Origin of the sequence: Ectobacillus sp. JY-23 (genome assembly GCF_023022965.1) — a bacterium.
Taxonomy (GTDB): domain Bacteria; phylum Bacillota; class Bacilli; order Bacillales; family Bacillaceae_G; genus Ectobacillus.
This window is the reverse complement of the sequence record NZ_CP095462.1, coordinates 1,437,064-1,492,284: the sequence shown is the minus strand read 5'-3', so window position 1 is coordinate 1,492,284 and position 55,221 is coordinate 1,437,064. Positions and strand designations below refer to the sequence as shown.

The window sequence follows — 55,221 nt, the reverse complement described above, 5'->3', positions numbered from 1 at the left end:
TTGGCGATATGTCTATTTTTGATTTAACAATGGAAGAAGTGGATGCTCATTTGTTACGAATAACAAATGGAAAGATTGGTTTATATTTATAAATAATACGGTTTATACAAAGGGAAAAGGCATATCCATACAATTTGAAAAACCAACGCTCTTTTAGACAGAAAAACTAACGTGGTAACAATAGTCTGCATACCATTCTTTGCCCTACCATAGCCATTTCAGCTATAGTAGGGTTTTTTAATTCTTATTCAGATTAAATTATGTCAATAAAATGTTATGATATAAAAAAAGATAGCTGATAAGGGACTATTTCTCCGTTTGTATCATATATATACAGAAATAACGAACGGATAAGAGGTGAGTCTAGTGGACTTTGATATTATAGGGCAAAAAGCATATATTAATCATGGGCCGTATCGCAATCAACTTGGGATTGTTGACAAAAAAAAGCCGTCAGGATACGTATTGAAAGTGGGTTATACGTATTTAGATGTTGAGTTAAAGGATTTGGTCTTAGTAGATGTGGATGTTGCACAATTTCATGATTGGTGTGAAAAAAATGGTATATAAAAGAGAAATCTCTTTTATATACTCCGTAATGTTGCCTTCAATCCATCTGTAACATGTGCTTCAAAAGTACTTCCTCCATTTTGCTGCAACAATGAAAGTGTTGTTTCTTTTACTCCCTCTTGTAACACGCCATATTCAATCTGTAAGGCTGCTAAAGGAATATACCATCGCGCTGTATTCTCCGGATTCTCCATCTTTTCATATTCTAGAAAGCAACGAGCCTCAAGCAAGGCAAAAGCTGCTTCCATACTGTAGCCTTGATTTAAATACTTTTCCAGTTCCTGTTTCATTTCTTTTGTTTCACTTTGCTGTGCAATAGAGCTATGCATACCTTCAATCCTCTCAGAATTATTTCAAGGGGACAATAGGCATAAGGTGATGTCAATTTGTCTCCTTGTAAAAGGGAACGAATATAGGTTCATACGGTTTTATCTTATGTAAACAGCAGGGAAGCAAACGCGTAAGGATAACGACCTAGATACTGTAGTCTTGTCCAGCTCGTGATCTTCGTGTACCTTAATCGTGGTTACACATTGCCTTCGCATTTCTCCTTTCTAAAAACAATGTTGGTTGTTTATATAGTTTGAACGGTTTTGTTATTTACATGCAAAAAACACCGCTAAAGCGGTGTTTATGCAATTGATTCTATTTTTGAAGCTTCTTCATTGTATACACTTGTATCTAATTCACCAAGCACCTTACCAGAAATAACACCGGCAGTCATTGAGCCACTGACGTTTAAGGCAGTACGTCCCATATCGATTAGAGGCTCTACAGAGATTAAAAGTGCAACGATACCAATCGGTAAGTTCATTGTAGAAAGTACGATTAATGCAGCGAATGTAGCACCGCCCCCTACACCGGCAACACCAAAGGAACTAATGGCAACCACTGCAATCAAAGTCAAGATAAATTGTGGATCTAATGGGTTAATACCTACGGTAGGCGCAATCATGACCGCAAGCATAGCTGGATAAATACCTGCACAACCGTTTTGCCCGATGGAAACGCCAAATGATGCGGCAAAGTTTGCGATTCCTTCAGAGACACCAAGTTTCTTTGTTTGCGTTTCAATATTCAATGGCATTGTACCTGCGCTTGTACGAGAAGTGAATGCAAATGCTAACACCGGGAATACTTTTTTTACATACTGAACCGGGTTTAGACCTGTTGCTGCAATTAATGCCAGGTGAATTACAAACATCACCAATAATGCTACGTAAGAAGCTAATACGAAATTGCCAAGCTTTAAAATAGCATCAATATTGCTGCTAGCTACCATTTTTGTCATGAGTGCTAAAACCCCGTATGGCGTAAGACGAAGGATCAATGTTACCATGCGCATTACCACGGTATATATAGCTTCTAACATATTGGCGAATAAAGCAGCTTGCTCCGGACGCTTCCGTTTTACACCTAAGTAGGCGATGCCAATAATGGCGGCAAAAATAACAACTGATATCGTTGAAGTCGGGCGAGCACCTGTTAAATCAAGGAATGGATTTGCAGGTAGAAGCTCTAATAATTTCTGGGGAATTGGCGTGCTTTCAATAGCTGTAAAGCGTTGCTCCACATCCTGTAGACGAGCTGTCTCTGCTTGTCCCTGCTCAAGGCCAGTGCCTTTTACGTCAAAGCCTATGGCAGATGCGATACCAACAGCAGCTGAAATAGCTGTTGTTAATAATAAAATACCAATAATAAAGCCGCTGATTTTCCCAATGTTGGTGGAAAGTTTAAGTTTCGTAAAAGCTGAAACGATAGATACAAGAATAAGTGGCATGACAATCATTTGCAGTAATTTAACATATCCGCTACCAACTAGGCCAAACCAAGCGTTTGATGCTGTAATAATTTCAGAAGTCGGATTGTATATCGACTGTAGAATGAAACCATATAAAATACCGACTCCAAGTGCTGTAAATACACGCTTATTAAAGGAAACGTGCTTCTTTTGCATATAGAATAAAAGTCCAAGTAATACCAATAACACAATAACATTTATTGCAATTAAAAAATTGTTCATCGTAATCCCCCGTTTCTATGAAATATATTTTCAAATATATTACCTAAAAACCTATAAGTCAACTAGGAAATGTCTTAATGCTATTATTTGTATGATACGAATTATTTTTTATTGTGAAAGTATTCTTGTAAATTTGATTGCTTTATTCTGATATTTCTTATGTGAGATACGGAGCTGTGAAGAATGATTAACAAAAATAAAGGTTGTGTTACAGCTTGACATTGGTAACAGGGTCTTGTTGAGTGTCTTCGAAAGCGACCTATGTAGCGGAAGTTAAAAGGGAACTTTAACAGAATGAAAAGAAAAAAGAAGCATGAAAGCATGCTTCTTTTTAGCGTTGTTCTTTTAATGCCCTACGCCAGGGGTGAACAGGAACGTTGTATAGTAGGTAAAGCCGATAAAGAATACAGTTAAGTATGCGCCAAACACATAAATATACATACGCTCTGTTAATTTTAAATAACCTAAAAGTACAAAAAAGCCAGTTTGTCCGAAAAATAAAAGGGCTGTTGCGTGCATATCTCCCAGATAAAACATTACTGCGAAGATTCCCGTCCAAAACCCTAAAACGCGAAACATGCGGTCCATCTTTTTCCCCCTCCCCTTTGAACGCATAATCATTTATTATTATAAGGTACTTTTCTTACTATTGTAAACATTTACAACAGTTTTTCTTATTGAGATAAAAGCTGATAATTACAGGATTTGCAGTTGTGTAATATACTATCAGTACGCTGTAAGTCGATATCTGTAAATAATGTTTGAAACACGCCCTTCATGAATGCACCATGCATATCGCAAATGGCATGCGTAGTGGTAGCTAGTTCTTTAAAAGGGCAATTATACACTTCATAAAACACTTGTTTTGTATCAGCGTTTACTTCAAATTCTGGGGATAGGCCAGCTGTACAAAAAATTTCTTTTGCAATGTTAATTTTATCCTCAAAAGATAGCTCAGTAGCATGTGTTTGTAATACGTACTGCTGTATAGCTACGTGTCCAAACTTTTGACCTACTTGAAACAATGCCTGTTTTCCAATATCCCCAAGACTGATTAATGCTTCAATGGCAATTTGTGATAGTGTTTGGTAATCACGAAACGGAAATTGTAGCTGTACAACTGTTTCAGATAAGCGATATATTCTGCTTGGACGTCCTCCTTTTCCTGTTTTTTGTGTATCAGAAACAAGCATGTGAACATCTTCAAGTTTTGTAAGATGCAAGCGTGCTACATTTGGGTGAACGGCAAACGCATCAGCAATTTCTTGTACAGTTACGTCTCCGTGTTTTTTAGAAACATATTGATAAATATAATAACGTGTTGGGTCCGCCAGCACGTTCGTAATTTTCAAAGCTTGATCCATTGCTACTACCTCCTTAAATAGGCATAATACTATTATAATATAGAGTACAAATACGATAGAAAAAATTTACAAACTTTCATCAATTGTTCAAAATTGTAGTTCCTTTTATTGTGAATATTTATGGATTTTGCTTGTAATGCCTATTGTAAAAGCTTGTTTTATACATTTTTCCCTCTACTTTATTTGTGATATATATAGAGAGAGGAGGCGATGCCATGAGTACAATTGAACAATTTGCTGATACAGTTATTAAGGAGGCGTTTGAGTTAAAAGCATCTGATATTCATGTGATACCGAGACAGCGTGATGCTGTGATTGAAATGAGGGTAGATAGAGATTTAATGCAAAAGCACGTGATTGCAAAAGCATTTGCAGAAAAACTCATTTCACATTTTAAATTTTTAGCTTCTATGGATATTGGCGAAAAACGAAAGCCGCAAAATGGCGCTCTGGAAGTCAATACTCACTATGCGAATCTTCATTTACGTTTGTCCACACTTCCCACACTCAATCAAGAAAGTTTGGTAATTCGGGTTCATCTGCAAACAGCCACTAAACCCCTATCCCACCTTTCGTTATTTCCAAACTCAGCTAAAAAACTTCTTTCACTTCTTCATTATTCACACGGATTAATTGTATTTACAGGTCCTACAGGATCTGGAAAAACGACAACCATGTATTCTCTCCTGCATACCGCACAACATACCTTAAACCGTAGAGTAGTAACACTTGAAGATCCTATTGAAAAACGTAAAGATGGAATGCTCCAGATTCAAATTAATGAGCGTGCTGGTATCACATATGCGAGTGGCTTAAAGGCCATTCTTCGTCACGATCCCGACATTATTTTGGTAGGGGAAATCAGGGATGAGGAAACAGCAAAGGTAGCAGTGCGTGCAAGTTTAACAGGTCATCTCGTTCTGACTACATTGCATACAAATGATGCGAAGGGAGCTGTTCTTCGATTATTAGACTTTCACATTACGCATGCTGAGGTAGAGCAAGCTCTTCTTGCTGTAGCTGCGCAGCGTCTTGTAGAAATACCGTGCCCGTTTTGTCGAGAAAAGTGTTCTCCCCTTTGTAAAAAGATGCGTAAAGTCCGTCGTTTAAGTGTATATGAGCTGCTCTACGGAAAAGACTTGGAGCAAGTTTTATTGGAAGCACGAGGAATAAAGGGAACGTATAGCTATCCAACACTACAAAAAATGATGCAAAAAGGCTATGCGCTTGGCTTTGTAGAAGCTGATGATCTTCAAAGAGAAAACTAAGTGGAGTTTACACGAACAGGCTGAGTTGCTTCGGCAACTTGGTGGATTGCTCGAGAAAGGCTATGCCCTTTTACATGCGCTGGAGTTTTTGCAGTTGTATATGCATGAGAAGCGGAAGCAACAACTAGAGCATGCAATCCAGGAATTGAAAACGGGCAGCAGTTTGTATGTTATATTTCGTAATTTGCAATTTCATTCTGATTTGCTAGGATATATGTTTTATGCTGAGCTACATGGTGACGTTGTCTTTGCCTTGCAACAAGGTGGAAAGATTTTGGAAAGAAAGCAACAGCATATCAAAAAAATAAAAAAATCTTTACAGTATCCACTTATGCTGCTGTTATTTTTGCTTGCTATGGTATGGGTATTTAACGGTGTGTTGGTTCCTCAGTTTTCCCTGCTTTATAGTTCTATGCAGTCTTCTTCCTCTTTATCAGATTATATTTTCAGAGTGTTGCATCTGTTACCTTATGTTTGTTTGGGATGTGTATGTTTAGGTGGGCTCGGTGTCGTTGGCTACTTTGCATTTATAAAAAAAGTGACCCCACGAAGGCGTATGGACATCTGGCTAACCATTCCTGGCATTAAAGATTTTGTTATGTCCTTTAATTCTTACTATTTTGCAGTACAAATCAGTAGCTTACTACAAGGCGGATTATCGGTACGTGAAGCATTCATATTAATGGAAAAACAGCCACATCACCTGTTTTTTCAATGTGAGGCGAAGGTGATGATAAAGATGTTAGCAGAAGGTGAAACACTTGAACGTATGTTAATGCAGCGCTCTTACTATGAACCAGAGCTAGCATATATTGTATCTCATGGTCAAGCCAACGCCAGTTTAGCAGAGGAATTGGGTGCATACAGCGAACTTGTCATAGAGAAGCTTGAGAACCGTTTACATCGTTTCATGATGATCATTCAGCCCATGTTGTTTTGCTGCATTGGTATTATTGTTGCTCTAATGTACTTGGCGATGATGCTACCTATGTTTCAAATGATGAATTCTTTATAGGGAGTGAAGTATATGAGTGAGAAAGGCTTTACCTTATTGGAGATGCTTTTAGTATTAGTTGTCATTTCTGTGCTATTGCTCTTAATTATTCCAGGCGTTGTCCAGCAACGAGAGGTTGTGAATAATAAGGGATGTGAAGCATTGGTAAAATCTACGGAAGCACAGGTGCAGGCGTATCAACTTGAAAAAAACACATGGCCAACAGTAGCACAATTGGTCGACGGGGATTATATCTCTACCAATAAATGTCCGAATGGTAAGGTTATTGTTGTAAGTGATACAGGGGCAGTTACTTTAAGTGATACGGAGTAAAATTAGTAAAATGCGGCAGGGCTTCACGTTTTTGGAGACCCTGCTGGTATTAAGTATAGTATCTATATTGCTCATAGTGTCATTCGGGTTATATCCCAAGTACGAAGCAAGAGTACTTGAGCATTTTTTGGAGCAATTGCAAAAGGATATTATGTTTATGCAACAGACGGCCATGAGCCATAATATACGGCATCGTCTGCACTGGTTTCCTTCTGACTCGCGTTATGTAATTACCGGTGAAGGAACGGTAGCCGTATTGGTGCGGAATTACGATACAGATATCCAAGTTCGCTTTGAGACGCTGTCACTTCCGCTTATTTATAGTGCGAACGGCAATATATCCAGAGGAGGTACCATGTATGTCTCCTACAAGAAAAGCATATATAAGGTTGTGTTTCAGCTCGGAAAAGGACGATTTTATTACAGTCCGATCTGACATGGGTACTACATTGCTTGAAATGCTCGCCGCGCTTAGTTTATTAATGGGGCTATGCATGATTGTATTTCCTCAACTTATACTGGTGCTGCGAGAGAGAGAGCAGGTGAAGCAACACTATTACGCCTATGCAGCGTTGCATAATGAAGTATTTGCGTATTATCAAAGTGTACCGATGATACAGGAAAAACAATATCGAATTTTTTGGGATAACAACCAAAAAGTGTGTGTAAAGTGGGGGGAGCGGCAAGTGCAAGAAAAGGAGATATGCACATATGTCAGTCAGGGGTGAACAAGGATTTACTTTGTTAGAAATGATAATGTGTCTTTCAATATTAAGTCTGTTTTTTGTCATTGCACCTCCGTTGTTTCATGTGCAATCCAAACAAACTGCTCCGTTTAATGAATTGGAATGGTTGTTGTATATAGAACAATTACAAATAGAATTTCGAGAAGCGCAAGGTGTACAAGCGTGTGATAGACGACTTGTACTTACAGATAAAACTGGCAACGTAGTTTCTCATACCATGCAAGGCATAAACGTAATTCGGAAAGTGGGAGACAAAGGGCACGAGGTGGCGCTACAGCGCATAAAACGTATCAGCTACATATGTTACCCTACATATTTAATTGTAACAGCCGAGGATCATGGAGGGCAGATACATACAGGTATGGTAACAACATTCCGAAAGGAGTGATGATGTGGAGGAACGCGGGTTTGTAATGCCAGCTACGATTGCTTTCTCTTTTATATTACTTGCCTTGCTTATTCATCAAGCTAATATTTTGCTAATGGAGAAGCGGTTTTATCAAGAGGGAGAGGCACTATTGACATTAGATATAATCATGTACCGAGCGCTTGCTGATTTACATACCGATATTGCTGATGGTCATGTAAAAGATATTTATGTATACGAAGAAGGTGAAGTAACCTTTGCAGCTATTGATTCTTCAAAATACAGAGTAGAGTGTCGGACCAAACAAAATCACGTATATAAAGCGGTTTTCAGCTATAATAAAGAAACAAAGCAGATTTTAAATTGGTCGGAGGAACGAATATGAGATTGTATTTGACAGGCTTTATGGGAGCTGGAAAAACCACAATTGGTAAGGCACTAAGTAAGGAATGGAATATGCCGGTTGTCGACACGGATGAATTGGTTGAGCTTTTGACCGGTAAAGCTATACGTGATATTTTCCATGAAGAAGGAGAAGAGAAATTTCGGCAATATGAAACTGCAGCACTGCAATCTATTAAAGAAGATCATGTGATTATCACGACTGGGGGAGGTGTGGTACAAAAACAAGAAAATCGTGAGTGGATGTTAACGCACGGAACAGTATTATATGTATACTGCGATGTTGAACACATCTTCAATCGGTTACATGGAGACACATCAAGACCATTATTAAAAGATCGTAGCGCATTTATTGAGCTTTTTCAAAGCAGGCAAGAGTACTATAAACAAGCGCACTACCACATTGATACGACTGGGAAACGTATTGAACACATTGTAGAGGAGCTTACATCCTTGATTAAAGAAAGGTGAAGCCGGACATACTGGGAATATCATTGTAAGTGGAGATGATAGTATGTCTATGAATGATTATATTAAGTTTATGACGCAACAGTTTGTATCTTATATGGATAGCCCTAAGGAAGAAAGAAAAGAAAAGCGGCAACAAAAGAAAACTCAAAAAGAGCCGTTTTTAAATCGTTGGTTCGGTGTTCTACCGTTAGGTGTAACTTTATTGTATCGCAAAGCATCTGATAAGCAGCCTAAAAAGCAAGCATAAAAAACACCGGATAACGGTGTTTTTTATATGAACTTTTACATATATTCATAACAAACAAGGAGGCCTTGATATGCAAAAGAAACCAAGTATTTGGTTATGGGCTTTTTTAAGCTTAAGTATTGGCATTGTAACGGGATGGATAACATTCATCATGATGATAGCACTACAAGCTATTCATAAATAAATGTATATTGGTATGGATTAACGAACTAATGGTAATGTAGGCTAAACGATGAATATTTTGAGGAGCATATAGTTGATAAGACCATAGACATTCAGTTAGAGGCTCTTAGGCGTTCACTCTTATGTCATAGAAATGCTAATTGTCCTTTCATGGTTTCATAGAAAAGGGAAATTCTGTGTAAAAATAAGTGAGAAACAGTAGTTTTTGTAGGGAAAGATAATAAAAGTCAGATAATTGTCACAAATTAACGAAAAAAACATATAAACATTATGTCAATATTGTTTTATAATATTACACATACACTAAATACAACATATAATATTGTGAAATTTATAACATGCATAAAAATGAAAACGTTATCAAAAAAGGAGGGAGATTATGAGTAAGTTCTTTTGTAATAACCATTCTTCCAATGTAGAGGATTCAAAGTTGATTGCGTATGCCGAAGCAATCTATGGAAAAAGTGGTCGTTCTGTACTTGAGAATTTATTGGCAAAAGCATCAATTCGCTTGCGTGATAAATATCCGCACGAATCTGATGAGCAAATTGCTGTAATGGCCAATCGAGGCTTGTATGATATGTTAAGTCGCTATGTAGAAGAGTAGTTAACAACTGACCTTCTCTTGTATAAAATGCCAACGATAGCATAAGCTACAAATAGTTTACATGAAGGAGGTGTCGCAATGAGCAACGGAGCAGGAGGTTCTAAAAAAAACGAAGAAAATGATGCGAACCACGTAAGTGCCAGAACAAAGGCGCAGCAAAAGCGCATGACTGAACATCAGCAAAAAGAACATAATAATGGTCGCAAATATAATGGTAAAATATGAGTCATTGACAAGTGTCAATGACTTTTTTCTTTTCTAGCTTCATAAAAGGTAGGCGATTTCTAAAGTGATTTAAAAAATATAGTGTTGACAGGTTGAAATTTAAGATGTATTATTCAGACTAATTGAAAAATAAATTACTTATCAAGAGAGACCGAGGGATCAGGCCCAATGACGTCCGGCAACCACCGTAACTGGAAAGGTGCCACTTCCTGCAGAATGTACTCATTCTGAAAGATAAGTCGCGACTATAGTTGACGATGTCTCTTTCGAATGAAAGAGACTTTTTTTATTGTGTTAAAGGGGGACAAGATGTGATTGAGATACGTAATCTTACAAAAGAGTATCAGACGAAAAAAGGAACTGTAATAGGAGTAGATCGTGTTTCTTTACAAATTCACAGCGGTGAAATTTTTGGCATTGTCGGTTATAGCGGCGCGGGAAAAAGCTCATTGCTGCGTTGTTTAAACCTGTTAGAACGCCCTAGTGCTGGACAGGTACTGATAGATGGAGTTGATTTAACAGCCCTACATAAAAACCAGTTGCGACAAGCACGGCTTAAAATAGGAATGATTTTTCAGCATTTTCATCTTATCAGCTCGAAAACGGTTTATGATAATATTTCGTTTTCTCTAAAGGCTGCAGGAAAAAGCAAACAAGAAATTGAGAAAAAAGTAACTGAATTGCTTCATTTGGTAGGCTTAGCAGATAAGAAGGACGTATATCCAGCACAGCTTAGCGGCGGTCAAAAGCAACGTGTGGGTATTGCAAGAGCGCTTGCTAATGATCCATCTGTTTTACTGTGTGATGAAGCTACATCAGCGCTTGATCCAAAAACAACCAAAAGTATTTTACGCCTACTAAAGGATATTAATCGTGAGTTAGGTATTACGATTGTTCTGATTACACATGAGATGGATGTTGTTAAAGAGATATGTGATCGAATGGCTGTGATGCAAGATGGAAAAATCATAGAAGAAGGGTCTGTATATGAATTATTTGCGAATCCGCGTGAAGAATTGACACAGCAATTCATTGACAGTGTATTACAGTTTGAGATACCAAAGCGAGTATTAGAACATTGCAAAGGCACCATCATTAAAATCCAATTTCAAGGCTCAATTGCAGAAGAATCGGTTGTATCAGATGTGTTTCAGAAGTTTCGTGTGCAAGGAAATATTTTGCACGGGAAAATTGAATATATACAAGAAACACCACTTGGTATTTTTGTGATGGAGTTAATTGGCGATGCTTCAGAAGTAAGGCAAGCAATTGCTTATATTACAGCTAAAACGAAGCGATTGGAGGTAATGTATGATGCCGCTTGATAGCTTAATAGAAATTTTACCAGATTTAAATAAAGCATTTTTCCAAACGTTGTATATGGTTAGCATTTCATTGGTTGTAGCCATCATTGTGGGATTGCCACTAGGCGTTTTGTTATTTGTGACAGATCGAGGCTTATTTTTAGAAAACATTCCTGTCAAAAATGTGGTAGGTTTTGTCGTTAATATGGTTCGATCAGTCCCCTTTATTATTTTGCTTGTAGCACTCTTGCCATTAACGAAGTTAATCACAGGAACGACAATTGGTCCGACAGCTGCTTCTGTTTCCTTGTCTGCTGCTGCCATTCCGTTTTTTGCTCGGATCGTAGAAACGGCATTGCGAGAGATTGATAAGGGTGTCATTGAGGCTGCTGTTGCTGCGGGGGCAACACCGTGGATGATTATTAAAGATGTGCTGCTACCGGAAGCGCGCCCTGGGATTTTACAGGGTGTGACACTAACAACTATCAGCTTGGTCGCATACTCCGCAATGGCAGGTATTGTTGGTGGTGGTGGTGTGGGTGATTTGGCTATTCGCTTTGGTTATTACCGCTATGATAATGCAATTATGATTACAACAATCATTATACTGATTTGCTTGGTACAAATTATTCAAATTGGTGGCGATCGTTTAGCGAAAATACTAGATAAGAGATAAAGGAGAGATACACAATGAAAAAATATATGATGATATTTTGGGTATTCCTAGTAGGGATTTTAGCTGCATGTGGAGGAGAAACAACAACGAAAGAAGCAGGAACATCCAAAACGATAAAAATTGGTGCAACAGCGGGACCGTATAGTGATATGGTAACAAAAGCAATTAAACCGCAGCTTGAGAAAAAGGGTTACAAAGTGGAGGTTGTGGAGTTTAGTGACTATATTCAACCCAATAAAGCGTTGGCAGAAGGTAGTATTGATGCAAACTTATTTCAACACAAAATATATATGGAAACATTTGCGAAACAAAATAATATGCAGTTATCAGAAGTAATTGTTGTACCGACTGCACCAATGGGCGTATACTCAAAAAAATTTAAGTCATGGAAAGAAGTAAAGGATGGCAGTACCATCGCCATTCCTAATGATCCTGTTAATGCAGCACGTACATTAACGATGCTACAGAGTGAGGGAATTATTAAACTGAATGCGTCTGTAGATCCGTTAAAGGCATCTGAAAAAGATGTAACAGAAAACAAAAAGAGCTTAAAATTCCAACCGATTGAAGCTGCACAATTGCCAAGAGCTGTAGAAAGTGTTGATTTAGCAGCTGTTCCAGGCAACTTTGCATTGGCAGCTAAAATGAATTTATTGGATGCTATTCAATTGGAAAAAATGCCTGATTTATATCGCAATCGAGTGGTGGTTAATACGAAAGATTTAGAAAAAGCAGTTGCTAAGGATTTAAAAGAGGCTGTTGAGTCTAAAGAATTTGACGCAATCATTGATAAAGAGTTCAAAGGCTTTGGGAAACCGGAGTGGATGGTAAATCGTAAGTAGTGGAGAGCAGCGCCTTTGAAGCGCTGCTTTTACTATAGATAGAGGTGATGAAGGTGGAATGGAAGTTACGGATGTACTAATCGTATGCCACAAAGGGGACTTGAAAGTTTGCAGCGACAATTTTTAGAGCACAATCCTCTGAAAACGTCTTTATCCCAATTGAGAAATTATATGATGCATCTGCCCTTCTAAATAAGTTCACCCATGTGATAGGGCTTATAAATGAAAAAGCAATGCCTGTGCTACAGGCATGCTAAGTAGCGCCATACTAAGACGCTACTGTATGTACCGAGGTGATAAATAAAATAACCCTGCATTAATCACTTGCATAACGATTTGCGGCTCGTACTGTTCTTTGAGCGCTTGTTTTTCTACTTCAAAGCTATCGGGTAGCTCTTCCTTATCCTCATAAAACTTGTGAAGTAGCTGTAAATCGTGGTTCCAACGCTTTCTAGCTTCAGTTGCCCACGTGTGATCTTCCTGGGAGATGATTGATTTTAAAGCCTCTTCCACCCGTTTTATGCCGCTTTGTGGCTTAATGATGGGACTGAGTGTAAAGCAAAAGTCAGGGATTTTCGGTGTAAGCGGAACCTGCTGCAATGTTTCATGAAAATTGTTCACCATCGTTCCTGTTAACAGATGAAGACCGAGTGAATACAGCGTATCTTTTTTTCTATCACATTGATACGAGACCTTTATATTTACACCAAGCCATGGATGTAGAGGCGTTTGTTGCCCTTGTGCGTGTACACGTTCATACATACGTATATAAGAGCCTAGATTTCGTGACACGCCAAAAATTTGATGTAAACGAGGCGAGCCATAGTGAATAGGTTCGCCCTTCAAATCTTCGGGAGCTTTATTTTGATCTGTGATAAATGTAAGGCGCATTGGATTTGGTACGCCTCCGGTTTTCTCTAAATAATGCCAATAAAACGGTCTGTTCATGAGCAGTTTGTCCATTTCAATTGTAAGCTGCACATCTAGATGATAATCTGTTTGCGCGAGAACTTCACAGTGGTTAGCAGTAAAAAAACGATGTAAGTAGTGATGAATTTCATGTTGCTGCATAGCGATCAACTCCTGTATCGTGACGTCGGGCAAAGTCAATAATAGATGTCAAATTATCCATTTTAATGCGAATTTCTCCATCGCTTTTGGCATGGGCAAAAATGTCTTGAATGTGATCTTCAATATTTTTCATATCAATACGTGTCAAGATTTCATCTAATTCACCAATCACACGCTCAAATAAATCAATTTTTTCATACAAAAGTTTTAAAATATGCTCTTCGACCGTATGCTTTGTCGCCATATTGTAAATATGAACATCATTTTGTTGACCAAGGCGATGAATACGGCCGATGCGCTGTTCAAGACGCATTGGGTTCCAGGGTAAATCATAATTAATCATATAGTTACAAAACTGGAGATTGATACCTTCTCCACCGGCTTCTGTAGCGATTAATACTTGTGCATGGTTTTGGAAGAGCTCTTTCATCCAATCTTTTTTTCCACGCTTAAATCCCCCGCGGAATGGGACGGAAGAAATGCCATTTTGCTTTAAGAACCATTGTAAGTACATTTGTGAAGCTCGGTATTCCGTAAAAATGACCACTTTATCGTCAATCTCTCTAATGATTTCTAAAATCCGCTTTGCTTTTGAATTAAAAGGAATGCTATTAACGTGGTTCATTAATAGGTGAATGTAAGGATCGACTTCATAAGCTGGGTCTTCTTTAGTACGTTTTTCTACTAGCTTTTGTAAGGAAAAATACACGGCTTCTCTGCTACTGCATGCTTCTCGCTTTAATGTTAACGCGGAAAAAGCTGAAGAATAGGCATTTCCTTTCCAATTTTCGATGGCTGTGTATAATGCGCGCTCTTCATTATTAAATTCCACAAATTCGGTGTATACATGGCGCTTTGGCCATTCAATGCCAGTGTCGTTGCGCCGATTGCGTACCATAACACCGTTTATTAGTTCTTTTAAATGCTGATCGGTTTCGAGTGTCCTATTTTTAGAAGCATAATATTCGTCAAAGTTCGACTGATTACCTAAATGACCGGGCTTTAGTAATGAAACAAGATTAAAAATTTCTTCGATTTTGTTTTGTACAGGTGTTGCGGTTAACAATAAGCAAAATCGTTTCTTTAAAAGCTGTGCAAATTCATAGTTTTTTGTTTTATTGTTTTTTAACTTATGCGCTTCATCAATAATGATTAAATCGTATTCCTGGCCCAGTACGATATCTCGGTGCGGCGCTCGTTTGGCGGTATCAATAGAGGACACAATAACATCTACTTGCTCCCACGAATAGCTTTTTTTCTGAGCTACCGCCGGGATGTGAAACTTTGTATTCAATTCATAAGCCCATTGAGATACTAAAGAAGCGGGTACAAGTATCAATACTTTTTTTACAAGGCCACGAATCATATATTCTTTTAAAATAAGTCCGGCTTCAATGGTTTTGCCAAGACCCACCTCATCAGCCAAGATTGCTTTTCCGTTCATTTCTTCAAGTACAGTACGTGCAACTTCAAATTGATGCGGTAAAATGGTGAGCTCAGGTAAAAAAGACGGAGCCTGTAAGCCTTCGAAAGAAGGAATAAGAAGTTGCTTTTCCGTTTCATAAGCCAAATTATATAACTCCCAATTTGTCCAAGGACCATCTTCCATTACGCGCTGCAGAAATTCGTCGTACCAAGATGAATCCGTTGTGATTGTCACGTTCATATATTCACGCCCTCTACCAATTCGAAATTATTTTTTTTGCTAGAATATTGATGAAATAGAAAGAAAAATGTTAGGATAATGATGAGTCATATATGGAATCTTTCGTATTTTATCCGTAAATAACAACTTTTATTTACGTTTTCATGAAAAAACTTAGGAAGATTCCGTATATCCAATAGGTTTTGTGCAAAAATGTTTAGTTGTTTGCCAGTTTGCGATAAGGGGGAACAAAGGATGACTTTACAACGTACACCGCTGTTTGACGTGTATGCTAAGTACGGCGCAAAAACAATCGACTTTGGCGGTTGGGATTTGCCCGTTCAATTTTCAAGCATTAAAGAGGAGCATGAAGCCGTTCGAACGGCCGCAGGACTTTTTGACGTATCTCACATGGGAGAAATTGAAGTAAAAGGAACTGACAGCTTGGTCTATTTACAACGTATGCTGACAAATGATATCGCACTCTTAAAAGATGGTGGTGCGCAATATACAGCAATGTGTTATGAAGACGGCGGTACAGTAGATGATCTATTGGTTTACAAAAAAGCAGATCATGATTACTTGTTGGTTGTGAATGCTGCGAATCTTGTAAAAGATTATGATTGGCTTGTTTCACATGTACAGGGAGATGTAACAGTAACAAATGTTTCCGAAGAAATTGCGCAATTGGCTCTGCAAGGACCAAAAGCAGAATCTATTTTACAAAAGCTTACAGAACAAGATTTGACAGAAATTAAATTTTTTAAATTTAAAGATAATGTGGAGATCAAAGGTATTCCTGCTCTTGTATCTCGTACGGGCTATACAGGAGAAGATGGCTTTGAAATCTATTGCAAAAGCGAAGATGCAGCTCAGCTATGGGATAGTATACTAGAAGTTGGACGAGAAGAAGGCTTACAGCCCTGCGGATTGGGTGCGCGTGATACACTGCGATTTGAAGCAACGCTACCTTTATATGGTCAAGAGTTGACAAAAGATATTACGCCAATTGAAGCGGGAATTGGCTTTGCAGTAAAGCCAAATAAAGAAGCTGATTTCATCGGCAAAGCTGTGTTAAAGGCCCAAAAAGAAAATGGTACGAAACGCAAGTTAGTAGGTATTGAGATGCTTGACCGCGGTATTCCGCGCAGTCACTATGAAGTGTTCAAAAGCGGCGTTAAAATCGGGGAAGTAACGAGCGGTACGCAATCACCAGGCAGCAAAAGAAATATTGGTCTTGCATTGCTTGAGCTAGAATATACAGAGTTAGGTACAGAAGTAGAGGTACAAATCCGCGGAAAGCTTGCTAAGGCAGTTGTTGTACCAACACCATTCTATAAGCGTTCTAAGTAACAGAGAGGGGAATTTTGATGTTGCATCGCTATCTTCCAATGACAGAAGAAAATAAACAGGAGATGTTACGCACGATTGGTGTTGAAACAGTCGAGGAATTGTTTGCAGACATTCCTGAGCGCGTAAGGTTTCAAGGAGAGCTTAATATCAAGGCTGCTAAATCTGAGCCGCAGTTAATGAAGGAACTCTCTAAAATGGCAGCTAAAAACGCCAATTTAAAGGAGTATGCATCCTTTTTAGGAGCAGGTGTATATGATCACTATGTTCCGGTTATTGTAGATCATGTTATTTCACGTTCAGAATTTTATACAGCATATACGCCATATCAGCCGGAAATTTCACAGGGCGAGCTACAAGCCATTTTTGAATTTCAAACTATGATTTGTGAATTAACGGGAATGGACGTAGCAAACTCATCCATGTACGATGGTGGAACGGCTTTAGCAGAAGCAGCGATGTTGGCTGCCGGACATACAAAGCAAAAGAAAATTCTTGTTTCTCAAGCAGTTCATCCGGAAACAAGAGATGTGTTACAAACTTATGCAATGGGCCAAAATCTACAAGTGGTTGAAATTCCATATAAAGATGGTGTAACGAATATTGATGCGCTGAAGCAGGAAATGGATGAGCAAGTGGCTTGTGTTGTTGTACAGTATCCAAACTTCTTTGGCCAAGTCGAAAAGTTACAAGAGATTGAGACGATTGCACATCAATATAAAGGCTTGTTTGTTGTATCTGCCAATCCGTTGGCACTTGGGGCATTAACACCGCCAGGAAAATTTGGTGCAGACATCGTGGCTGGAGATGCACAGCCATTTGGTATTCCTTCTCAGTTTGGCGGACCGCATTGCGGCTATTTTGCTACAACAAAAGCACTTATGCGTAAAATCCCAGGACGCTTGGTAGGGCAAACAAAGGATTCGGAAGGGCGCCGTGGCTTTGTACTTACGTTGCAAGCACGTGAACAGCATATTCGTCGTGATAAAGCAACATCCAATATCTGTTCCAATCAGGCATTAAATGCATTGGCTGCCTCTGTAGCAATGACTGCACTTGGCAAAAAAGGTATAAAAGACATTGCCATCCAGAATATTGCAAAAGCGCAGTATGCCAAAAAGAAATTTGAGGAAAATGGCTTTACAGTGACATTTACAGGACCGTTCTTTAATGAGTTTGTAGTAGATTGCAAGCGTCCGGTAGTCGATGTGAATAAAGCTCTTCTTCAAAAAGAAATCATTGGCGGTTATGACCTGGGTACATACTACCCTGAACTGCGTAATCATATGCTTCTTGCAGTAACAGAACTTCGTACAAAAGAAGAGATCGATGCACTTGTGAAGGAAATGGGGGATCAGCAATGACAAATCAAGACCAACCGCTCATTTTTGAAATCAGCCAACCGGGACGCATTGGCTATAGCTTGCCTGAACTTGATGTAGAAATGGTGGACCTTAGCGAGATTTTTGACAGCGCCTATATTCGCCAGGAGGAGCCAGAGCTTCCGGAAGTATCAGAATTAGATATTATGCGTCACTATACAGCATTATCGCGCCGTAATCACGGTGTTGATTCCGGTTTTTATCCGTTGGGTTCTTGTACCATGAAATACAACCCGAAAATTAATGAGAATGTAGCTCGCTTTCCTGGGTTTTCCTATATTCATCCGCTGCAAGATGAAAGTACCGTGCAAGGCGCACTAGAATTAATGTACGATTTACAAGAACATTTAAAAGAAATCACAGGCATGGATGAAGTGACACTTCAGCCTGCTGCCGGCGCGCATGGTGAATGGACAGGCTTAATGCTCATTCGAGCTTATCATGAGGCACGTCAAGATTTTAAACGTACAAAGGTTATTGTACCAGATTCTGCGCATGGTACGAATCCAGCCTCTGCAACGGTAGCTGGATTTGAAACAATCACTGTAAAATCTAACGAAGCTGGACTTGTTGATCTTGAAGACTTAAAACGAGTTGTGGATGAACATACAGCTGCACTTATGTTGACAAATCCTAACACACTCGGTTTATTTGAGGAGCATATTTTAGAAATGGCAGAAATCGTCCATGAGGCGGGCGGTAAACTGTATTATGATGGAGCAAACTTAAATGCTGTATTAAGTAAAGCACGTCCGGGTGATATGGGCTTTGATGTAGTGCACTTGAATTTGCACAAAACGTTCACAGGTCCTCATGGTGGCGGTGGTCCGGGTTCAGGCCCAGTTGGCGTAAAAGCGGACTTAATTCCATATTTGCCAAAACCAATTCTAGAAAAGACATCAGAAGGCTACCGTTTCAACTATGATCGTCCGCAATCGATCGGGCGTGTAAAACCATATTACGGAAACTTCGGCATTAACGTACGTGCATATACGTATATCCGTTCCATGGGACCTGATGGATTAAAACGAGTAACAGAAGAAGCCGTTCTAAATGCAAACTATATGATGCGACGTCTGGCTCCGTACTACGATCTACCATTTGATAAGCACTGCAAGCATGAATTTGTATTATCTGGAAGACGTCAGAAAAAGCTTGGTGTCCGTACGCTTGACATTGCAAAGCGCTTGCTTGACTTTGGGTATCACCCGCCAACAATTTACTTCCCACTCAATGTGGAAGAATGTATCATGATTGAGCCAACAGAAACAGAGTCAAAAGAAACATTAGACGCATTCATTGATGCAATGATTCAAATTGCAAAAGAAGCAGAAGAAAATCCAGAGATTGTACAAGAAGCACCTCATACAACTGTTATTAAACGCTTGGATGAAACAATGGCAGCGCGTAAACCAATTCTTAAATTTGAAAAGTAAGAAGCTTTTTGTTTGCATAAACGAACTTACCTCCTACCAGACATAATTGGTAGGGGGTTTTTTATTATTTTTTCTTTACACTTGTGGCATAGAACAAGTTTCGTTACAATAAACATTTAAACGTTGAGTTTGTAAGAAAAGAGGGAATCGTATGAATCAAAAAGTGAGTTTTTATTTGTTTTTAACAGCGTTTATTTTGGTTGCTGCTTTGACTGTGTACTTAATTTTTGATAATGGATGGTACGGAGCGGTAAATTCCTATGTACTTTTATTTATGTACATAGGATTGGCAGTTGTAAGTTTTGGTATGCGAGAAGAGATGCTTCGTCGCTTTGAGAAGTGATGTGAAAAGCTGAACGATTGTTCAGCTTTTCAATTTTGAGGCTGTTCAAGTTCCTTGTCGCTTTCCGTTACAGGCGTTCGTTCTTGGAGAGTACTACCAATAAATCACAATGAAGAATAGGTTAGTGGAAGTGTTCAATGTGTTATTTTTAACCCCACCGCTCCAAACAAAATACACCCGATATAGAACAGTCGCTTCCATTCGCGCGATTCTTTAAATAATAAGATGCCAATCAAGGCACTTCCACCTGTACCAATACCTGTCCAAACTGCATATGCCGATCCAACAGATATATGATGCATTGCTTTAGATAATAGAAGAAAGCTCATACTGAAGCTGAGTACTAGTCCTAACTTTGGTAGCCAACTCTTTTGTTCGCTGGCAACTTTCATCAAGATAACACCAACTACTTCGCAAAGTCCTGCTAAAATTAACATGAACCACGCCATGTTACGCACCTTCCTTTTCATGCATATTACCTTCAGAGCGTTTTAAGCCGATAACACCAAAGGATAAAATGGCAATTAAGATGATTTTACTGATAGAAAATGCACCAGTAATCACAGCTTCTACTATTACAATTCCGGCTGTTCCAATTCCTGTGAAAACAGCGTATACCGTTCCAACTGGCAGCGTTTTATAAGCTTTAAAAAGTAGCCAAAAGCTGATAAGGATGGCAATACTAACACCAAACCAAGCCATTGCACTATTTGCGTACTTGAGTCCTAATACCCAAATGACTTCAATGAGTCCGGCAACAACAACATATAACCATTCCATGTTTTATCCCTCCTGTAACCCCAATCCTCGTTCAAACAGTAACCATGAGGAGTGAAGTCTATTTTGGAAATTTGCAGTTCCTGCGTATAGAAGCTCTACCATCAGTCCGTCAAACAAACATAAAAATGCGCGAGTGGCATCATCGACTGATACACTCATAGTTGCTGCTTCAAATAAAGGGCGTACAAAACTCTGGGTGAGGTTAATAAAATAGTTGGCTTTGTTAATTATTGTCTCTCGTAAATGATCTGGAGAAAAAAATGATGATCGTAGCCAAAAGAGCGCTTCTGTGTTTTCGTCGTAACGTTTGCTGTAAGTTTCCAGTAAAGAGTGCAATGCTGAGATGGAAGAAGCAGCACGAAGTTCCTCTTGTAAAAAAGAAATTTCTTGCTCCAGGGCACCATCTAAGCAAGCCATATATAATTCGTCTTTTCCTTTAAAATGGGCGTATATAGAGGGCTTTTTAATTCCTACATCCGCAGCGATATCAGAGAGAGAAGTACCTTCATAACCGTAGCGCGAAAAGCGCATGAGAGCAGCCTCTTTAATTCGAATTGCTGTCATATTTGTCACCTTCCTATCGGTCGTTAGTTAGACTGTAAAATAAAATGTTATAAAAGTCAAATTAGCGCAGAAGGTTATCGTCGAAGTATAAGTAACAAACTAATCTCTTTTATGTTTTCTTTTTTCAATGGCTGTTATCTTAAGAGTTACTTTTGATTATATAGAATGTATATCCATAGCGTGGACATATATGCTTAAAGATGGTAGATTGTGGGTAGAAAAGAAATAGATGTCTAAAATCAGAAAGAAGGGAGTGGCGACAGGTATGAAGGTTAGAGTCATGTTCATGCTTTTCTTGCTATGTCTTGTAGGATGCGGAGCGGAAAAGGACGGGCAAACAAGAGAAGTTTCAAAGGAAAAACTGGAAACAGAGGTACAAAAGGAGGAGAGCGATATGTACACATTTGAGGTAGAAGCTAGGCCGCAAGGTAGTCAACTAGAAGTGCGCTTAATATTAACAAACACAAGTGAAAATCGATTAATTATGACATTTCCTTCTTCGCAACAATTTGAAGTAATCATTTCGGCAAAAGAGCGACAGGTCTATAAATATTCTGCCGATAAAATGTTTTCACAGGCACTTACAAAAGTAGAGTTAGAACCGGGAGAAACAAAGGTTTGGAAAGCTGTTTGGAAATACGATATACCTGGTGCTAAAGAGAAAAGTTATAAGGTGTTGGCAGAACTACAACCGATTGAGGTTAACGATGAAAGCGTCAAGTCAGGGATATTTCAAAAAGTGCTATTGGTTGGGGGAGCTAAACAGGAACAATAAACAAGGTGTCCTATGTAGGACACCTTGTTTATTTTGCTTTAATTTTGCCTGTCCACATTTTAAAGCCGCCTTGTAGCTGGTAGAGCTCTTTATAGCCTTTTTTCTTAAGGAGCTGTGCAGCACGTCCTGTACGCAATCCGTTTTGGCAATAAAAGTAAACGGGTTGATCAGCACGAATTTCTTTGTAGCGCATTCTAAGTTGTGAGAGCGGGATGTTACGCGCGCCGAGAATATGACCTGCCTTATATTCATCCGGCTCACGAATATCGATGAGTTGTGCTTTTCGATAACCGGCACGAAACTCTTCTTCATTCAAATTTTTAATCAGTTTTTTCTGATAGAAGTACATCGCCACACTATATGCAACGAGCGCCACTACAGTGCCCAAAATAATTATTAAGCTTGTTGACACCAAAATTGCCCCCTTTATCTTATCTATCATCAATATTATAATGTTCGTGCCTATTTGTGCAAGAACAAGGTTCATTTTTATATCTTTTCACAAAGTGTACCTGATTTGTTAAACTAACAGTGAAAGAAAAGCTACGACTACAGCATGAGGTGTTAATTATGGAAAAAGAAAAATGGTACTATATTGATTCAGGTGCTCGTTCTGCTGCTTATAATATGGCACTTGATGAGTGTTTATTAAATTGGCAAAGTGAACGAAAAATGCCCCCTATTGTTCGATTTTATGAATGGGCAACACCGACTTTGTCTATTGGTTACTTTCAAAGAGTCGAAAAGGAAATCAATATGGATGAAGTAACCAAAAGAGGGTTTGAATTTGTGCGTCGTCCAACGGGAGGGCGTAGTGTCCTTCATGATAAGGAATTGACGTACAGCGTGATTGTACCAGAAAATCATCCAGATATGCCAAAAACGGTTACGGAAGCCTATCGAGTCATTTCGCAAGGAATTTTGGAAGGATTTCAATCTCTTGGCTTGGATGCTTATTTCGCGGTTCCAAAAACACAGCAAGAGCGAGATGATTTGAAAAATCCGCGATCTTCCGTTTGTTTTGACGCGCCTTCTTGGTATGAAATTGTTGTCGAAGGAAGAAAAATTGCTGGTAGCGCGCAAACGCGCCAAAAGGGTGTTATCCTGCAGCATGGTTCAATCCCGCTTGAAATCGATTTAGACACGCTCTATGATTTATTTTTATTTCCTAATGAACGTATTAAAGAAAGAATGAAGAGTATGTTTTCTTCCAAAGCAGTCGCTGTGAATGCGTTAACAGATAAATCATTTACGATGAAGCAATTAAAAGAAGCATTTCGCGATGGTTTTGAAAAGGGGCTTCATGTAGAATTGCAGACGTATGAGTTAACGAATGAACAAAAAGCTGAAGTGGAGCAACTTATGAAAGAGAAATATGAAGCAAAAGAATGGAATTATAAAAAATGAGAGGCGCTCTAGCGCCTCTCATTTTTTATCATACAAGATCTAAAATTTTATGAAGGTCAATGCCTTTCGATTTTAATGTGCGCAATTGTGCTACTGTTTCTAAAATATCTTTATCAGGTACTACTTTAACCCCTTGTGCTTCTAACTCACCTTTCAAGTCGGAGATAGAATCATCCACGTCCATTCCCAACTCATAATCCTGACATACGCTTACTGCTTTGGCAATCAATCTGCTGTAGCGTTCCTGCCATTCTGCTGATGGTGTTTGTGAGGGGATGGCTTGTGAAGTGTTTTTCACCGTTTGCATCCGTGGTTCTTCAGCCTGCGTTGCTTCTACAGGCTTTGCTACTGTAATCTTTTCTGCTTTTTGATGTGTTTCTGCAGTTTGTGTCACAGGCTGAGGCTCGGCTTTTTCAGGAACAAGAGTTAGTGTAGCTTCAGGCTCGGGTGTTGTAGGTTCGGGCGCTGTTTCAATATTGCCTTGCTTATCCTTGCTCCACATAATCCGCTCAATGGAAAGAGATAAGTTATTTTTTTTCATTTCTGTTAGGATAGCTTTTCCAACTTCAACTTTTCCTGAGAAATCCACAATTTTGTATATAACGCTACTATTCCAGTCTATATCTCCGCTAATGAATAGTTCTTCGTTAGATCTCGGATTTAAGCCTTCCACTTTAATTTCCTTATTAACGTTCGACTCACTATATACCATCACTAGAGATGCTGTGACGTCTAAGTCTGCAAGCATGAGTTCTCGAACCATCTTGCCTGTGCGTACTTCGGTTTTTTTCTTTAATGACATTCTGCTTCCCCTCTCGTCTTTTATGTCGTCCTTTATGTGCTCACGAAAAAATATAATACTGGTAAGAAAAGAGATGCGTCAACTGTTTCTATCTGTATTTTTCTATTTTGTCAGCTGTTTATGACAGTTTTAAAATTTGGAAATGCATTTATCCCTGCAGGGATCTTGTGTAAACCGCTTGTACGGTTGGTAAGATAATACCCTCCTCGTGTATTTTTTTAGCCAACAAAAATTTTGTTTCTTGTGCAGCTTTTAAGTAGTGAACGTCATGTACGGTTGCTGCGATGGAAAAACGAAATCCGTATGGACATGCATCGAGTGAGGACATGCCCCAGTACTGATAGGGCTCTACAATTTCACCGTGTGGATGGCGGAGTAAATAGTCATCGTGCAGTTCATTTAATAATTCGCAAGTTTCTTCAAGTAATATACGAATACGGGTAGGGTCTTCTTGAAACCCTACAACCACACTTTCGAAAATACGACGATGATGCACATTCCCATTAACCACTTTGCGCACTTCTCCGTTTGACACGGTCATCAATTTTCCATCCATTAAGCGGACGCTCACAACTCGAAATCCCAAATCTTCTACAGAACCTGCTTGCTCATTGTTTATCGTAACAAAATCCCCTTTTTTCAATTGACCTTCAAATAAAAAGAAAAAACCATATAGAAAGTCTTTAATTGCAGATTGTGCGCCAAAGCCAATAATAATCCCGATAACTCCTCCGGCCACGAGCAACTGCTTTAAATCAATAAAAGGTTTGATGGCTACTAGCAACACGATAATTAAGGTTGCATATCTCGATGTATTTTTTACGACCGTTTCAATGGTTTGTTCTTTTTTTTCTTCAATAAGATTGGTTCGTTGAAAAAGTTGATGTAAAAAATAGCGTACTAACGCAAATCCGAAGTAGGAGATAAAAAATGCGAGCAACACAGAAAAGATATATGATTTTGCTTTACTCCAGTCTAAGGAAAGAATTGTTTCTAGCATATAATCGCCTCCTTTTACTATAGTCTCCAATCATATAGCATTACAAAGAAAGAAGTGATTGGCAAGAGTTTTTTGAGTGAAAAGAAGGAGATTTTTTATATGGAAATTATTGATGGATATGGTTGCTGATGAAAAAGTGCGCAGCGCTTATACTACATAAAGAGAAAGTAACGAAGGGAGTGAGTCGTTTGAAGCCATTTTTGCCCAAATTGGTATATTTTGAGCCACAGGCCCTAGAATATCCACTTGGAAAAGAATTGTACGAAAAGTTTACAGCAATGGGTCTTGAAATTAGAGAAACTACTTCACATAATCAGATTCGTGATTTGCCTGGAGAAAATGAATTGCAAAAGTATCGATATGCTAAAGCAACCCTTGTTGTAGGTGTGCGCAGAACTTTAAAATTTGATACGTCTAAGCCATCAGCCGAATATGCAATTCCGTTGGCGACAGGTTGTATGGGGCATTGTCATTATTGCTACTTACAGACAACATTAGGGAGCAAGCCGTACGTACGTGTGTATGTTAATTTAGATGAAATTTTTGAACAAGCACAAAAGTATATGGATGAACGTGCTCCGGAAATAACTCGTTTTGAGGCAGCATGTACATCAGACATTGTTGGCATTGATCACTTAACACATGCTTTAAAGAAAACGATAGAATTTATTGGTCAAACTGAATACGGACAATTGCGGTTTGTTACGAAGTATTCACATGTTGATCATCTCCTCGATGCAAAGCATAATGGAAAAACACGATTTCGCTTTAGCATTAATTCACGTTACGTAATTAAAAACTTTGAGCCCGGTACATCGCCGTTTGAAGACCGAATTGAAGCGGCGCGCAAGGTGGCAGATGCCGGTTATCCACTTGGGTTCATTGTGGCTCCGATTTATATGCATGATGATTGGGAAGAAGGATACCGAGAATTATTTGAGAGATTGCATGCTTCTCTTAAAGATATAAGTTTGCCCAATTTATCTTTTGAAATGATTCAGCATCGTTTTACCAAACCGGCGAAAAAGGTGATTGAAAAGCGGTATCCAAATACAAAGCTTGAGATGGACGAAGAAAAACGTAAATACAAATGGGGCAGATATGGTATTGGAAAGTATGTGTATCCTACAGAAGAAGCAGCTCTTTTAGAACAAACAATTCGTTCGTATATTAATGCTTACTTTCCAGATGCCCACATACAATACTTTACGTAACGGTTTCTTCCCTTGTCACTTCGCTGTTTCTGTTGTATGATTTTATTGATTGCTTAGAGACGGAAAAAAAGCGAAGAAAACGTTTGGATGGAGGAAACCAATGCCTACTCCGAGTATGGAAGACTATATAGAACAAATTTATTTGTTAATTGAAGAAAAAGGGTATGCACGTGTTTCGGACATTGCAGAAGCGCTTAATGTGCACCCATCTTCGGTTACAAAGATGGTACAAAAGCTTGATAAAGATGAATATTTAATTTATGAAAAGTACAGAGGTCTTATTTTAACAACAAAGGGTAAAAAAATTGGCAAGCGCCTTGTGTACCGTCATGAATTATTAGAACAGTTTATGCGTATCATTGGATTGGATGAAGCCAAGATTTATGATGATGTAGAAGGGATCGAGCATCACTTAAGCTGGGAAGCAATTGATCGCATTGGTGATTTAGTACAGTTTTTTGAAGAAGATAAAGCGCGTATTGAGGTATTACGTGCTATCCAAAAAGTGAATGAAGAGCAAAATCAATAATAGGAAGCTGCGTTTGTACAGCTTTCTTTTTTTTGCTCTGTTAAAGTTCGTTATTGATTTTCGTTACGGGTTTTCGTTTTCCGCGGGCGGTCAGGCAGACTCCTCAGCGCTATGCGTCTGCGGGTCTCCCTTTGACTCGTTTTCCCTCTCAGGATTCTCACTCCCTTCACTCCTATTAAACAAGTGCCAATAATCAACATTTGTAACACAGTCTTTTTTGTAAAAAACTGTTTATTCTAAATATTTTAGTGTGTATAATCTTTATATAAAGGTAAAATGAGAAGGGATGAATTGATTACAGAAGAGGTACGTAAGTACTTAAGTGGTAATCCATACGGTTTTGAAAAGAGAGAATTATTAATTAAAGAAAAAAAGGGAAGCATGTGCAAGTTACAACAGCCTTCACTATTCAAATTACTCCTGATATGCGCGCTGTAATAAGTGGTAACCCATATGTTATTTAAAAAAGACCGTGCTAAATGAAGCACGGTTTTGCTTTTTACCATACTAGAAATAGATTTGGCTTTTGGTAGCAAGAATCCCACCTGCATCAGCAGGTTTGCCCTTTTAAGGGTGGAAGTGTCAATAGCAAAAAGGAGTATCTGCAAGAAGTACAGCATAGCAGAGCTCCATAATAGAATCGACAAAATGTATGGTTCTTTCATTATCCTGAATCTCGAATTCTGGAATATGCTATCTTTAAAAGTCGAAAAGTCTGTTTAGACAGGCTTTGTCCTCCCAGTATATAATTTATATGTATTTTCTTTCATAAAAATGGATAAAAGGGGAGAGAGAATGTTAAAAAAAGCGGTTGGGATTGGTTTGGTTTTGGCACTTGGAATTACAACTTCAAGTGCAAGTGCAAGTGCGACAACGGGAAAGACAAAGGGAAACCCTGTCACAGTTGGTGAAGAAAGTCTTCAAGGCAACCTTTGGATTCAAACAACAAAGACTGATTTCGATAAGGGAGCATTTGTGGATACAATATCCACTGAAGATGGAAACGGCTCTATTATGCTGGTGAAAAATAGTAATGTGTATACAAATCAAGGAACCTATGTTTCTGCGACTCTTGCTCCTTCCTTGTTTACTGAATTGGTAATGTCGTGGAATGCGGACACACCGAAGGGTACGAGTATAAAAGTAGAGGGCCAAGTAAGAGTAAAAGGAAAGTGGTCGGAATGGGTTTCGTGGGGTACATGGACTACTTCTGCTGAACGAACATCAGAATCCAATTCTAATAGCCTGGCAACAATGAGCGTGGATACATTGATTCCTAAGTCTGAATCCGATGGCTTTAGATACCGTTTGACGTTAAAAACCACAAATCCAAACGTTTCACCAAAGGTGAATCTAGTATCGACAACAATCGCCAACTCTTCCAACCCTATTCAAAAAGTATATAACGATGGTATTGCCCCTGAACAACTAGCATCTCTCAATAAAGTAATCGATGTTCCCCAATTCTCCCAAATGATTCGTGATCCAGAGATTGCAAACAGCATTTGCAGTCCAACTACAATGACAATGTTATTGAACCGTAAAGGTGAGTCTACTCTTCCTGAACAAAATGCGTGGAATCTATATGATACAAAATTTAATTCATATGGAAATTGGACATTCAACGCTGCATATGCAGGAAGCTTTGGTTATGAAGCATATATAGAGTACATGAACTCAAAGGATGATATCAAAAGGGAAATTATAAAAGGGAATCCTGTCGGAATCAGTGTGCAATACCGCAACGATGAAAGTATCAATAAATCGTATCCGGTTGTCCATGGTGCGCCTATCGCTTCTACTCCTGGACATATTTTAGTGGTAAAGGGATTCGTGAAGGATCCGGATGGCAAAGAGTACTTTATAGTCAATGATCCTGCATCTGCCAATGATTTGGAAGTAGAGAGAAGATATCTAGCAAGTGAGTTGGACGCGGCATGGGCAACATCCGGAAGGATCACCTACATTGTGCATGACAAAATTACAGGAGATGGCATAGTCCCGCCGAAAGTCGAAAATGCGACGATTGCACCTACAGGTAATACAAGAACTGTAAATGGAACCGTAGTCAATGAATACAAATTGATATATAATGGAGCGCATGTGGATGTAAGCAGAAATCCAGATGCCACAAAAGAGCCAGGCATCACGATTATGTATCGTTACAATAGCGGACCATTCCAATACATTGCGGCGAGTGCTGATACGACCATTTGGCTGGAGCGTTCCAAACCATCTGGTATGTATGAGTTTTATGTGTCCAAGAAAAACGGTGAGAGCTATACAGCGGTTTTAGCAAAGTAACTTAACGGCATATAGCGAACAGCAACGGAGTATGAAACAGCAGAAACAGGCCCCATCAGAAATTTTTGTCTTCAAAAAAAGGACCGTGCTAGAATGAAGCACGGTCCTTCTTCTTACCTTTTTTTCCTTCAATAACAGTCAGGTGGGATGGTTTGCGTTTTTTCTTGAATATAGAGCCGTTTTTTCTCTTCTGCGCATCCTGCATTTTCAGTGGTGCGGTAGATGATTTTGCATATTTACGTTTTGATTGCTTTGCAGCACGATTATAAGATGAGCGCGCACTTCCGCCACTGGCAAATAACTTGAATAACAAAAAGAAGGCGCCGATAACAATAGCAATAGTCAACACGTTTTGAATCATACCTGCTGGGTCATTCATGGTAGAAGTAATCATCTGATATACTGCCAGCCCAATAACAAGCAGAAATAGAATTAGCGCAAATGAACGGCCGCTCACGGCACACACCTCCTAAAGGCATTTATTTAATCATATTGAGAAGAGCGGAATATTTATGAGTGCTTTTGCTCTAAACGAAGTAATTCATTAAAAGAAGCAAGGGCAACCTCTACTTGTTGGTCAGTTGGTTCTTTGGTTGTAAGCAATTGTAACCAAAGTCCCGGGTAGCCCAGAAAGCGAAGCACCGGAACGTCTCGCAATTTGTTGGTGAGCTGCAGTACTTCAAATGAAATACCAAGAACAACAGGAATTAATGCTAAGCGGTTTATAAGGCGTAGCCAAAGCGGTTCTGTTGGTACCAATAAGTAAATAAACATACTGATGATAACGGTAAAAAGAATAAAACTGCTACCGCAGCGATAATGAAGCCTCGTTTGGCGCTGCACATTCTCTACGGTAAGTGGTAAGTTATTCTCATAGGCATTAATGACTTTGTGTTCAGCTCCGTGATATTGAAAAACTCGTTTCACGAGCGGTGTAAGCGAAATTATATAAATGTAACCTAATAAAAAGAACAATTTTATGATGCTTTCCAAAAGTACCTGCGCAGTGTGCGTGGGGAAAATAGGTTTAGCTAGGGAAGCAAGAATAGCAGGTACTGCCGTAAAAATCACTTTTCCGAAGATAAAAGATAACACACCTACAACTGCAACTCCAAGTAGCATTGTCAGTTTGGATTGGTTTTCATTGCGCTTAGCAATTTCATCATCATCTTCTGGATTTACACCAAATCGTTCCGAAGAAAAATTTAAGTGCCTAGCTCCAGTTGCACTAGCATGTACAATTGCTGCGATACCGCGTATAAAAGGAATTTTTTTTGTAACTTGCAAAAGCCTGTTGTTCGTTCTAGGTAATCGAAAAAATTCAATCTCTTTGTTTTTTCGGCGAATTGCTGTAACTGTATATTCTCTACCGCCAAACATAACTCCTTCTACAACAGCTTGTCCCCCATATATTTGTTTTGTCTCCTCTGTCATGTAAACACCAACCTGCATTTGTTTTTCTTCATTGTATCTGTAAAACTAACCGCATGACAAGAGAAACCGAAAGGGCCCATGTCAAAGCGTATAAAGCTAGCTACAAATTCAACTATACTCACAGACATGATTTGTCATCGGAAGGATATACTAACGAGCGGAGGTGTACATATTGAATAATCATAAAAATCAACCCAAACCAACATCATTAGCAAAAAAAGCAGTACAAATCGGTTTATTTGCCGGTCTTTTTTGGGGATTTGTCTGGTATTTTTTTCATATCTTTTCCTTTACAAATGTTGGACCGAATCATGTCCTTATGCCGTTTGCTTTAGGAAAATGGAAGGAAGGGGTATGGGGAAATTTATCTGGGATAATCGTAATGACAATTTTGTCCGTTTTACTGGCGATATTGTACGGTGCATTCTTTAAGAAGTTTCAGGGTGTTATCCCCGGTGTTATACAAGGGTTAATATTGTGGGGTATTTTATTTTTTGGAATTGGCTTTCTATCCCCTGTTGTAGATATGCCTTTTGAACTTTCAAGGGCAACACTCGTTACAACTATATGCATTTTCATCTTACACGGTGTATTCATCGCCTATTCCGTCTCTTTTGAAGCAAGTGAACAAAAATTGACGGGTGTAGGGAAAGAGGCGAACTATTCAAATAAGTAAAGGGTATGGTAGAATGTTCTATGAACATTCTTTTTTGTCACGTTTTAACACAAAACAGTGAGACGAGATGATTTAGCTTTCTATCCATCAGGACAATAGTTTGTATTGATGGAAGTTTTACTTGATAGGAGTTTGCCATGAAGAAATTATTGCTTATTAATGGACCTAATTTAAATCGTCTTGGTGTGCGGGAAGTTGGCGTGTATGGCGCCGAAACTTTGCAATCCCTTGAATCCGGATTGCGTCAATTCGCAAGTGAGCATGGTGCTGCACTTGATTGCTTTCAATCTAATCTAGAGGGCGCTATTATTAATAAGCTACATGAAGCAGATGAACTATATGAAGGAGTTGTACTAAATCCGGGTGCTTACACGCATTATAGCTATGCAATTCGTGATGCAATTGCAAGCATCTCAGTTCCTGTAATTGAAGTACATATTTCTAATATTCATAAGCGTGAAGAGTTTCGTCATGTTTCAGTTACCGCACCAGTTACTGCAGGACAAATTGTAGGTTTGGGGTTTTATGGATACAAACTAGCCGTTTTGGCATTATTGGGGGAGAAACATAATGGATAAGCTATTACAATTACGTTCTTTGTTTGCCAACAAGGAAATCGATGGGTTATTGATTACAAGTCAGTACAATCGTACATATATGACAGGGTTTACTGGATCAGCAGGTGTTGCGTTAATTACAAATGATCGTGCGATCTTCATTACAGATTTTCGCTATGTGGAACAAGCGCAAAACCAAGCTGTGGGGTATGAAATTGTGCAACATACGGGTACGTTAGTAGAAGAGGTTGCAAAGCAAGTAAAGCAATTGGGCATTCAAAAGCTTGGCTTTGAACAAGATGCATTAACATACGCTTCTTTTAAACTTTACGAAACAACGGTAGAAGTGGACTTAGTACCAACATCTGGGCTTGTGGAAAAGTTACGCTTGCTTAAGACGGAATCTGAGATTAAGATATTAAAGGATGCGGCTCAAATTGCAGATGCGGCGTTTACTCATATTTTGTCTTTCATTCGTCCGGGTGTTACAGAACTAGCGGTTTCTAATGAGCTTGAATTTTTCATGCGTAAGCAAGGGGCGACTTCTTCTTCTTTTGACATTATTGTAGCTTCAGGACTTCGTTCTGCATTGCCTCATGGCGTAGCTTCTGAAAAGGTCATACAACAGGGTGAATTGATTACCCTTGATTTTGGTGCATACTATAAAGGCTATTGCTCTGATATTACTCGCACGGTTGCTGTCGGAGAACCTGCAGCTGATTTGAAAAATATTTATGATATCGTTTTAGAAGCGCAGTTGCGCGGTGTAAACGGCATTAAAGCAGGTATGACGGGACGTGAAGCAGATGCTTTGACTCGTGATTACATAACGGAAAAAGGCTATGGTGAGTATTTCGGCCATTCTACAGGACACGGAATCGGTATGGAGGTTCATGAAGGACCGGGATTGGCGTTCCGCTCTGAAGTGGTACTGGAGCCGGGCATGGTTGTAACAGTAGAGCCTGGTATTTATGTTCCGGGTCTTGGTGGCGTGCGCATTGAGGATGACGTGCTTGTTACGGAAGAAGGCAATGAAATTTTAACGCATTCACCAAAAGAGCTGATTATTTTATAATATAGGAGGATTTTTTTCATGATCTCAGTAAATGATTTTCGTACTGGTTTAACAATTGAAACAGATGGCGGTCTTTGGCAAGTATTGGAGTTTCAACACGTAAAGCCTGGAAAAGGAGCAGCTTTCGTACGTTCTAAGCTTCGTAACCTACGAACAGGGGCAATTCAAGAGAAAACATTCCGTGCAGGTGAAAAGGTAGAGAAAGCGCATATTGAAAATCGTCGCATGCAATATTTATACGCAATGGGCGATGAGCATGTATTCATGGATAACGAAAGCTATGAGCAATTAGAATTACCAAGTCAACGTATTGAGCGCGAGTTGAAATTCTTGAAAGAAAATATGGAAGTGTATATTATGACCTTCCAAGGAGAAGTACTTGGTGTTGAGCTTCCAAACACAGTTGAGTTAAAAGTTGTAGAGACAGAGCCTGGTATCAAAGGTGATACAGCTTCTAACGTTACAAAGCCAGCTACAATGGAAACAGGACTTGTAGTGCAAGTTCCAATTTTCATCAATGAAGGCGAAACATTAATTATCAATACAGCAGAAGCGAAATACGTTTCACGTGCATAAGAAAAAGGCATTCCTTAAGGGATGCCTTTTTCTTATGCACGTATTTACATGCAAAATTGTTCTGAAACGGACAACCTCTGCATAATGTGATACAAAACGTATTTTGTAAAAAGGAAGAAGGTGGAACGTTGAAGTGGCTGACATGGATTGAGTCTGCCGTATTGGCGATGGCATTGCTTCGGCTCATATCAGGTAGCATTGAGATTACGGCCGCCTTGTCCATGCTGTATGTAAATGATGTGAAAAAAGCGTTATTGATTAATGGTATGTTAGCCCTTGTGGGACCGACTGTATTGATTATTACTATGATGATCGGTGTGACACAAGTGGCAGGCGGCATGTCATTTGTAAAGCTGTTCTTTCTAGTTTTAGGGGTTGGCTGTATATTTATTGCACTTTTAAAATGATGGCTGTGTTAAAGCCTATTATTGACAATGAACAGAGAACTTTGACAGAGCTAAAATGATAAGGAGTCGCGTATGAAGGAACTGTTGGAACTATTACCAATGCGAGTACAAGAAATATTGCAGACTGTAGAGTTAAATCATTTAGAAGAAATTCGTATGCGTGTGCAGCGCCCATTAGAATGCAGCATGGGCGGTTGTGTAAAAGTATATCCCTATCTTGTGACAACAGAAGATGCGATGCAGTTGCTAAATAGAATTAGTCAGTTTTCAATTTATACATTAGAGGAAGAGCTACGCAGAGGGTATATCACTATACGAGGTGGACATCGCATTGGATTGGCTGGACGAGTCGTCACAGAAAAAGGAGCTGTCAAGTTGATTCGTGATGTATCTTCATTCAATATTCGAATTGCCCGGCAAAAGCTAGGAATTGCTGAATCGCTACTTTCGTATGTCTATGAGAACAATTGGAAGAATACAATGATTGTCGGGCCTCCTCAAACAGGGAAAACCACATTACTGCGAGATTTTGCACGAATTATCAGTATAGGCCATAAAGGAATTCCTTCAGCAAAGGTCGGTATTGTAGACGAACGTTCTGAAATAGCTGGATCAGTCAAAGGTGTGCCGCAATACGAACTTGGGGTAAGAGTAGACGTGTTGGATGCTTGTCCAAAAGCAGAAGGGATGATGATGTTAATTCGTTCTATGAGCCCTGACATAGTAATTGCAGACGAAATTGGAAGAGAAGAAGATGTCGAAGCGGTATTAGAAGCAGTTTACGCGGGTGTTGGTTTGTTTATTACAGCGCACGGTCATGGGTATGAAGACGTGAGAAAACGACCTTCTCTACGAAAGATGATAGAGTACGGTGTATTTGAACGTGTGATTGAGCTTTCTAAAGCAAAAGGACCTGGAACCATTGCAGCTGTAAAAACGGGTCAAGGTCAAATGCTTCGAGTACAGGGGGCGGGGCCAATATGCTGAAGTTGATTGGTGCTGTACTGGTGGTCAGCGCAACGACATGGATTGGATTTCAATATGCAAAAAAAATGAGCGAACGTCCAAGACAGATTCGACTTCTCAAAACAGCATTGCAGTCGCTGGAGGCAGAAATTATGTATGGGCATACCCCTTTACGAGAAGCAGCACAGCGACTAGAAGCACAAATGCCAAAACCAATCAATTGGTTGTTTCAAAGCTTTCAAAAGCGCTTGGAGAACGGAAATCAAACGGTTCGTGAGGCGTGGGATGACAGTTTGGGAGAGATATGGAAGCTTACGGCGTTAAAGCAAGCAGAGAAAGAAATTTTAAAGCAGTTTGGAGAGACGCTTGGTCAGCATGATCGAGAGTCACAGCAAAAGCATATCCTTCTGTGTATTAATCATCTGGAGCGAGAAGAAGACGAGGCAAAGGATGCGCAGGCACGATATGAAAAAATGATGAAAAGTTTGGGAATATTAGCTGGGCTTCTCATCGTCATTTTATTGTACTAGGGGGATTGTGATGTCTATGGAAGTAGGACTTATTTTTCAAATCGCAGGCATCGGTATTATCTTGGCTTTCATTCACACAGTGTTAAAAGAGCTGAAGCGAGAGGATATTGCAAACTGGACCATTCTAGTTGGCTTTGTTGTTATCCTGCTCCACGTTGCAGTATTAATTAATAGCTTGTTCGATAAAATCAAGAGTGTGTTTTTGTTTCAGTAAAGGAGGCGCTACGTATCGAAATTTTACAAATTGTAGGTCTCGGATTAATTGCCACCTTTTTAGCGGCTGTATTAAATCAGCAGAAATCAAGTATTACTTCAATGTTTATCGTGTTTGTTGGTGCAGTGATGTTTTTGTTTTTAATCGATCAAATTGGGGCCATATTGGGCATGATCCAACGCATTGCCAGCGAAGCGAATGTGAATAACGTGTATGTCGAAACGTTGCTGAAAATTATCGGTATTGCTTACATTGCTGAATTCGGTGCGCAAATTACAAAGGATGCAGGGCAGGGAGCGATTGCCTCTAAAATTGAATTAGCTGGTAAAGTTCTCATTCTTGTGATGGCCATCCCCATTTTAACAGTAGTGATTGAAACTATTTTAGGCTTTTTACCAAAGGGAGGATAAACAATGAAGCGAAAAAGAGGTATGCTGTTTCTCTTTTTCTTTCTTTTCTTTTGTTCCGTACCTGTACAAGCCTCCCCGGTGCAACAGAAAATAGCCGATAGTCAGCTAGAGCAAATTGGTGTAACGGAGATTAAGCAGTACTGGGACGAGCTTGTTAGCAAATACGGTGTGTATTTGCCGGAAAGTCAAAAGGGAAGTTTTATGGAGTTTGTTAAGGGAGAGAAACAACTGTCATTAGAAGCGTGGGTTGGTGGGTTTCTTTCTTATTTATTTCATGAGTTAATTGCAAACGGCAAACTGCTTGGTACTTTAATTATGCTAACAATCTTCAGTGCGCTGCTACAATCGCTGCAATCTGCATTTGATAAAAGTAATGTGGGGAAAATTGCTGATGCGGTCGTTTATATGGTGCTGATGATTTTTGCACTTAACAGCTTTTATGTCGTCACAACGTATGCTAAAGAAACGATTCAAATGATGATCGACTTTATTCTGGCATTGCTACCAATTTTATTAGGATTGATTGCTGCAGGCGGCGGTATTGTGTCCGTATCTTTCTTTCACCCGATTATCGTATTTTTGATGAATACGAGTGGTGTGCTTATGAATTATGTTGTACTGCCTCTTTTATTTTTGGCAACCATTTTAAGTATTGTAAGTACAATGAGCGATCAATACAAGGTAACAAAATTGGCGAAGTTGTTTCAAAATGTGAGCGTAGGATTGATAGGAATCTTTTTAACAGTTTTTCTTGGGGTTTTGTCCGTACAAGGAACTGCCACGGCGGTGGCCGATGGTGTTGCGGTGAAGACAGCTAAGTTTGTTACAGGGAATTTTATTCCAGTAGTTGGACGTATGTTTACGGAGGCTGCTGATACTGTTGTGACTGCTTCCGCACTGCTGAAGAATACAGTAGGAATCGCGGGGGTTATCATTCTATTGTTAATTGTTATTTTTCCAGCGATTAAAATCTTTACGATTGCGTTTATTTATAAATTTGCAGCTGCAATTTTACAGCCTGTAGGTAGCGGTTCGATCATCCAATGTTTGGATATTATCGGAAAAAGTATTATTTATGTATTTGCATGTTTGGCGATTGTTTCCCTAATGTTTTTTCTGAGTATCACCATTATCGTCGCAGCTGGTAATGTCACGCTGATGATGCGATAGGAGGGATATCGTGGCCTATATTACAGAGTGGATCCGAACTATTATCGTTTTTTTGCTACTGGCAACCGTACTTCACATGTTGCTTCCAAATTCGGGCTTACAAAAATATGTTAAGTTTGTGGTGAGTTTATTGCTCATCGTACTAATTCTTACACCTATTTTTAAATTACTGCGCACAGATGTACAAGAGGTCATTGCCGGCTTTAACACTTCTGCATCAAAAAAAAATATAGAAAATGTAATAGATCAGAAGAAAAAAGAAATACAAGCTTCACAACGTGCATATATTTTAGAACAGATGGCTGTCCAAATGAAAAAACAGGTCGCAAAAGATCTGGAAGACGAATACGGTGTGCAGGTGGTTGATTTGCGTATTACTGCTGTGAGTGAAGTGAAATCACCAGAAGATATTCAAGAAATCTCAGTCACTTTTAAAGAAGCAGACAGAAAAATATCCGGTACAGTTGAGGCAATTAAGCGCGTTAAAATCGACACAAGCACGCCGCATCAGCAGACAGTCGACAAGCAAGCAACACAAGATATACAACAATTCCTGGCGCAGGAGTGGCAACTAGAGGAAAACAAAATAATAGTACAGGAAGGAGGGAGGGGACATGAACGACAATAAACAAAGCTTTTGGCAAAAGTGGCTACAGCCAAACGAAGAAGAGAAGAAGAGGAAAAAGTTTAATCCAAAGATCATCGTATTGTTACTAATCGCTGGCATTTTACTGATGTTTTCCGGGAGTTTGTTTCAAAGCAAACCGCAGGAAGCGCCTGTATTTCGTACCGATCCAGAAGAGCCTAAAGATGTAGCTGCTTTTGCGCAAAAAAGTACAAGCGGTTCTGCCATTGAAAAATACGAAAAGCAGTATGAAGAAGACTTACAGGCGCTACTGGAAGGGATGCAAGGAGTTAAGGATGTAACAGTAATTGTAAACTTAGACTCTACTGCAGTGAAAGTGCTAGAAAAAGAGCGCATTAACCGCCATCAAAAAACGAATGAAACTGATCGTGACGGTGGGACACGAACCGTTGAAGATGAATCTGTGGAAGAAAGACCAAAGACCATCCGCGTAGGTGACAAGGAAGAACCCATTGTACTTAAGGAAGATAAACCGCCTGTGCGAGGAGTGGCCATTACGGCAAAAGGAGCCGACAACATAGAAGTGAAAAAAGCAATGATTGAAATGGTTACGCGTTACTTAGATGTTCCAAGTCACCGCGTATCTGTAGCACCTAAAAAGAGCTGAGGAGGATTTAAAATGGTAAAAAAGCAAACGATTTGGTTGTTAACAATGCTGAGTTTAGTGGTGGTGCTGTCTGTATATTATGTAATAACGCCAGATGGATCGAAATCTGATATGGTGAGCAAGTCTGTAGAACAGCTAAGAGCTGGTAGTAAAAAAGCGGGTGAAATAGCAGTCAAAACATCTGGTGATGAGCAATTTGCACAGCTACGTTTGGAAATGGAAGATAAGCGCAGCGAAGCCAAAGAGAAATTACAAGAAGTAATTACATCAGTTGGCACTTCTGCAGAAGAAAAGAGCAAGGCAAAAGATCAACTAGAAGCAATTGAAGAAGTTTCTGCGAAAGAAGCTGTGTTAGAGACATTAATTAAATCACAGGGCTATAAAGACGCTTTAGTACGAGCTGACGGAACGGATGTACAAATTACTGTTAAAGCAGATAAGCACTCTAACAAAGAAGCGAACAACATTATCCAGCTTGTCACAAAAGAAATTGGCGCACAAAAAGTTGCAGTGCGTTTTGACCCAGCCAAGTAAATAAGGAAACCGCCCTTCATGGCGGTTTCTTTTTTTTCGACTCTGTTAAAACTCTTCATTACATATCAGCATCAAACTTTAAGGTAGCCCTTTGGTGAGTAGAAAAACGCACAGAACCTTATCAGTTAGTTTCGGATTGGGCGTTTTTCTATAACACAATATCTTTCTCTGTATAACAAGTGATGTGTGCTCATGTGAAAAATAGAGGGCTCTTGTAGCATGCGGGCACTATTCTTTGCTAGATATTCAATCCATACAACGGCAGCCCATACGAAAATCATAGGAACGAATAAAAGCAACCAAATGTTCATGACACACGCTCCTTGATAAGGATTAAACTACAAACAAATCATAGCAGTCTTATATTAATGGTCTGTGAAGGAAATGTTAAAGAATATGGCGAAAAGGATAGTATTACGGTTTTTTATTGATTTCCATAAAATATGATATAATTTATTTTAAAAGTGGTCTTGCCAATTTTATGTTACAGTTGATATTATTACTAGGTAATAATATTTAGCTATATTAACAGAGAAGACATACTAAAAAGTTTGTACGGTTGGAATTTTCAAAAAATTGTCGTAAGATAAAGTAGTAAACAAGCATATGGGAGTGGATGATAATGTTCAAAATTCAAGAAGTCCGTGAACTAATTAAGTTGATTGATAACTCAAACATTGATGAATTTGAATACACGTTAGACGGTGCAACTATTAAGATGAAGAAGCAAATCAGCACTGCGTTAACTTATGAAGCACCTCGTTCCATCATAGTGGAAGAAAAAGCAGCTGCTATGGAATCTACACCTGTTTCTGTACCTGTTTCAGTGCCAGTACAAGAAGCTCCGAAAGCGGCTGTTTCCGAAGAGAATCTCCATAAAATTACTTCGCCCATGGTAGGGACATTTTACGCTTCACCATCTCCGGATGCGTCTGCTTATGTAAAAGTAGGTGACCGCATTTCTGCAGATACAGTCGTATGCATTGTAGAAGCAATGAAACTATTCAATGAAATCGAAGCAGAAGTTGAAGGAGAAATCGTAGAGATCTTAGTGAAAAATGGACAACTTGTAGAATACGGACAGCCTTTATTTTTAGTACGATAATTGACTAAGCACGTAAGAGGGAGTTTTGTCTTATGATTAAAAAGGTATTGATAGCAAACCGAGGTGAGATTGCTGTACGCATTATTCGCGCTTGTAAAGAATTAGGTATTGAGACAGTTGCCATCTATTCTGAAGCTGACCGTGAAGCACTTCATGTACAGCTTGCAGATGAGGCGTATTGTGTAGGACCCACAGCATCTAAAGAAAGCTATTTAAACTTTACAAATATCATTAGTGTAGCAAAATTAACAGGGTGTGATGCCATTCATCCCGGTTACGGCTTCTTGGCTGAAAACGCTGATTTTGCTGAGTTATGTGAAGAATGCAATTTAATTTTTATTGGTCCAAGCCCAGAGGCTATATCTAAAATGGGAACAAAGGATGTAGCGCGCGACACAATGGAGCAGGCGGGTGTTCCAATTGTCCCTGGATCTAAAGGCATCATCAAAAGCATAGAGTCTGCAGTTGAACTTGCATCAAAAATGGGCTATCCTGTTATTATTAAGGCAACGGCCGGCGGTGGCGGAAAAGGAATTCGCGTAGCACGAACCGAGCAAGAGCTTGTAAAAGGTATCCAGATTACACAGCAGGAAGCAAGCACAGCCTTTGGAAACCCTGGCGTGTACATCGAGAAGTACATAGAGGATTTCCGTCACGTTGAAATCCAGGTGATAGCTGATGCGCATGGAAATATCATTCACTTGGGAGAACGCGATTGTACGATTCAGCGACGCCTGCAAAAATTGCTTGAAGAAACACCATCTCCTGCTCTTGATGCAGAGATTCGCGCCCAAATGGGTGAAGCTGCGGTTAAAGCAGCACAAGCAGTAAATTACCGCGGTGCTGGAACAGTTGAGTTTATCTACGAGCATAAGCTAAAGAGATTTTATTTCATGGAAATGAATACAAGAATTCAAGTAGAGCATCCTGTTACTGAAATGGTGACCGGCGTTGACTTAATAAAGGAGCAATTACGTGTGGCAGCCGGAGAACCATTATCTTTGACACAGCAAGATGTCCAATTCCAAGGATGGGCGATTGAATGTCGAATTAATGCGGAGAATCCAGCTAAAAACTTTATGCCATCTGCAGGAAAAGTGCAAATGTACCTTCCGCCGGGAGGATATGGTGTACGTATTGACTCAGCCGTGTATCCTGGGTACGTCATCCCTCCTTACTATGATTCCATGGTTGCAAAGTTAATCACGCATGGAAAGACGCGTGAAGAAGCAATTGCGAAGATGAAGCGAGCGCTAAGTGAATTTGTAATTGAGGGTGTGCACACTACTATTCCATTTCACTTACAGCTCTTAGAGCATCCTGCATTTGTAGAAGGTGACTTTAATACAAAGTTTTTAGAAGAGCATGAGATTATTATGAGATAAACAAAAAGGAGGTTCACACATGACTGAACATATGTTAGATATGGGACAAGAAACAACCCTTGGGAAAGTTGAAATTGCCCCTGAAGTAATTGAAGTAATTGCAGGTATTGCGGCTGCGGAAGTAGAAGGTGTAGCTGCAATGCGCGGTAACTTTGCTACAGGTGTTGTTGAAAAGCTAGGTAAGAAAAATCACGGCAAAGGCGTAAAAGTAGAACTAACAAATGAAGGTATTCTTGTGGACGTATATGTACAAATGTTTTTTGGCGTATCCATACCGACGACTGCACAGAAAATTCAAGACAACATTCGTCAAGCGCTTTTAACGATGACAGGACTTGAATTAAAAGAGATTAACGTTCATGTTGTGGGAGTTACTTTTGAAACGCAAAAAGCAGAGGTAGAGGCTCTGTAAAAAAAAAGACTTGCGCGCAGGCGCAAGTCTTTTTTGTTTGAATACCTTGAAGGTGCGCATTTATTAAGTGAACCAAGAGAATCTTGCCCTCAAGAAGTATCAAATTCAATTCAACATTAGAACCATATGTTCTTCATCAACGTATTGATTTTCTGCGATTTTCAAGGACTTTTTCTCAATGCCGTATGTTTGAAACCCGAATGCTTCATACAAAGCTTTTGCTTTTGCATTTTGTCCGCCGACCATGAGATGAATCTGTTCAAGTTCAGGCAGCTGAGTTGTGATGGTTTCTAGCAACGCAGCAATGAGCTGTTTACCGATACCTCCACCCTGACTGTCTGGATTTACATAAACCCCCCATACGGTCCCTTTGTGTTTCATTTTTTCACCTTGCTCCTGTCTAAACCCAGCAATGCCCACAAGTTGACCTTCTGAGAATGCGCCGAGAACAAAATGATTGTTTTCTGTTGGAAAGCTTTCCATGACCTCTCCGATGGGGCGTTTTACAAATTCATCGTAACTCGCACTAAATGATTCAGGATGCTCACGCAAACCATGCAACCGTAACTCCCAAAAGTCATGAATTTCCTCTGTTGTTAAAATACGAAATTCCATGATGGCCTCCCTTATGATATGATAAGCATTTGTATGATAAAAAGTGATGAGTATGAAACGTTTTAGGATTAGTATTTAAAAGAATTCACCATGTATACGTTTTTTCTAAGTAATGACAGGAATTGAAAACTCATACTTGTTCTTGTCTGAAAAATCCGTACATTTTGTATGGTGACGGGTATTGTAGTTCATATTTTTCGCTTTTATCTAGTAAGAAGAAGTGTATAAAAAGAGGAATTGTGGTATTATCATGATATTGTACAAGAACATACATAACATAATCTGTACAACACGTGATAAATTGCGATACTATAACAAAACATAAATAGAAAACAAAAGGAGAATTACGTATGAAAAGAAGAAAGGCAAGGGAAAAAGCGATGCAGGCTTTGTACCAAATGGATATAACGAGTGACTTGGATGCAATGTCAGCTATAAAAAATACATTAGACGAGCAAGAAAGTAATAATGAATTTTTAGAAGAGCTGGTAACAGGTTGCACTGCGCATAAGGAAGAATTGGATGCTCTTATTGCGCCAAACCTTGATAACTGGAAAATGAATCGCATTGGGATTGTCGATCGCAATATCCTGCGTGTTGCTGTATATGAAATGAAATATATGGAAGATATCCCACACAGTGTTTCTATTAATGAAGCTATTGAAGTAGCAAAGGTATTTGGTGATGAGGAATCTCGCCGCTTTATCAACGGCGTTTTATCCAAAATAAAAGAAACAATTTAACAGATACGGGGGAGTAAGAGATGGCAGCAGAGCTCATTAAAGGAATGGAAATCGCACAAAAAAAACGCAATGAAATTAAAGAAAGAGTAAATGTACTAAAAGGCAAAGGAATTACACCAGGGTTGGCTGTAATTTTAGTCGGTAATAATCCAGCTTCTCGTTCGTATGTAACCGGAAAGGGAAAAGCAAGTGAAGAAGCTGGGATATACTTTGAATTAATTGAAATGCCAGAAACCATTACAGAGGAGCAGCTCTTACAGGAAATCGATCGAATCAACGAGGATCCACGTATTCATGGTCTTCTCGTTCAGCTTCCGCTGCCAAAGCATATTCGCGAAGAAGCTGTTATTGAAAGAATCTCACCGGAAAAAGATGTGGATGGCTTTCATCCAATCAATATCGGTCGCATGATGATAGGGCAAGATACATTTTTACCTTGTACACCGCATGGTATTATTGAATTGGTTAAAGAAAAAAACATTGAAATCAGCGGTAAACATGTTGTTGTTATTGGACGGAGTAATATTGTTGGTAAACCGGTGGGACAACTGTTCTTAAATGAACATGCAACAGTTACGTATTGTCATTCTCGCACGCCAAATGTAAAAGAACTTGCAAAACAAGCTGACATTCTGGTAGTCGCAATCGGTAAGGCTAAATTTGTTACAGCAGATTATGTCAAAGAAGGCGCTGTTGTTATTGATGTCGGTGTAAACCGTTTAGAAACAGGAAAACTTTGCGGAGATGTAGATTTTGATGAAGTAGAACAAGTGGCTGGCTACATTACCCCGGTCCCAAAAGGTGTGGGACCGATGACAATTACAATGTTGCTTCATAACACAGTATTATCAGCAGAACGTACAGTTGCAAACAAATAAGGGAAGAAGACAATGGAAAAACAATATTTAACGGTTACAGCATTAACCCGTTATCTAAAAGCGAAAATGGACCGCGATGTGCACTTGCAGCAAGTTTGGCTAAAGGGAGAAATTTCAAACTTTAAATATCATAGTCGCGGGCATATGTATTTTACCTTAAAAGATGAACAAGCACGAATTTCGGCAGTTATGTTTGCCAACGCGAATCGTAGAATTGCTTTTCGTCCCGAAGACGGAATGAAGGTGCTGGTTAAAGGTCAAATCAGTATATATGAAGCGGGCGGCAACTATCAAATGTATGTACAAGATATGCAAGCTGATGGAGTGGGAAATTTGTATCTCGCTTACGAGCAGTTAAAAGCGCAGTTAGAACGCGAAGGTCTGTTTTCCCAAGTGTATAAAAAAACATTGCCTGCTTATCCACGTACTATTGGTGTCATTACTTCTCCAACCGGCGCCGCAGTACGCGATATTGTAACCACAATTAAAAGGCGATACCCTATTGCTGATATTATGATATTGCCTGCTTTGGTACAAGGAGAGTTTGCTGCAGCTTCTATCGTGCGGGCTATCGAACAAGCAAATTTGCGCAGTGATATCGATGTATTGATTGTAGGTCGGGGTGGTGGCTCTATTGAAGAGTTATGGGCATTTAATGAAGAGCCGGTGGCACGTGCTATTTTTAACAGTCACATTCCACTTATCTCGGCGGTAGGACACGAAACAGATTTTACAATTGCAGATTTTGTAGCGGATTTAAGAGCACCTACACCAACCGCAGCTGCTGAACTTGCCGTTCCGAGTATGGTGGAAATTGAAGAGAGAATTAGGCAACGGAGACTTAGATTGCAGCGCGCATTGCGTGAGGTTGTAAATAGTAAAAAAGAGCAGCTTCAATCATTGCAATCCTCCTACATATTTCGACATCCGAAGCAGTTGTACATACAAAAGGAAGAGCATTTAGATCGCCTGCTCGACCGATTATCACAAGGTGCAATACACTATCAGCAAAAACAGCAGCGCTTGCTTGAGCGTTTACAGCTTCGTTTGCAAGCCGGACATCCTGCGCAAAAGATAGCTGCCTCCAAACAGCAAGCTAATATGCTTCGCAAGCAGATGGAAAGAGAAATGAAGGATATACTATCAGCTCATGAACATACATTTTTAAGAATGGCGGAAAAGCTAGCAGTTTTAAGTCCATTGCAGGTGATGATTCGCGGATATAGCGTGGCCTATAAAGAGCAACGGATTGTAAATAGCGTGAAGCAGCTGGAGCCGGGTGATACAATCTCAGTAAGGCTAACAGATGGAATTGCAGATTGTCATGTATGGGGAATTGAGGAGCGTGAACTGAATGAAAAAACAAATGAACTTTGAAGAAGCCATTGCCGCTCTTGAGCAGATTGTATTGAAGCTTGAACAAGGCGATGTACCACTTGAAGAAGCGATCACCTATTTCAAAGAGGGAATGGAGCTTTCTAAACTCTGTGATGATAAATTAAAGCATGTGGAGCAGCAGATGACGACTATTTTAAGTGAAGACGGTCAACTGCGCCCGTTTCAAGGGGAAGAAGCATGATGACTTTTACCACTTTCGCAAAAGAAAACAAACAGTTTATTGAACATGAGCTTGTAGCTTTTGTTAAGCGATTAGAAAGTCCAGCCATTTTGAAGGAGTCCATGCTGTATTCGTTACAAGCAGGGGGAAAGCGAGTGCGCCCTTTGTTATTGTTCGCAACACTTGAGGCTTTTGGTAAACCAAAGGAGCTAGGAATGGCAACAGCATGTGCATTGGAAATGATCCATACGTACTCTTTGATTCATGATGATCTGCCATGTATGGATGATGACGATTTACGAAGAGGTAAACCAACTAACCACAAGGTGTTTGGAGAAGCGATAGCTACGCTTTCGGGAGATGCTTTACTTACGATGGCGTTTGAGGTTATTGCACGTTACTCGCATAGTGATGTAACACCTGAAGTAAGGCTACGCATCATTTCTGAATTGGCTAATGCTGCTGGTCCAGAGGGGATGGTGGCTGGTCAGGTAGCGGATATGCAAGGAGAAGGACAATCATTGTCTGTTGCTGATTTAGAATATATCCACAAACGTAAAACAGGAAGACTGTTGGAGTTTGCGGTGCTAGCAGGTGCAGTATTGGCAGGAGCGACTGAGAAACAGATTGAAAAATTACTTGCATTTGCTGCAAATCTCGGGTTGGCGTTTCAAATTCGTGATGATATTTTAGATGTAGAGGGAACGGAAGCTGAAATTGGCAAACCGGTGGGCAGTGATATTGGAAACGGAAAGAGTACGTATACAGAGTTACTTTCAATAGAAGGTGCAAAAATAGCTCTGCATGAAACAGCAGAAAAAGCAAGAAACGCTATTGATGACCTGGAATTGAATACAGTCTACTTACACGCGCTTTGTGATCTTGTAGTAAACAGAAACAATTAAAGGGACTTTTGTTGAGCAATATTTCATTTTATGGTATAAATGAAACACAAAGTTTTTTCATTATCATCGGTAAAACTATATAGAAATGGTAGCCGTTATCACTTTGTGTTAGCGGCTATTTTTTCATAACCCTTTGGAAGGGGTTGTACACGCTGTTTAGGTGACTTGTAGGCATCGGTGGAATACAAGAGCGCCTGTTACATGGTGAGGTTTACGGATAAAACTAATTTCGATTATGAGATGAAAGTGAGTGGTCCTGATGGATCTGACGCAAATTCAAAATCCAGGTTTTTTGAAAAAGATGTCAGTTGACGAGCTGGTGGCGCTGAGCGCAGATATACGTGAGTTTTTAATTAAGGAATTGTCTACAACAGGCGGACATATTGCTCCTAATCTTGGTGTTGTCGAGTTGACGATCGCTCTTCATAAAGTATTTAGCAGTCCAGAGGATAAATTCTTATGGGATGTGGGACATCAATCTTATGTACATAAAATTTTAACAGGGCGAGCGAAAGATTTTGGAACACTTCGTCAATATAAAGGGCTTTGTGGATTTCCTAAGCGTTGTGAAAGTGAACATGATGTATGGGAAACGGGTCATAGCTCAACGTCTCTATCCGCCGCTATGGGAATGGCAATTGCTCGTGATTTGAAGAAGACGAAGGAATACATTGTACCCATTATCGGTGACGGTGCTTTAACCGGCGGTATGGCATTAGAGGCGCTAAATCATATTGGTCATGAGAAAACAGATATTACTGTAATTTTAAATGATAATGAGATGTCAATTGCCCCGAACGTAGGAGCATTGCATAATGTTCTGGGGCGTTTGCGTACAGCAGGAAAATACCATTGGGTAAAAGATGAGCTAGAGTACTTGTTGAAAAAAATTCCAGCGGTGGGCGGCAGGGTTGCTGCTACAGCGGAACGTTTGAAAGATAGCTTAAAATATATGCTTGTTTCTGGCGTATTCTTTGAAGAACTTGGTTTTACTTACCTCGGTCCAGTGGATGGTCATGATTTTGAAAGCTTATTGGAAAACCTACATTATGCGAAGAAAACAAAAGGTCCTGTTCTAGTCCATGTAATTACGAAAAAAGGGAAGGGTTATAAACCCGCTGAAAGTGATGTAATTGGTACTTGGCACGGAACAGGTCCTTATAAAATTGAATCGGGGAATTTTGTTGGGCCTGTCAGTGCACCGCCGGCATGGAGTAAGGTAGTAAGTGAAACAGTTCGCAAGCTCGCGAAGGAAGATTCGCGCATTGTAGCTGTTACACCAGCAATGCCAGTAGGTTCTAAATTAGAAAACTTTGCAAAGGAATTTCCAGATCGTATGTTTGATGTGGGAATTGCAGAGCAACACGCGACAACGATGGCGGCAGGCCTTGCAACACAAGGGATGAAGCCGTTTTTGGCAATTTATTCTACGTTCTTGCAACGCGCGTACGACCAGGTGCTACATGATGTATGTCGCCAGAATCTCAATGTATTTTTCGGCATTGACCGTGCTGGATTGGTAGGGGCAGATGGAGAAACTCATCAAGGTGTATTCGACATTGCATTTTTACGCCATATGCCAAACTTGGTCATTATGATGCCTAAGGATGAAAATGAAGGACAGCATATGGTATATACAGCTGTTTCGTACGAAAAAGGTCCGATTGCTTTACGTTATCCGCGCGGTAATGGGTATGGCGTACAAATGGAGGAAGAGCTAAAAGTAATCCCAATCGGTACGTGGGACACCTTACGTGAAGGTGAAGATGCGGCTATTTTAACGTTTGGTACAACAATTCCTATGGCAATGGAAGCAGCGGAAATTCTTGCACAAACCGGGATAGCTGTTAAAGTTGTTAATGCACGCTTTATTAAGCCGATGGATGAGGTATATTTACATGAACTTCTGGGTGCAAATATCCCCATTTTAACAATTGAAGAAGCTTGCCTAGCTGGTGGATTTGGAAGTGCAGTTTTAGAGTTCGCTCAAGAAAAAGGCTATCAAGCGAAAATTGACCGCATGGGAATTCCGGACGTATTTATCGAGCATGGCAGTGTAGATAAATTACTTGAAGAAATCGGTATGACAACAAAAGATACGGTAGAGCGTGTACAAGCGTTGTTGCCGTCAAAAGAAAAAAGGGCGTAATATATGAAAAAAGAACGTATAGATGTTTTGTTGGTAGAACGCGGTCTCGTGGAAACGCGAGAAAAAGCAAAGCGTGCCGTGATGGCTGGACTTGTGTATATGAATGAAGAACGTGTAGACAAACCAGGTGAAAAAGTCCCCTCTGATACAGTAATTACAGTAAAAGGTCAACTTATGCCTTATGTGAGTAGAGGTGGCTATAAATTAGAAAAAGCGCTACAAGAGTTCAATATTCGTTTACAAGATAAGATTATGATTGATATCGGAGCATCTACAGGCGGCTTTACTGATTGTGCGTTACAAAATGGAGCGAAGCTTTCCTATGCACTGGATGTGGGATATAATCAGCTTGCATGGAAGCTTCGACAAGACCCTCGTGTTGTTGTGATGGAACGTACAAATTTTCGGTATGTTACACCAGCAGATTTACAGCAAGGTTTACCAGAATTTGCGAGTATTGATGTATCGTTTATCTCGTTACGGTTGATTTTGCCTGTTTTAAAAACCATGCTTATGCCAGGCGGTGATGTTGCAGCCCTTATTAAGCCGCAATTTGAAGCGGGAAAAGATCAGGTAGGTAAAAAAGGAATTGTTAGGGATGCAAAGGTACATGTTAAGGTTATTGAAGGTATTGTAACATTTGCATTGAATCAAGGATATGATGTGCATCATTTAACGTATTCTCCTATTACAGGAGGAGATGGAAATATTGAATTTTTGGTACATCTTAAGTGGCACGGAAATAAGGAATGTGGGGAAAATTATATGAAGCAAACTTTTACGCAGGTCGTAGAAGAGGCACATCATATGTTAAAACAGGCTAAAGAGGAGTGACGAGTGTTGCTCCTCTTTTTGCAAACGGTCAGTAAAAGACGGTGTCTTGAGAGGTTCCAAAAACAAATATGTACAATCTTTGTGCTATCAGTTAACATTAGGGATGACGGCGGAAAAATTTTTAAGTTTGTGTGAGGTGCAAGTGATGAACAAGGGTCAGCGCCATATTAAGATTAGAGAAATTATTGCGAGCAAAGAAATTGAAACACAAGACGAACTTGTGGATATTTTGCGAAATAGCGGCTTTAACGTGACACAAGCAACAGTGTCGCGAGATATTAAGGAATTACATTTAGTAAAGGTTCCTTTACATGATGGTAGATACAAGTACAGTTTACCAGCGGACCAACGATTTAATCCATTGCAAAAATTAAAGCGCAATTTAGTTGATGCATTTGTAAAGATGGATACAGCTGGTCACATGATTGTGTTAAAAACATTACCTGGAAACGCAAACGCTCTAGGTGCTTTGATAGACTATTTGGAGTGGGATGAAATTTTAGGAACCATTTGTGGAGATGATACATGTTTGATTATTTGTCGTACTCCGGAAGATACGAACGTGGTGTCGGAAAAATTCCTAAATATGTTATGATGTTAATGAGGTGAATAAGCATTGTTATCGGAGTTATCGATTAAAAACTTTGCTATTATAGAAGCATTGAATATTTCATTTGAAAAAGGCCTTACGGTGCTTAGTGGTGAAACGGGGGCAGGTAAGTCCATTATCATTGATGCCATTCATTTGTTGGTTGGAGGAAGAGGCTCTGCAGAATTCGTCCGTTACGAAACAGAGAAGGCTGAAATTGAGGGATTATTTTACCTAGATGATGAACAGCACCCTTGTATAGAGAAGCTACAAGAGTTTGATATTGATGTCTCTGATGGAATGATGATTTTAAAGCGAGATATTTCAGCAACCGGCAAAAGTACTTGTCGAATTAACGGAAAGTTAGTGACGCTAAGTATGTTAAAAGATATCGGTAAAACATTAGTGGATATACATGGGCAGCATGAAACACAGGATCTTATGTCAGAAGATAGACATATGTTCTTATTGGATTCATTTAATAATGATGCTGTATCTAAGCAATTGGAGCGTTATCGCTCGTATTTTGAACAATATGAGCAAACAAAGAGAAAACTGAACTCTCTAACCAACAATGAACAACAAATGGCTCATCGCTTAGATTTAATTCAATTTCAGCTTGAAGAAATTAGAAGAGCGGATTTACAAGTGGGAGAAGATGAAGAGCTCTTGGAAGAGCGTGTGAAGATCTCCAATTTCGAAAAAATTTATAAATCGCTCAGTGATGCATATCGTTCTTTAGCAGGGGATGATTGTGGTTTAGACCATGTTCGTCACGCGATGAATGAGGTAGAAGCTGTTTCTGATTTGGACACTTCATTACAAGGTATTCATGAGAGTGTTGCCAATAGCTACTATTTACTTGAGGACATGACCTATCAGTTACGTGAGAAGCTGGATATGATGGAGTACGATCCCGCTAGGCTGGATTATATTGAAACAAGACTGAACGAAATTCGTACATTAAAGCGTAAATATGGTGAATCCGTCCAAGATATTTTAATGTACGCAGATAAAATAGAAGAAGAAATAGCAACCATTGAAAATAAAGATATACATATTGAAGCGACTCGAAAGCAACTGAAGCAGTTGGAAGAGCAAGCAATGACAGAAGCCATGAAGTTAAGTGATTTGCGACATAGTCTTGCGGTGCATCTAACGGAAGCCATTCATAAAGAGTTGCAGGAATTATATATGGCAAAAACTACTTTCAAAATTATGTTGGACAAGCAATTGGGTGGTGTCGATGATCCTGTGGTAGATGGTGTATCAATACGGTTAACATCAACAGGCTACGATCAAGTGGAGTTTTATATTTCCACCAATCCCGGCGAGCCGCTCAAACCATTATCTAAGGTTGCATCCGGTGGGGAATTATCACGCATTATTTTGGCTCTTAAAAGTATCTTTAGTAAGCATCAAGGCGTTACTTCTGTTATTTTTGATGAAGTAGACACTGGTGTTAGTGGCAGAGTTGCACAAGCCATTGCAGAAAAGATTTATCGGGTTTCCATCGGCTCTCAAGTGTTATGCATCACTCATCTTCCACAAGTTGCTTCAATGGCAGATACGCATTTGTTCATTCGTAAGCAAATTGAAGATAACCGTACAAAAACATCTGTCGCCAAGCTTAAGGACGAAGAAAAGGTGATTGAAATTGCTCGCATGATTTCAGGTGTGGAAATAACAGATGTTACAACACAACATGCGCGCGAATTATTACAGCAAGCACATAATTTAAAAACAGGAGCTATCCAATAATAGGATAGCTTTTTTGCATATCCCAGTTATAAACAGAGCCATACAAGGAGAAATTAAAAGATGAAGCCACTTGGCTGAATGTGGGTAGAAGCGAGGAGAGTGAAAGGATTGAAATTGGAACATATTCGAAAATTAATTGGTGCATTTCTCCTTATCTCGCTTCTTGTAATGGGATTTTGTACGCCCGTTCGAGAATTGATTGCAATTCCGAAGGACGTTGTTTTATTTGAGGGACAACATTCTAAATTGTCAGGTAAGCGTGTATTTGAAGTTATCTCTTCAAATCCTTCTGTTTTTACTGTAGATAGCAAAGAAGCCATGGCTGTAGCTGCCCACGAAAGTGGAGAAGCAGATATGGTATTACAATTGGCTGGTTTTCCTGTTAAAACAGTAAATGTAAAGGTATTGAAAGATTTCAAAGTTCTTCCTGGTGGACAGTCAATAGGTGTTAAATTAAATGCAAAAGGCGTATTGGTGGTAGGTCATCATTTAATTCAAACAGAAACCGGAAAAGTATCGCCTGGTGAAATTGCAGGTATTAAAGTTGGTGATATGATTACAAAGATTAATGGTAAAGAGATTGAGCGAATGAGTGATGTTGCACCTTTTATTCAAAATAGTGGTACAACGGGCGAGGCACTTGATCTTGTTGTTCTTCGTGATTCTAAGTATATTCAAACCAAACTTAAGCCGGTAAAGGATAAAGGTGACTCTTCTTATCGAATCGGATTGTATATCCGAGATTCTGCTGCTGGAATTGGAACAATGACCTTCGTGCATCCTGAATCCATGAAGTATGGGGCTTTGGGGCATGTTATTTCAGACAGTGACACAAAAAAACCGATTGAAGTAGAGGATGGACAAATTATGCGCTCTACTGTAACGTCCATTCAAAAAGGAAGCAATGGAGATCCGGGAGAAAAATTGGCGCGTTTTTCACCAGATCGTGAAGTGATTGGAAACATTACAACCAATAGTCCGTTTGGAATATTCGGTAAATTGGACACTCAAATTCGTAATGGTATAATGGATCGAGCGCTACCAATTGCTTTATCTAGTCAAGTGAAAGAAGGCAAAGCGCAGATTTTAACAGTGGTTGAGGGAGATAAGGTAGAGGCTTTTGATATTGAGGTTGTAAGCAGTGTTCCTCAAAAGGCACCTGCAACAAAAGGTATGGTTGTGAAAATTGTGGACAAACGTTTACTTGAAAAAACAGGTGGCATTGTACAAGGGATGAGCGGAAGTCCTATTATACAAGACGGTAAGCTTATTGGTGCAGTAACCCATGTATTTGTAAACGATCCTACCTCAGGTTATGGTGTTCATATTGAATGGATGCTTCATCAAGCAGGTATCAATATTTATGAGCAGCAAGAACATGGGAGGAAAGCGAGCTGAAATACAGCTCGCTTTTTAGAATTTGTCCTTTCTGAGGTTTCTAAGTACTACTTTTTGTTGTACAATAGAATATAAATGCATATTTTGTTTCATCAATAGAGATAATACAGTTGCGAATGTTGATACGTTTGTGACATTATGATGAATACGAGAGAAAATTGACAAAAAAACGAGTAAAAAGAAGCAAAACAGAGGTTTTTTTGCTTTTTTAGTAAATTAAGTAAAAGTTAAAAGGATATATTAAACAATTGTCGAAAACTACATGTACAAACCAGTGTTTTCGGTTAGGGAGAAGTAAATAGGGGGAGGAAAAGCTGTGGAGAAGATTAAGGTGTGTCTTGCCGACGACAACAAAGAATTAGTATCCATGCTAGAAGGATATGTATCTGCCCAAGATGATATGGAAGTGATTGGTGTTGCGTACAATGGGCAAGAGTGCATTGATTTAATGAAGGAAAAGAACCCGGACGTACTTGTGTTGGACATTATCATGCCCCATCTTGATGGGTTAGCTGTACTCGAGAAGTTGCGCGCGATGGATAAGTTGAAACAACCTAATGTAATTATGTTGACGGCCTTTGGACAAGAGGATGTAACAAAGAAAGCTGTAGATTTAGGTGCTTCCTATTTTGTATTAAAGCCGTTTGATATGGAGAATTTAACAAATCAAATTCGTCAGGTTAGTGGAAAGTCAAATTCCATTATTAAACGTCCACTTCCTGTATTCCGTACAAATCCAGATGGAAAGCCGAAAAATTTGGATGCTAGCATTACGACAATTATCCACGAGATTGGTGTTCCTGCTCATATTAAAGGTTATATGTATTTACGTGAAGCGATTTCAATGGTGTATAATGATATCGAACTTCTTGGATCAATTACGAAGGTTTTATATCCGGATATTGCGAAAAAATATAATACAACTGCAAGTCGAGTGGAGAGAGCCATTCGTCATGCCATCGAGGTGGCATGGAGCCGCGGAAATATTGATTCTATTTCGTCTTTGTTTGGGTATACGGTTTCCATGTCAAAAGCGAAGCCGACAAATTCCGAATTTATTGCCATGGTCGCAGACAAACTAAGACTAGAGCATAAGGCGTCTTGAAAGAGTTAGGCTTGAAACACTGTCTTTAAGGCGGTGTTTTTTGCTTTGTAGTACTAACAGAAGGAGTTATGTACATGATTGTTAAAGAAAACTTAGAAGAAGCACTACACAATTTAAAACAAATGTTACAAGGGAAAGAATATCGTATAATACACAGTGTGCAAGATGAAGGGGATGAAAAAGGATTTTTTGGGAAGATTTACAACCCTTTTGCACCGGAGGAAATATTATACGAAATTGTTGCTTATCATAATATTGAAAACAGCACAGTGCAGTTACAATCGACAGGTATTGCGGAGGCGACCTTTTCATTCTCTGTGCGACGTAAGCAGCAAGGTATTTCTTTGTTAGTGCAATATTTTGAGTTACTGGATTATGATTTTATTGACGCATTGTTTCATGAGATTGTAAAAACAAGTCCTGTATTAAAGGAAATATGGAATGATTGCACGGAACAAGAACGTGAGGACCTAGTTTTATATGTGAAAGATGTTTTGTTATCAGCCGGATTACCTGTGTTAGATATGCCTTCTTTAATGATTGAAGATATGTTACAAGATGTCGGTGTTTTATAGGTTAGGCTCTGTTCCTGCTGGTTGCCCATCCCAATTATCAACATTAAGTTAACGTAGCTATCGGTTAAAAAGCACCTGCAAAAATCTTGTTAACAAGATTTTTGCAGGTGCTTTTTGTTTAGTCGCTTTTTTGTTTTTCAAGCTCAACAAGCTTTTGAATTAGAATATGCTGCGGCATATGCA

At 39.4% G+C, this 55,221-nt stretch carries 70 protein-coding genes and 1 riboswitch (2 of these 71 cut by a window edge); of the genes, 53 read left to right on the top strand and 17 right to left on the bottom strand.

The window, feature by feature from the left end; genetic code table 11:
• Together MUG87_RS07805 and MUG87_RS07800 are read left to right on the top strand one after the other, a co-directional pair.
• Positions 1-92, top strand: the 3' end of a protein-coding gene (locus MUG87_RS07805; RefSeq protein WP_247086928.1) for a hypothetical protein. Its footprint begins 379 nt before the window's first position; only the last 92 of its 471 coding nucleotides appear in the window; its start codon lies beyond the left edge, outside the window; the stop codon is at positions 90-92.
• 274 nt (positions 93-366) lie between these two features.
• The gene (locus MUG87_RS07800) at positions 367-570 is read left to right on the top strand and encodes a DUF3912 family protein (protein ID WP_124563401.1); all 204 of its coding nucleotides are present in this window, start codon (positions 367-369) and stop codon (positions 568-570) included.
• Between the two features lie 14 nt (positions 571-584).
• Here the strand turns inward: MUG87_RS07800 and MUG87_RS07795 are convergent, their stop codons facing one another.
• From MUG87_RS07795 to MUG87_RS07780, 4 genes are all read right to left on the bottom strand, one after another.
• Positions 585-899 (bottom strand): hypothetical protein, encoded by a 315-nt coding sequence (locus MUG87_RS07795; protein WP_247086927.1) that lies wholly within the window; start codon positions 897-899, stop codon positions 585-587.
• Positions 900-1,201: 302 nt separating this feature from the next.
• On the bottom strand, positions 1,202-2,593 hold the full coding sequence (locus tag MUG87_RS07790; RefSeq protein ID WP_247086926.1) for an L-cystine transporter: 1,392 nt from the start codon (positions 2,591-2,593) through the stop codon (positions 1,202-1,204).
• A 345-nt stretch (positions 2,594-2,938) separates the two neighbouring features.
• A complete protein-coding gene (locus tag MUG87_RS07785) occupies positions 2,939-3,181 on the bottom strand; it encodes a DUF2626 domain-containing protein (protein ID WP_124563402.1) in 243 nt (80 codons plus the stop codon).
• Between the two features lie 86 nt (positions 3,182-3,267).
• Positions 3,268-3,957, bottom strand: a complete 690-nt coding sequence (locus MUG87_RS07780; protein ID WP_247086925.1) for a helix-turn-helix transcriptional regulator — start codon at positions 3,955-3,957, stop codon at positions 3,268-3,270.
• A 215-nt stretch (positions 3,958-4,172) separates the two neighbouring features.
• On the opposite strand from MUG87_RS07780, the gene comGA reads away from it, so the two are divergent.
• From comGA to MUG87_RS07710, 14 genes are all read left to right on the top strand, one after another.
• Positions 4,173-5,225 carry a competence type IV pilus ATPase ComGA gene (gene comGA / locus MUG87_RS07775; RefSeq protein ID WP_247086924.1) on the top strand — a complete coding sequence of 351 codons (1,053 nt, stop codon included), beginning with the start codon at positions 4,173-4,175 and terminating at the stop codon, positions 5,223-5,225.
• The gene (gene comGB / locus MUG87_RS07770) at positions 5,203-6,240 is read left to right on the top strand and encodes a competence type IV pilus assembly protein ComGB (RefSeq protein WP_247086923.1); all 1,038 of its coding nucleotides are present in this window, start codon (positions 5,203-5,205) and stop codon (positions 6,238-6,240) included. The genes comGA and comGB overlap by 23 nt, the downstream gene beginning before the upstream one ends.
• Positions 6,241-6,252: 12 nt before the next feature.
• Positions 6,253-6,552, top strand: coding sequence for a competence type IV pilus major pilin ComGC (comGC, locus tag MUG87_RS07765; protein WP_247086922.1), 300 nt, complete (start codon positions 6,253-6,255; stop codon positions 6,550-6,552).
• A complete protein-coding gene (gene comGD, locus MUG87_RS07760) occupies positions 6,539-6,988 on the top strand; it encodes a competence type IV pilus minor pilin ComGD (protein WP_247086921.1) in 450 nt (149 codons plus the stop codon). The genes comGC and comGD overlap by 14 nt, the downstream gene beginning before the upstream one ends.
• A 58-nt stretch (positions 6,989-7,046) precedes the next feature.
• The gene (locus tag MUG87_RS07755; RefSeq protein WP_247086920.1) at positions 7,047-7,280 is read left to right on the top strand and encodes a hypothetical protein; all 234 of its coding nucleotides are present in this window, start codon (positions 7,047-7,049) and stop codon (positions 7,278-7,280) included.
• Positions 7,264-7,686 carry a competence type IV pilus minor pilin ComGF gene (locus tag MUG87_RS07750; RefSeq protein ID WP_247086919.1) on the top strand — a complete coding sequence of 141 codons (423 nt, stop codon included), beginning with the start codon at positions 7,264-7,266 and terminating at the stop codon, positions 7,684-7,686. The genes MUG87_RS07755 and MUG87_RS07750 overlap by 17 nt, the downstream gene beginning before the upstream one ends.
• A 4-nt stretch (positions 7,687-7,690) precedes the next feature.
• Entirely contained in the window at positions 7,691-8,050 is a 360-nt protein-coding gene (gene comGG / locus MUG87_RS07745) for a competence type IV pilus minor pilin ComGG (protein WP_247086918.1), read from the top strand.
• The gene (locus MUG87_RS07740) at positions 8,047-8,538 is read left to right on the top strand and encodes a shikimate kinase (RefSeq protein WP_247086917.1); all 492 of its coding nucleotides are present in this window, start codon (positions 8,047-8,049) and stop codon (positions 8,536-8,538) included. Before comGG ends, MUG87_RS07740 begins: the two co-directional genes overlap by 4 nt.
• 43 nt (positions 8,539-8,581) lie before the next feature.
• On the top strand, positions 8,582-8,785 hold the full coding sequence (locus MUG87_RS07735) for a YqzE family protein (protein ID WP_247086916.1): 204 nt from the start codon (positions 8,582-8,584) through the stop codon (positions 8,783-8,785).
• A 562-nt stretch (positions 8,786-9,347) separates the two neighbouring features.
• Positions 9,348-9,575, top strand: a complete 228-nt coding sequence (locus MUG87_RS07730; RefSeq protein WP_247086915.1) for a hypothetical protein — start codon at positions 9,348-9,350, stop codon at positions 9,573-9,575.
• 78 nt (positions 9,576-9,653) lie between these two features.
• Positions 9,654-9,800 (top strand): hypothetical protein, encoded by a 147-nt coding sequence (locus MUG87_RS07725; protein ID WP_247086914.1) that lies wholly within the window; start codon positions 9,654-9,656, stop codon positions 9,798-9,800.
• Between the two features lie 135 nt (positions 9,801-9,935).
• Positions 9,936-10,041: riboswitch (SAM riboswitch) on the top strand.
• A gap of 70 nt (positions 10,042-10,111) precedes the next feature.
• Positions 10,112-11,125, top strand: a complete 1,014-nt coding sequence (locus MUG87_RS07720; RefSeq protein WP_247086913.1) for a methionine ABC transporter ATP-binding protein — start codon at positions 10,112-10,114, stop codon at positions 11,123-11,125.
• A complete protein-coding gene (locus tag MUG87_RS07715; protein WP_247087583.1) occupies positions 11,115-11,780 on the top strand; it encodes a methionine ABC transporter permease in 666 nt (221 codons plus the stop codon). Before MUG87_RS07720 ends, MUG87_RS07715 begins: the two co-directional genes overlap by 11 nt.
• Before the next feature lie 14 nt (positions 11,781-11,794).
• Complete coding sequence (locus MUG87_RS07710; protein WP_247086912.1) at positions 11,795-12,622, top strand: MetQ/NlpA family ABC transporter substrate-binding protein; 828 nt, start codon at positions 11,795-11,797, stop codon at positions 12,620-12,622.
• 276 nt (positions 12,623-12,898) lie between these two features.
• On the opposite strand, the gene MUG87_RS07705 is transcribed toward MUG87_RS07710, so the two are convergent.
• Together MUG87_RS07705 and MUG87_RS07700 are read right to left on the bottom strand one after the other, a co-directional pair.
• The gene (locus MUG87_RS07705) at positions 12,899-13,693 is read right to left on the bottom strand and encodes a YqhG family protein (RefSeq protein ID WP_247086911.1); all 795 of its coding nucleotides are present in this window, start codon (positions 13,691-13,693) and stop codon (positions 12,899-12,901) included.
• Positions 13,680-15,359 (bottom strand): DEAD/DEAH box helicase, encoded by a 1,680-nt coding sequence (locus MUG87_RS07700; RefSeq protein WP_247086910.1) that lies wholly within the window; start codon positions 15,357-15,359, stop codon positions 13,680-13,682. The genes MUG87_RS07705 and MUG87_RS07700 overlap by 14 nt, the downstream gene beginning before the upstream one ends.
• A 234-nt stretch (positions 15,360-15,593) precedes the next feature.
• On the opposite strand from MUG87_RS07700, the gene gcvT reads away from it, so the two are divergent.
• The 4 genes from gcvT to MUG87_RS07680 all read left to right on the top strand — a co-directional run bounded on the left by gcvT (position 15,594) and on the right by MUG87_RS07680 (position 19,849).
• On the top strand, positions 15,594-16,691 hold the full coding sequence (gene gcvT, locus MUG87_RS07695; protein WP_247086909.1) for a glycine cleavage system aminomethyltransferase GcvT: 1,098 nt from the start codon (positions 15,594-15,596) through the stop codon (positions 16,689-16,691).
• Between the two features lie 17 nt (positions 16,692-16,708).
• Positions 16,709-18,052 (top strand): aminomethyl-transferring glycine dehydrogenase subunit GcvPA, encoded by a 1,344-nt coding sequence (gcvPA, locus tag MUG87_RS07690; protein WP_247086908.1) that lies wholly within the window; start codon positions 16,709-16,711, stop codon positions 18,050-18,052.
• On the top strand, positions 18,049-19,506 hold the full coding sequence (gene gcvPB, locus MUG87_RS07685; protein WP_247086907.1) for an aminomethyl-transferring glycine dehydrogenase subunit GcvPB: 1,458 nt from the start codon (positions 18,049-18,051) through the stop codon (positions 19,504-19,506). Before gcvPA ends, gcvPB begins: the two co-directional genes overlap by 4 nt.
• 151 nt (positions 19,507-19,657) lie before the next feature.
• A complete protein-coding gene (locus MUG87_RS07680; protein ID WP_247086906.1) occupies positions 19,658-19,849 on the top strand; it encodes a hypothetical protein in 192 nt (63 codons plus the stop codon).
• Positions 19,850-19,983: 134 nt separating this feature from the next.
• Here the strand turns inward: MUG87_RS07680 and MUG87_RS07675 are convergent, their stop codons facing one another.
• The 3 genes from MUG87_RS07675 to MUG87_RS07665 are packed head-to-tail and all read right to left on the bottom strand — an operon-like array spanning position 19,984 to position 21,193.
• Positions 19,984-20,298, bottom strand: a complete 315-nt coding sequence (locus MUG87_RS07675) for a DMT family transporter (RefSeq protein WP_247086905.1) — start codon at positions 20,296-20,298, stop codon at positions 19,984-19,986.
• A gap of 1 nt (position 20,299) precedes the next feature.
• The gene (locus MUG87_RS07670; RefSeq protein ID WP_247086904.1) at positions 20,300-20,629 is read right to left on the bottom strand and encodes a DMT family transporter; all 330 of its coding nucleotides are present in this window, start codon (positions 20,627-20,629) and stop codon (positions 20,300-20,302) included.
• Between the two features lie 3 nt (positions 20,630-20,632).
• Positions 20,633-21,193, bottom strand: a complete 561-nt coding sequence (locus MUG87_RS07665) for a TetR/AcrR family transcriptional regulator (protein WP_247086903.1) — start codon at positions 21,191-21,193, stop codon at positions 20,633-20,635.
• A gap of 394 nt (positions 21,194-21,587) precedes the next feature.
• On the opposite strand from MUG87_RS07665, the gene MUG87_RS07660 reads away from it, so the two are divergent.
• Positions 21,588-21,968, top strand: coding sequence for a BsuPI-related putative proteinase inhibitor (locus MUG87_RS07660; protein WP_247086902.1), 381 nt, complete (start codon positions 21,588-21,590; stop codon positions 21,966-21,968).
• A gap of 28 nt (positions 21,969-21,996) precedes the next feature.
• Here MUG87_RS07660 and MUG87_RS07655 read toward each other — a convergent pair whose 3' ends face one another.
• The gene (locus MUG87_RS07655; protein ID WP_124563421.1) at positions 21,997-22,380 is read right to left on the bottom strand and encodes a rhodanese-like domain-containing protein; all 384 of its coding nucleotides are present in this window, start codon (positions 22,378-22,380) and stop codon (positions 21,997-21,999) included.
• Positions 22,381-22,538: 158 nt separating this feature from the next.
• On the opposite strand from MUG87_RS07655, the gene MUG87_RS07650 reads away from it, so the two are divergent.
• Entirely contained in the window at positions 22,539-23,375 is an 837-nt protein-coding gene (locus MUG87_RS07650) for a lipoate--protein ligase family protein (RefSeq protein WP_247086901.1), read from the top strand.
• Positions 23,376-23,403: 28 nt separating this feature from the next.
• Here the strand turns inward: MUG87_RS07650 and MUG87_RS07645 are convergent, their stop codons facing one another.
• Positions 23,404-24,177, bottom strand: coding sequence for a dihydrolipoyllysine-residue succinyltransferase component of 2-oxoglutarate dehydrogenase complex (locus MUG87_RS07645; RefSeq protein WP_247086900.1), 774 nt, complete (start codon positions 24,175-24,177; stop codon positions 23,404-23,406).
• A gap of 148 nt (positions 24,178-24,325) precedes the next feature.
• Positions 24,326-25,177 carry a mechanosensitive ion channel family protein gene (locus MUG87_RS07640; RefSeq protein ID WP_247086899.1) on the bottom strand — a complete coding sequence of 284 codons (852 nt, stop codon included), beginning with the start codon at positions 25,175-25,177 and terminating at the stop codon, positions 24,326-24,328.
• 188 nt (positions 25,178-25,365) lie between these two features.
• Between MUG87_RS07640 and splB the strand changes: the two genes are divergently transcribed.
• The 3 genes from splB (at position 25,366) to MUG87_RS07625 (ending at position 29,224) form a co-directional block, all read left to right on the top strand.
• Complete coding sequence (gene splB, locus MUG87_RS07635; RefSeq protein WP_247086898.1) at positions 25,366-26,391, top strand: spore photoproduct lyase; 1,026 nt, start codon at positions 25,366-25,368, stop codon at positions 26,389-26,391.
• Between the two features lie 100 nt (positions 26,392-26,491).
• Positions 26,492-26,920: a transcriptional regulator MntR gene (mntR, locus tag MUG87_RS07630; protein ID WP_247086897.1), complete on the top strand. Its 429-nt coding sequence runs from the start codon at positions 26,492-26,494 to the stop codon at positions 26,918-26,920.
• 795 nt (positions 26,921-27,715) lie between these two features.
• Positions 27,716-29,224 carry a C39 family peptidase gene (locus MUG87_RS07625; protein ID WP_247086896.1) on the top strand — a complete coding sequence of 503 codons (1,509 nt, stop codon included), beginning with the start codon at positions 27,716-27,718 and terminating at the stop codon, positions 29,222-29,224.
• 88 nt (positions 29,225-29,312) lie between these two features.
• Here the strand turns inward: MUG87_RS07625 and MUG87_RS07620 are convergent, their stop codons facing one another.
• Entirely contained in the window at positions 29,313-29,681 is a 369-nt protein-coding gene (locus tag MUG87_RS07620) for an SA1362 family protein (RefSeq protein WP_247086895.1), read from the bottom strand.
• A gap of 53 nt (positions 29,682-29,734) precedes the next feature.
• Positions 29,735-30,658 (bottom strand): DUF1385 domain-containing protein, encoded by a 924-nt coding sequence (locus MUG87_RS07615; RefSeq protein ID WP_247086894.1) that lies wholly within the window; start codon positions 30,656-30,658, stop codon positions 29,735-29,737.
• 172 nt (positions 30,659-30,830) lie between these two features.
• On the opposite strand from MUG87_RS07615, the gene MUG87_RS07610 reads away from it, so the two are divergent.
• The 13 genes from MUG87_RS07610 to MUG87_RS07550 all read left to right on the top strand — a co-directional run bounded on the left by MUG87_RS07610 (position 30,831) and on the right by MUG87_RS07550 (position 39,026).
• Positions 30,831-31,334 (top strand): YqhR family membrane protein, encoded by a 504-nt coding sequence (locus MUG87_RS07610; RefSeq protein ID WP_247086893.1) that lies wholly within the window; start codon positions 30,831-30,833, stop codon positions 31,332-31,334.
• A 137-nt stretch (positions 31,335-31,471) separates the two neighbouring features.
• On the top strand, positions 31,472-31,912 hold the full coding sequence (gene aroQ / locus MUG87_RS07605) for a type II 3-dehydroquinate dehydratase (protein ID WP_247086892.1): 441 nt from the start codon (positions 31,472-31,474) through the stop codon (positions 31,910-31,912).
• A complete protein-coding gene (gene pepQ, locus MUG87_RS07600) occupies positions 31,905-32,966 on the top strand; it encodes a Xaa-Pro dipeptidase (protein WP_247086891.1) in 1,062 nt (353 codons plus the stop codon). The genes aroQ and pepQ overlap by 8 nt, the downstream gene beginning before the upstream one ends.
• A gap of 18 nt (positions 32,967-32,984) precedes the next feature.
• Positions 32,985-33,542 (top strand): elongation factor P, encoded by a 558-nt coding sequence (gene efp / locus MUG87_RS07595; protein ID WP_247086890.1) that lies wholly within the window; start codon positions 32,985-32,987, stop codon positions 33,540-33,542.
• 167 nt (positions 33,543-33,709) lie between these two features.
• The gene (locus tag MUG87_RS07590) at positions 33,710-33,949 is read left to right on the top strand and encodes a YqhV family protein (RefSeq protein ID WP_247087581.1); all 240 of its coding nucleotides are present in this window, start codon (positions 33,710-33,712) and stop codon (positions 33,947-33,949) included.
• A 72-nt stretch (positions 33,950-34,021) separates the two neighbouring features.
• A complete protein-coding gene (gene spoIIIAA, locus MUG87_RS07585; protein WP_247086889.1) occupies positions 34,022-34,936 on the top strand; it encodes a stage III sporulation protein AA in 915 nt (304 codons plus the stop codon).
• The gene (gene spoIIIAB, locus MUG87_RS07580; protein WP_247086888.1) at positions 34,930-35,445 is read left to right on the top strand and encodes a stage III sporulation protein SpoIIIAB; all 516 of its coding nucleotides are present in this window, start codon (positions 34,930-34,932) and stop codon (positions 35,443-35,445) included. The genes spoIIIAA and spoIIIAB overlap by 7 nt, the downstream gene beginning before the upstream one ends.
• Before the next feature lie 10 nt (positions 35,446-35,455).
• Entirely contained in the window at positions 35,456-35,659 is a 204-nt protein-coding gene (spoIIIAC, locus tag MUG87_RS07575) for a stage III sporulation protein AC (RefSeq protein WP_247086887.1), read from the top strand.
• Positions 35,660-35,679: 20 nt separating this feature from the next.
• Positions 35,680-36,069 (top strand): stage III sporulation protein AD, encoded by a 390-nt coding sequence (gene spoIIIAD / locus MUG87_RS07570; RefSeq protein WP_247087579.1) that lies wholly within the window; start codon positions 35,680-35,682, stop codon positions 36,067-36,069.
• Between the two features lie 3 nt (positions 36,070-36,072).
• A complete protein-coding gene (gene spoIIIAE, locus MUG87_RS07565; RefSeq protein WP_247086886.1) occupies positions 36,073-37,239 on the top strand; it encodes a stage III sporulation protein AE in 1,167 nt (388 codons plus the stop codon).
• Positions 37,240-37,249: 10 nt separating this feature from the next.
• A complete protein-coding gene (spoIIIAF, locus tag MUG87_RS07560) occupies positions 37,250-37,867 on the top strand; it encodes a stage III sporulation protein AF (protein WP_247086885.1) in 618 nt (205 codons plus the stop codon).
• A complete protein-coding gene (spoIIIAG, locus tag MUG87_RS07555) occupies positions 37,854-38,492 on the top strand; it encodes a stage III sporulation protein AG (RefSeq protein WP_247086884.1) in 639 nt (212 codons plus the stop codon). Before spoIIIAF ends, spoIIIAG begins: the two co-directional genes overlap by 14 nt.
• Positions 38,493-38,504: 12 nt before the next feature.
• Entirely contained in the window at positions 38,505-39,026 is a 522-nt protein-coding gene (locus tag MUG87_RS07550; protein WP_247086883.1) for a SpoIIIAH-like family protein, read from the top strand.
• Positions 39,027-39,151: 125 nt separating this feature from the next.
• Here the strand turns inward: MUG87_RS07550 and MUG87_RS07545 are convergent, their stop codons facing one another.
• Positions 39,152-39,337: a hypothetical protein gene (locus tag MUG87_RS07545; protein ID WP_247086882.1), complete on the bottom strand. Its 186-nt coding sequence runs from the start codon at positions 39,335-39,337 to the stop codon at positions 39,152-39,154.
• Positions 39,338-39,648: 311 nt separating this feature from the next.
• Here MUG87_RS07545 and accB point away from each other — a divergent pair, with 311 nt between their 5' ends.
• Genes accB through MUG87_RS07530 form a run of 3 tightly spaced genes read left to right on the top strand, consistent with a single transcriptional unit; the run spans position 39,649 to position 41,928 of the window.
• Entirely contained in the window at positions 39,649-40,131 is a 483-nt protein-coding gene (accB, locus tag MUG87_RS07540) for an acetyl-CoA carboxylase biotin carboxyl carrier protein (RefSeq protein ID WP_247086881.1), read from the top strand.
• Positions 40,132-40,163: 32 nt separating this feature from the next.
• Positions 40,164-41,516, top strand: coding sequence for an acetyl-CoA carboxylase biotin carboxylase subunit (gene accC, locus MUG87_RS07535; protein WP_247086880.1), 1,353 nt, complete (start codon positions 40,164-40,166; stop codon positions 41,514-41,516).
• Between the two features lie 19 nt (positions 41,517-41,535).
• Positions 41,536-41,928: an Asp23/Gls24 family envelope stress response protein gene (locus tag MUG87_RS07530; RefSeq protein WP_247086879.1), complete on the top strand. Its 393-nt coding sequence runs from the start codon at positions 41,536-41,538 to the stop codon at positions 41,926-41,928.
• 105 nt (positions 41,929-42,033) lie between these two features.
• Here the strand turns inward: MUG87_RS07530 and MUG87_RS07525 are convergent, their stop codons facing one another.
• Positions 42,034-42,543, bottom strand: a complete 510-nt coding sequence (locus tag MUG87_RS07525) for a GNAT family N-acetyltransferase (protein WP_247086878.1) — start codon at positions 42,541-42,543, stop codon at positions 42,034-42,036.
• Positions 42,544-42,893: 350 nt separating this feature from the next.
• Between MUG87_RS07525 and nusB the strand changes: the two genes are divergently transcribed.
• The 12 genes from nusB (at position 42,894) to MUG87_RS07465 (ending at position 55,038) form a co-directional block, all read left to right on the top strand.
• The gene (gene nusB / locus MUG87_RS07520; protein ID WP_247086877.1) at positions 42,894-43,286 is read left to right on the top strand and encodes a transcription antitermination factor NusB; all 393 of its coding nucleotides are present in this window, start codon (positions 42,894-42,896) and stop codon (positions 43,284-43,286) included.
• A gap of 20 nt (positions 43,287-43,306) precedes the next feature.
• Positions 43,307-44,164, top strand: a complete 858-nt coding sequence (gene folD, locus MUG87_RS07515; protein ID WP_247086876.1) for a bifunctional methylenetetrahydrofolate dehydrogenase/methenyltetrahydrofolate cyclohydrolase FolD — start codon at positions 43,307-43,309, stop codon at positions 44,162-44,164.
• Positions 44,165-44,176: 12 nt separating this feature from the next.
• Positions 44,177-45,541: an exodeoxyribonuclease VII large subunit gene (gene xseA / locus MUG87_RS07510; protein ID WP_247086875.1), complete on the top strand. Its 1,365-nt coding sequence runs from the start codon at positions 44,177-44,179 to the stop codon at positions 45,539-45,541.
• Positions 45,519-45,743, top strand: coding sequence for an exodeoxyribonuclease VII small subunit (locus MUG87_RS07505; RefSeq protein ID WP_247086874.1), 225 nt, complete (start codon positions 45,519-45,521; stop codon positions 45,741-45,743). Before xseA ends, MUG87_RS07505 begins: the two co-directional genes overlap by 23 nt.
• Complete coding sequence (locus tag MUG87_RS07500) at positions 45,740-46,627, top strand: polyprenyl synthetase family protein (protein ID WP_247086873.1); 888 nt, start codon at positions 45,740-45,742, stop codon at positions 46,625-46,627. Before MUG87_RS07505 ends, MUG87_RS07500 begins: the two co-directional genes overlap by 4 nt.
• A 259-nt stretch (positions 46,628-46,886) precedes the next feature.
• Positions 46,887-48,776, top strand: a complete 1,890-nt coding sequence (dxs, locus tag MUG87_RS07495) for a 1-deoxy-D-xylulose-5-phosphate synthase (RefSeq protein WP_247086872.1) — start codon at positions 46,887-46,889, stop codon at positions 48,774-48,776.
• Positions 48,777-48,779: 3 nt separating this feature from the next.
• Positions 48,780-49,610: a TlyA family RNA methyltransferase gene (locus MUG87_RS07490; protein ID WP_247086871.1), complete on the top strand. Its 831-nt coding sequence runs from the start codon at positions 48,780-48,782 to the stop codon at positions 49,608-49,610.
• Positions 49,611-49,755: 145 nt separating this feature from the next.
• Positions 49,756-50,205 (top strand): transcriptional regulator AhrC/ArgR, encoded by a 450-nt coding sequence (gene argR, locus MUG87_RS07485; RefSeq protein ID WP_124563555.1) that lies wholly within the window; start codon positions 49,756-49,758, stop codon positions 50,203-50,205.
• Between the two features lie 21 nt (positions 50,206-50,226).
• A complete protein-coding gene (gene recN / locus MUG87_RS07480) occupies positions 50,227-51,960 on the top strand; it encodes a DNA repair protein RecN (protein ID WP_247086870.1) in 1,734 nt (577 codons plus the stop codon).
• Positions 51,961-52,059: 99 nt separating this feature from the next.
• Positions 52,060-53,358, top strand: coding sequence for a SpoIVB peptidase (spoIVB, locus tag MUG87_RS07475; protein ID WP_247086869.1), 1,299 nt, complete (start codon positions 52,060-52,062; stop codon positions 53,356-53,358).
• Positions 53,359-53,674: 316 nt separating this feature from the next.
• Entirely contained in the window at positions 53,675-54,463 is a 789-nt protein-coding gene (spo0A, locus tag MUG87_RS07470) for a sporulation transcription factor Spo0A (RefSeq protein WP_247086868.1), read from the top strand.
• A 74-nt stretch (positions 54,464-54,537) separates the two neighbouring features.
• Positions 54,538-55,038: a hypothetical protein gene (locus tag MUG87_RS07465; RefSeq protein ID WP_247086867.1), complete on the top strand. Its 501-nt coding sequence runs from the start codon at positions 54,538-54,540 to the stop codon at positions 55,036-55,038.
• Between the two features lie 118 nt (positions 55,039-55,156).
• Here MUG87_RS07465 and MUG87_RS07460 read toward each other — a convergent pair whose 3' ends face one another.
• A protein-coding gene (locus MUG87_RS07460) for a YycC family protein (protein ID WP_247086866.1) crosses the window boundary here: on the bottom strand, positions 55,157-55,221 show its 3' portion. 76 nt of this gene lie beyond the right edge of the window; only the last 65 of its 141 coding nucleotides appear in the window; the start codon falls outside the window, past its right edge — the gene reads right to left on this strand; its stop codon occupies positions 55,157-55,159.

What these genes read in the sequence shown, in the direction of transcription:
- gcvPA (WP_247086908.1), top strand. Translation starts at nt 16,709, where the DNA reads ATGTTGCATCGCTATCTTCCAATGACAGAAGAAAATAAACAGGAGATG.
- MUG87_RS07755 (WP_247086920.1), top strand. Translation starts at nt 7,047, where the DNA reads ATGATTGTATTTCCTCAACTTATACTGGTGCTGCGAGAGAGAGAGCAG.
- spoIIIAB (WP_247086888.1), top strand. Translation starts at nt 34,930, where the DNA reads ATGCTGAAGTTGATTGGTGCTGTACTGGTGGTCAGCGCAACGACATGG.
- MUG87_RS07505 (WP_247086874.1), top strand. Translation starts at nt 45,519, where the DNA reads ATGAAAAAACAAATGAACTTTGAAGAAGCCATTGCCGCTCTTGAGCAG.
- argR (WP_124563555.1), top strand. Translation starts at nt 49,756, where the DNA reads ATGAACAAGGGTCAGCGCCATATTAAGATTAGAGAAATTATTGCGAGC.
- MUG87_RS07680 (WP_247086906.1), top strand. Translation starts at nt 19,658, where the DNA reads ATGAATCAAAAAGTGAGTTTTTATTTGTTTTTAACAGCGTTTATTTTG.
- mntR (WP_247086897.1), top strand. Translation starts at nt 26,492, where the DNA reads ATGCCTACTCCGAGTATGGAAGACTATATAGAACAAATTTATTTGTTA.
- MUG87_RS07795 (WP_247086927.1), bottom strand. Translation starts at nt 899, where the DNA reads ATGCATAGCTCTATTGCACAGCAAAGTGAAACAAAAGAAATGAAACAG.
- MUG87_RS07645 (WP_247086900.1), bottom strand. Translation starts at nt 24,177, where the DNA reads ATGTCATTAAAGAAAAAAACCGAAGTACGCACAGGCAAGATGGTTCGA.
- MUG87_RS07700 (WP_247086910.1), bottom strand. Translation starts at nt 15,359, where the DNA reads ATGAACGTGACAATCACAACGGATTCATCTTGGTACGACGAATTTCTG.
- xseA (WP_247086875.1), top strand. Translation starts at nt 44,177, where the DNA reads ATGGAAAAACAATATTTAACGGTTACAGCATTAACCCGTTATCTAAAA.
- spoIIIAA (WP_247086889.1), top strand. Translation starts at nt 34,022, where the DNA reads ATGAAGGAACTGTTGGAACTATTACCAATGCGAGTACAAGAAATATTG.
- dxs (WP_247086872.1), top strand. Translation starts at nt 46,887, where the DNA reads ATGGATCTGACGCAAATTCAAAATCCAGGTTTTTTGAAAAAGATGTCA.
- MUG87_RS07715 (WP_247087583.1), top strand. Translation starts at nt 11,115, where the DNA reads ATGCCGCTTGATAGCTTAATAGAAATTTTACCAGATTTAAATAAAGCA.
- MUG87_RS07740 (WP_247086917.1), top strand. Translation starts at nt 8,047, where the DNA reads ATGAGATTGTATTTGACAGGCTTTATGGGAGCTGGAAAAACCACAATT.
- MUG87_RS07670 (WP_247086904.1), bottom strand. Translation starts at nt 20,629, where the DNA reads ATGGAATGGTTATATGTTGTTGTTGCCGGACTCATTGAAGTCATTTGG.
- MUG87_RS07710 (WP_247086912.1), top strand. Translation starts at nt 11,795, where the DNA reads ATGAAAAAATATATGATGATATTTTGGGTATTCCTAGTAGGGATTTTA.
- MUG87_RS07550 (WP_247086883.1), top strand. Translation starts at nt 38,505, where the DNA reads ATGGTAAAAAAGCAAACGATTTGGTTGTTAACAATGCTGAGTTTAGTG.
- accB (WP_247086881.1), top strand. Translation starts at nt 39,649, where the DNA reads ATGTTCAAAATTCAAGAAGTCCGTGAACTAATTAAGTTGATTGATAAC.
- MUG87_RS07725 (WP_247086914.1), top strand. Translation starts at nt 9,654, where the DNA reads ATGAGCAACGGAGCAGGAGGTTCTAAAAAAAACGAAGAAAATGATGCG.
- aroQ (WP_247086892.1), top strand. Translation starts at nt 31,472, where the DNA reads ATGAAGAAATTATTGCTTATTAATGGACCTAATTTAAATCGTCTTGGT.
- accC (WP_247086880.1), top strand. Translation starts at nt 40,164, where the DNA reads ATGATTAAAAAGGTATTGATAGCAAACCGAGGTGAGATTGCTGTACGC.
- nusB (WP_247086877.1), top strand. Translation starts at nt 42,894, where the DNA reads ATGAAAAGAAGAAAGGCAAGGGAAAAAGCGATGCAGGCTTTGTACCAA.
- MUG87_RS07500 (WP_247086873.1), top strand. Translation starts at nt 45,740, where the DNA reads ATGATGACTTTTACCACTTTCGCAAAAGAAAACAAACAGTTTATTGAA.
- MUG87_RS07530 (WP_247086879.1), top strand. Translation starts at nt 41,536, where the DNA reads ATGACTGAACATATGTTAGATATGGGACAAGAAACAACCCTTGGGAAA.
- MUG87_RS07640 (WP_247086899.1), bottom strand. Translation starts at nt 25,177, where the DNA reads ATGCTAGAAACAATTCTTTCCTTAGACTGGAGTAAAGCAAAATCATAT.
- MUG87_RS07665 (WP_247086903.1), bottom strand. Translation starts at nt 21,193, where the DNA reads ATGACAGCAATTCGAATTAAAGAGGCTGCTCTCATGCGCTTTTCGCGC.
- MUG87_RS07780 (WP_247086925.1), bottom strand. Translation starts at nt 3,957, where the DNA reads ATGGATCAAGCTTTGAAAATTACGAACGTGCTGGCGGACCCAACACGT.
- comGC (WP_247086922.1), top strand. Translation starts at nt 6,253, where the DNA reads ATGAGTGAGAAAGGCTTTACCTTATTGGAGATGCTTTTAGTATTAGTT.
- MUG87_RS07590 (WP_247087581.1), top strand. Translation starts at nt 33,710, where the DNA reads ATGGCATTGCTTCGGCTCATATCAGGTAGCATTGAGATTACGGCCGCC.
- MUG87_RS07675 (WP_247086905.1), bottom strand. Translation starts at nt 20,298, where the DNA reads ATGGCGTGGTTCATGTTAATTTTAGCAGGACTTTGCGAAGTAGTTGGT.
- MUG87_RS07545 (WP_247086882.1), bottom strand. Translation starts at nt 39,337, where the DNA reads ATGAACATTTGGTTGCTTTTATTCGTTCCTATGATTTTCGTATGGGCT.
- comGA (WP_247086924.1), top strand. Translation starts at nt 4,173, where the DNA reads ATGAGTACAATTGAACAATTTGCTGATACAGTTATTAAGGAGGCGTTT.
- MUG87_RS07705 (WP_247086911.1), bottom strand. Translation starts at nt 13,693, where the DNA reads ATGCAGCAACATGAAATTCATCACTACTTACATCGTTTTTTTACTGCT.
- MUG87_RS07490 (WP_247086871.1), top strand. Translation starts at nt 48,780, where the DNA reads ATGAAAAAAGAACGTATAGATGTTTTGTTGGTAGAACGCGGTCTCGTG.
- MUG87_RS07790 (WP_247086926.1), bottom strand. Translation starts at nt 2,593, where the DNA reads ATGAACAATTTTTTAATTGCAATAAATGTTATTGTGTTATTGGTATTA.
- spoIIIAC (WP_247086887.1), top strand. Translation starts at nt 35,456, where the DNA reads ATGTCTATGGAAGTAGGACTTATTTTTCAAATCGCAGGCATCGGTATT.
- gcvT (WP_247086909.1), top strand. Translation starts at nt 15,594, where the DNA reads ATGACTTTACAACGTACACCGCTGTTTGACGTGTATGCTAAGTACGGC.
- comGB (WP_247086923.1), top strand. Translation starts at nt 5,203, where the DNA reads ATGATCTTCAAAGAGAAAACTAAGTGGAGTTTACACGAACAGGCTGAG.
- MUG87_RS07625 (WP_247086896.1), top strand. Translation starts at nt 27,716, where the DNA reads ATGTTAAAAAAAGCGGTTGGGATTGGTTTGGTTTTGGCACTTGGAATT.
- MUG87_RS07465 (WP_247086867.1), top strand. Translation starts at nt 54,538, where the DNA reads ATGATTGTTAAAGAAAACTTAGAAGAAGCACTACACAATTTAAAACAA.
- MUG87_RS07750 (WP_247086919.1), top strand. Translation starts at nt 7,264, where the DNA reads ATGTCAGTCAGGGGTGAACAAGGATTTACTTTGTTAGAAATGATAATG.
- spoIIIAE (WP_247086886.1), top strand. Translation starts at nt 36,073, where the DNA reads ATGAAGCGAAAAAGAGGTATGCTGTTTCTCTTTTTCTTTCTTTTCTTT.
- MUG87_RS07615 (WP_247086894.1), bottom strand. Translation starts at nt 30,658, where the DNA reads ATGACAGAGGAGACAAAACAAATATATGGGGGACAAGCTGTTGTAGAA.
- gcvPB (WP_247086907.1), top strand. Translation starts at nt 18,049, where the DNA reads ATGACAAATCAAGACCAACCGCTCATTTTTGAAATCAGCCAACCGGGA.
- pepQ (WP_247086891.1), top strand. Translation starts at nt 31,905, where the DNA reads ATGGATAAGCTATTACAATTACGTTCTTTGTTTGCCAACAAGGAAATC.
- MUG87_RS07730 (WP_247086915.1), top strand. Translation starts at nt 9,348, where the DNA reads ATGAGTAAGTTCTTTTGTAATAACCATTCTTCCAATGTAGAGGATTCA.
- MUG87_RS07785 (WP_124563402.1), bottom strand. Translation starts at nt 3,181, where the DNA reads ATGGACCGCATGTTTCGCGTTTTAGGGTTTTGGACGGGAATCTTCGCA.
- MUG87_RS07660 (WP_247086902.1), top strand. Translation starts at nt 21,588, where the DNA reads ATGTACACATTTGAGGTAGAAGCTAGGCCGCAAGGTAGTCAACTAGAA.
- MUG87_RS07525 (WP_247086878.1), bottom strand. Translation starts at nt 42,543, where the DNA reads ATGGAATTTCGTATTTTAACAACAGAGGAAATTCATGACTTTTGGGAG.
- MUG87_RS07735 (WP_247086916.1), top strand. Translation starts at nt 8,582, where the DNA reads ATGTCTATGAATGATTATATTAAGTTTATGACGCAACAGTTTGTATCT.
- spoIIIAG (WP_247086884.1), top strand. Translation starts at nt 37,854, where the DNA reads ATGAACGACAATAAACAAAGCTTTTGGCAAAAGTGGCTACAGCCAAAC.
- MUG87_RS07650 (WP_247086901.1), top strand. Translation starts at nt 22,539, where the DNA reads ATGGAAAAAGAAAAATGGTACTATATTGATTCAGGTGCTCGTTCTGCT.
- folD (WP_247086876.1), top strand. Translation starts at nt 43,307, where the DNA reads ATGGCAGCAGAGCTCATTAAAGGAATGGAAATCGCACAAAAAAAACGC.
- efp (WP_247086890.1), top strand. Translation starts at nt 32,985, where the DNA reads ATGATCTCAGTAAATGATTTTCGTACTGGTTTAACAATTGAAACAGAT.